Origin of the sequence: Stenotrophomonas sp. RIT-551 (assembly GCF_026241915.1) — a bacterium.
GTDB lineage: Bacteria > Pseudomonadota > Gammaproteobacteria > Xanthomonadales > Xanthomonadaceae > Stenotrophomonas > Stenotrophomonas bentonitica_A.
The window spans coordinates 1-56868 of record NZ_JAPJIU010000009.1 but is presented as its reverse complement, the minus strand read 5'-3'; the positions used below and the strand labels follow the sequence as shown (position 1 = coordinate 56868).

General features: G+C 67.4%; 48 protein-coding genes and 1 riboswitch (1 of these 49 only partly in view). Of the genes, 19 read left to right on the top strand and 29 right to left on the bottom strand.

The genetic code is table 11. From position 1 onward, the window contains the following. Positions 1-1273, top strand: partial view of an L-serine ammonia-lyase gene (locus ORK51_RS12160; protein ID WP_019185097.1) — the 3' portion only. Its footprint begins 110 nt before the window's first position; only the last 1273 of its 1383 coding nucleotides appear in the window; its start codon lies off the left edge, out of view; its stop codon occupies positions 1271-1273. Between the two features lie 16 nt (positions 1274-1289). Here the strand turns inward: ORK51_RS12160 and ORK51_RS12155 are convergent, their stop codons facing one another. Continuing rightward, positions 1290-1640 carry a helix-turn-helix domain-containing protein gene (locus tag ORK51_RS12155; protein WP_266085062.1) on the bottom strand — a complete coding sequence of 117 codons (351 nt, stop codon included), beginning with the start codon at positions 1638-1640 and terminating at the stop codon, positions 1290-1292. Between the two features lie 145 nt (positions 1641-1785). Between ORK51_RS12155 and ORK51_RS12150 the strand changes: the two genes are divergently transcribed. Further along, the gene (locus ORK51_RS12150; RefSeq protein WP_070425722.1) at positions 1786-2787 is read left to right on the top strand and encodes an alpha/beta fold hydrolase; all 1002 of its coding nucleotides are present in this window, start codon (positions 1786-1788) and stop codon (positions 2785-2787) included. Positions 2788-2903: 116 nt separating this feature from the next. Here the strand turns inward: ORK51_RS12150 and ORK51_RS12145 are convergent, their stop codons facing one another. From ORK51_RS12145 to metX, 3 genes are read right to left on the bottom strand one after another with little or no spacing between them, the layout of a single operon-like run. After that, positions 2904-3971, bottom strand: coding sequence for a homoserine dehydrogenase family protein (locus ORK51_RS12145; protein WP_070425723.1), 1068 nt, complete (start codon positions 3969-3971; stop codon positions 2904-2906). Beyond that, entirely contained in the window at positions 3968-5212 is a 1245-nt protein-coding gene (locus ORK51_RS12140; protein ID WP_070425724.1) for an O-succinylhomoserine (thiol)-lyase, read from the bottom strand. Before ORK51_RS12140 ends, ORK51_RS12145 begins: the two co-directional genes overlap by 4 nt. Continuing rightward, positions 5209-6240 carry a homoserine O-succinyltransferase MetX gene (metX, locus tag ORK51_RS12135; protein ID WP_070425725.1) on the bottom strand — a complete coding sequence of 344 codons (1032 nt, stop codon included), beginning with the start codon at positions 6238-6240 and terminating at the stop codon, positions 5209-5211. Before metX ends, ORK51_RS12140 begins: the two co-directional genes overlap by 4 nt. Before the next feature lie 78 nt (positions 6241-6318). After that, a riboswitch (SAM riboswitch) is annotated at positions 6319-6439 on the bottom strand. Between the two features lie 150 nt (positions 6440-6589). Between metX and ORK51_RS12130 the strand changes: the two genes are divergently transcribed. From ORK51_RS12130 to ORK51_RS12115, 4 genes are all read left to right on the top strand, one after another. Next, on the top strand, positions 6590-7459 hold the full coding sequence (locus tag ORK51_RS12130; RefSeq protein WP_266085061.1) for a M23 family metallopeptidase: 870 nt from the start codon (positions 6590-6592) through the stop codon (positions 7457-7459). Between the two features lie 75 nt (positions 7460-7534). Then, positions 7535-9139, top strand: a complete 1605-nt coding sequence (locus ORK51_RS12125; protein WP_070425727.1) for a peptide chain release factor 3 — start codon at positions 7535-7537, stop codon at positions 9137-9139. Between the two features lie 106 nt (positions 9140-9245). Further along, positions 9246-9878, top strand: a complete 633-nt coding sequence (gene trhA, locus ORK51_RS12120; RefSeq protein ID WP_051010536.1) for a PAQR family membrane homeostasis protein TrhA — start codon at positions 9246-9248, stop codon at positions 9876-9878. A gap of 288 nt (positions 9879-10166) precedes the next feature. Beyond that, on the top strand, positions 10167-12149 hold the full coding sequence (locus ORK51_RS12115; RefSeq protein WP_266085060.1) for an AsmA family protein: 1983 nt from the start codon (positions 10167-10169) through the stop codon (positions 12147-12149). 63 nt (positions 12150-12212) lie between these two features. Here the strand turns inward: ORK51_RS12115 and ORK51_RS12110 are convergent, their stop codons facing one another. The 3 genes from ORK51_RS12110 to mtgA are packed head-to-tail and all read right to left on the bottom strand — an operon-like array spanning position 12213 to position 14412. Next, complete coding sequence (locus ORK51_RS12110) at positions 12213-12644, bottom strand: CBS domain-containing protein (RefSeq protein ID WP_019185106.1); 432 nt, start codon at positions 12642-12644, stop codon at positions 12213-12215. Further along, entirely contained in the window at positions 12604-13623 is a 1020-nt protein-coding gene (locus ORK51_RS12105; RefSeq protein WP_070425729.1) for a glycosyltransferase family 2 protein, read from the bottom strand. The genes ORK51_RS12110 and ORK51_RS12105 overlap by 41 nt, the downstream gene beginning before the upstream one ends. Before the next feature lie 39 nt (positions 13624-13662). Next, positions 13663-14412: a monofunctional biosynthetic peptidoglycan transglycosylase gene (mtgA, locus tag ORK51_RS12100; protein WP_019185108.1), complete on the bottom strand. Its 750-nt coding sequence runs from the start codon at positions 14410-14412 to the stop codon at positions 13663-13665. A gap of 79 nt (positions 14413-14491) precedes the next feature. On the opposite strand from mtgA, the gene hslO reads away from it, so the two are divergent. The 3 genes from hslO to ORK51_RS12085 all read left to right on the top strand — a co-directional run bounded on the left by hslO (position 14492) and on the right by ORK51_RS12085 (position 19722). Continuing rightward, positions 14492-15388, top strand: a complete 897-nt coding sequence (hslO, locus tag ORK51_RS12095; protein WP_070425730.1) for an Hsp33 family molecular chaperone HslO — start codon at positions 14492-14494, stop codon at positions 15386-15388. 152 nt (positions 15389-15540) lie between these two features. Then, positions 15541-16365 carry an XOO1806 family protein gene (locus tag ORK51_RS12090; protein ID WP_172838071.1) on the top strand — a complete coding sequence of 275 codons (825 nt, stop codon included), beginning with the start codon at positions 15541-15543 and terminating at the stop codon, positions 16363-16365. A 351-nt stretch (positions 16366-16716) separates the two neighbouring features. Next, positions 16717-19722, top strand: a complete 3006-nt coding sequence (locus tag ORK51_RS12085) for a TonB-dependent receptor domain-containing protein (RefSeq protein ID WP_070425732.1) — start codon at positions 16717-16719, stop codon at positions 19720-19722. Positions 19723-19862: 140 nt separating this feature from the next. On the opposite strand, the gene ORK51_RS12080 is transcribed toward ORK51_RS12085, so the two are convergent. Next, a complete protein-coding gene (locus tag ORK51_RS12080; RefSeq protein ID WP_019185113.1) occupies positions 19863-20465 on the bottom strand; it encodes a TetR/AcrR family transcriptional regulator in 603 nt (200 codons plus the stop codon). A 139-nt stretch (positions 20466-20604) separates the two neighbouring features. Here ORK51_RS12080 and ORK51_RS12075 point away from each other — a divergent pair, with 139 nt between their 5' ends. The 3 genes from ORK51_RS12075 (at position 20605) to ORK51_RS12065 (ending at position 24536) form a co-directional block, all read left to right on the top strand. Continuing rightward, positions 20605-21528, top strand: coding sequence for an alpha/beta fold hydrolase (locus tag ORK51_RS12075; RefSeq protein ID WP_070425733.1), 924 nt, complete (start codon positions 20605-20607; stop codon positions 21526-21528). Then, a complete protein-coding gene (locus tag ORK51_RS12070) occupies positions 21525-24002 on the top strand; it encodes an acyl-CoA dehydrogenase (RefSeq protein WP_019185115.1) in 2478 nt (825 codons plus the stop codon). Before ORK51_RS12075 ends, ORK51_RS12070 begins: the two co-directional genes overlap by 4 nt. A 63-nt stretch (positions 24003-24065) precedes the next feature. Beyond that, positions 24066-24536 (top strand): hotdog fold domain-containing protein, encoded by a 471-nt coding sequence (locus ORK51_RS12065; protein WP_266085059.1) that lies wholly within the window; start codon positions 24066-24068, stop codon positions 24534-24536. A gap of 85 nt (positions 24537-24621) precedes the next feature. Here ORK51_RS12065 and ORK51_RS12060 read toward each other — a convergent pair whose 3' ends face one another. Both ORK51_RS12060 and ORK51_RS12055 read right to left on the bottom strand, forming a co-directional pair. After that, positions 24622-24978: a DUF1304 domain-containing protein gene (locus tag ORK51_RS12060; protein ID WP_266085058.1), complete on the bottom strand. Its 357-nt coding sequence runs from the start codon at positions 24976-24978 to the stop codon at positions 24622-24624. Between the two features lie 31 nt (positions 24979-25009). After that, on the bottom strand, positions 25010-26347 hold the full coding sequence (locus ORK51_RS12055; protein ID WP_266085057.1) for an NTP/NDP exchange transporter: 1338 nt from the start codon (positions 26345-26347) through the stop codon (positions 25010-25012). Positions 26348-26547: 200 nt separating this feature from the next. Here ORK51_RS12055 and ORK51_RS12050 point away from each other — a divergent pair, with 200 nt between their 5' ends. Further along, positions 26548-28137: a GMC family oxidoreductase gene (locus ORK51_RS12050; RefSeq protein WP_070425736.1), complete on the top strand. Its 1590-nt coding sequence runs from the start codon at positions 26548-26550 to the stop codon at positions 28135-28137. Between the two features lie 165 nt (positions 28138-28302). Next, positions 28303-29697, top strand: coding sequence for a serine hydrolase domain-containing protein (locus tag ORK51_RS12045; protein WP_019185120.1), 1395 nt, complete (start codon positions 28303-28305; stop codon positions 29695-29697). A gap of 138 nt (positions 29698-29835) precedes the next feature. Here the strand turns inward: ORK51_RS12045 and ORK51_RS17935 are convergent, their stop codons facing one another. Then, complete coding sequence (locus ORK51_RS17935; RefSeq protein WP_019185121.1) at positions 29836-30414, bottom strand: hypothetical protein; 579 nt, start codon at positions 30412-30414, stop codon at positions 29836-29838. A gap of 90 nt (positions 30415-30504) precedes the next feature. On the opposite strand from ORK51_RS17935, the gene ORK51_RS12035 reads away from it, so the two are divergent. Further along, entirely contained in the window at positions 30505-30696 is a 192-nt protein-coding gene (locus ORK51_RS12035) for a hypothetical protein (RefSeq protein WP_070425738.1), read from the top strand. 643 nt (positions 30697-31339) lie between these two features. Here ORK51_RS12035 and gcvH read toward each other — a convergent pair. The 8 genes from gcvH to nudE all read right to left on the bottom strand — a co-directional run bounded on the left by gcvH (position 31340) and on the right by nudE (position 37018). Continuing rightward, positions 31340-31735 (bottom strand): glycine cleavage system protein GcvH, encoded by a 396-nt coding sequence (gene gcvH / locus ORK51_RS12030; RefSeq protein WP_019185123.1) that lies wholly within the window; start codon positions 31733-31735, stop codon positions 31340-31342. A gap of 97 nt (positions 31736-31832) precedes the next feature. Next, a complete protein-coding gene (gene gcvT, locus ORK51_RS12025) occupies positions 31833-32945 on the bottom strand; it encodes a glycine cleavage system aminomethyltransferase GcvT (RefSeq protein ID WP_266085056.1) in 1113 nt (370 codons plus the stop codon). An 86-nt stretch (positions 32946-33031) separates the two neighbouring features. Then, positions 33032-33463 (bottom strand): NfeD family protein, encoded by a 432-nt coding sequence (locus ORK51_RS12020; RefSeq protein WP_070471316.1) that lies wholly within the window; start codon positions 33461-33463, stop codon positions 33032-33034. A 1-nt stretch (position 33464) separates the two neighbouring features. Next, positions 33465-34427 carry an SPFH domain-containing protein gene (locus ORK51_RS12015; protein ID WP_070425741.1) on the bottom strand — a complete coding sequence of 321 codons (963 nt, stop codon included), beginning with the start codon at positions 34425-34427 and terminating at the stop codon, positions 33465-33467. A gap of 93 nt (positions 34428-34520) precedes the next feature. Further along, positions 34521-34844, bottom strand: a complete 324-nt coding sequence (locus ORK51_RS12010) for a YnfA family protein (RefSeq protein ID WP_070425742.1) — start codon at positions 34842-34844, stop codon at positions 34521-34523. Continuing rightward, entirely contained in the window at positions 34841-35653 is an 813-nt protein-coding gene (mazG, locus tag ORK51_RS12005; protein ID WP_266085055.1) for a nucleoside triphosphate pyrophosphohydrolase, read from the bottom strand. The genes ORK51_RS12010 and mazG overlap by 4 nt, the downstream gene beginning before the upstream one ends. A gap of 16 nt (positions 35654-35669) precedes the next feature. Then, on the bottom strand, positions 35670-36473 hold the full coding sequence (gene cysQ / locus ORK51_RS12000) for a 3'(2'),5'-bisphosphate nucleotidase CysQ (RefSeq protein ID WP_070425744.1): 804 nt from the start codon (positions 36471-36473) through the stop codon (positions 35670-35672). After that, entirely contained in the window at positions 36470-37018 is a 549-nt protein-coding gene (nudE, locus tag ORK51_RS11995; protein WP_070425745.1) for an ADP compounds hydrolase NudE, read from the bottom strand. The genes cysQ and nudE overlap by 4 nt, the downstream gene beginning before the upstream one ends. A gap of 50 nt (positions 37019-37068) precedes the next feature. On the opposite strand from nudE, the gene bioA reads away from it, so the two are divergent. Both bioA and ORK51_RS11985 read left to right on the top strand, forming a co-directional pair. Continuing rightward, positions 37069-38460, top strand: coding sequence for an adenosylmethionine--8-amino-7-oxononanoate transaminase (bioA, locus tag ORK51_RS11990; RefSeq protein ID WP_046272683.1), 1392 nt, complete (start codon positions 37069-37071; stop codon positions 38458-38460). Beyond that, positions 38451-39185 (top strand): 16S rRNA (uracil(1498)-N(3))-methyltransferase, encoded by a 735-nt coding sequence (locus ORK51_RS11985; protein ID WP_070425747.1) that lies wholly within the window; start codon positions 38451-38453, stop codon positions 39183-39185. The genes bioA and ORK51_RS11985 overlap by 10 nt, the downstream gene beginning before the upstream one ends. A 94-nt stretch (positions 39186-39279) precedes the next feature. On the opposite strand, the gene ORK51_RS11980 is transcribed toward ORK51_RS11985, so the two are convergent. The 7 genes from ORK51_RS11980 to pilG form a co-directional block, all read right to left on the bottom strand. After that, the gene (locus ORK51_RS11980; RefSeq protein ID WP_070425748.1) at positions 39280-39753 is read right to left on the bottom strand and encodes a chemotaxis protein CheW; all 474 of its coding nucleotides are present in this window, start codon (positions 39751-39753) and stop codon (positions 39280-39282) included. Positions 39754-39783: 30 nt separating this feature from the next. After that, entirely contained in the window at positions 39784-41070 is a 1287-nt protein-coding gene (locus tag ORK51_RS11975; protein WP_429000665.1) for a chemotaxis protein CheB, read from the bottom strand. Beyond that, complete coding sequence (locus ORK51_RS11970; protein WP_266085053.1) at positions 41057-47818, bottom strand: Hpt domain-containing protein; 6762 nt, start codon at positions 47816-47818, stop codon at positions 41057-41059. Before ORK51_RS11970 ends, ORK51_RS11975 begins: the two co-directional genes overlap by 14 nt. Before the next feature lie 94 nt (positions 47819-47912). Next, on the bottom strand, positions 47913-49949 hold the full coding sequence (locus tag ORK51_RS11965; protein ID WP_266085052.1) for a methyl-accepting chemotaxis protein: 2037 nt from the start codon (positions 49947-49949) through the stop codon (positions 47913-47915). A gap of 43 nt (positions 49950-49992) precedes the next feature. Further along, on the bottom strand, positions 49993-50523 hold the full coding sequence (locus ORK51_RS11960; protein ID WP_019185137.1) for a chemotaxis protein CheW: 531 nt from the start codon (positions 50521-50523) through the stop codon (positions 49993-49995). Beyond that, on the bottom strand, positions 50523-50885 hold the full coding sequence (locus ORK51_RS11955; protein WP_019185138.1) for a response regulator: 363 nt from the start codon (positions 50883-50885) through the stop codon (positions 50523-50525). Before ORK51_RS11955 ends, ORK51_RS11960 begins: the two co-directional genes overlap by 1 nt. An 18-nt stretch (positions 50886-50903) precedes the next feature. Continuing rightward, entirely contained in the window at positions 50904-51305 is a 402-nt protein-coding gene (gene pilG, locus ORK51_RS11950; protein WP_019185139.1) for a twitching motility response regulator PilG, read from the bottom strand. Between the two features lie 259 nt (positions 51306-51564). On the opposite strand from pilG, the gene gshB reads away from it, so the two are divergent. Together gshB and ORK51_RS11940 are read left to right on the top strand one after the other, a co-directional pair. Continuing rightward, positions 51565-52515 (top strand): glutathione synthase, encoded by a 951-nt coding sequence (gene gshB / locus ORK51_RS11945; protein ID WP_019185140.1) that lies wholly within the window; start codon positions 51565-51567, stop codon positions 52513-52515. Then, positions 52512-53399 (top strand): energy transducer TonB family protein, encoded by an 888-nt coding sequence (locus ORK51_RS11940; protein ID WP_070425750.1) that lies wholly within the window; start codon positions 52512-52514, stop codon positions 53397-53399. The genes gshB and ORK51_RS11940 overlap by 4 nt, the downstream gene beginning before the upstream one ends. A 106-nt stretch (positions 53400-53505) precedes the next feature. Here ORK51_RS11940 and tsaB read toward each other — a convergent pair whose 3' ends face one another. From tsaB to ORK51_RS11925, 3 genes are all read right to left on the bottom strand, one after another. Then, entirely contained in the window at positions 53506-54216 is a 711-nt protein-coding gene (gene tsaB / locus ORK51_RS11935; RefSeq protein WP_266085051.1) for a tRNA (adenosine(37)-N6)-threonylcarbamoyltransferase complex dimerization subunit type 1 TsaB, read from the bottom strand. Between the two features lie 5 nt (positions 54217-54221). Continuing rightward, complete coding sequence (gene yoaA / locus ORK51_RS11930) at positions 54222-56279, bottom strand: DNA repair helicase YoaA (RefSeq protein ID WP_070425752.1); 2058 nt, start codon at positions 56277-56279, stop codon at positions 54222-54224. A 70-nt stretch (positions 56280-56349) separates the two neighbouring features. Beyond that, entirely contained in the window at positions 56350-56862 is a 513-nt protein-coding gene (locus tag ORK51_RS11925) for a hypothetical protein (RefSeq protein WP_429000668.1), read from the bottom strand. Between the last annotated feature and the right edge of the window lie 6 nt (positions 56863-56868).

The following is a 56868-nucleotide window of genomic DNA, read 5'->3' as shown; positions in this document are numbered from 1 at the left end:
TCCGGGCCATCTGCAGGACGTGGTGCGCATCCGCGCCGACGTCTACGGTTCGCTGGCCCTGACCGGCCGTGGCCATGGCACCGACAAGGCGGTGCTGCTCGGGCTGGAAGGCCAGCGCCCGAACCTGATCGATCCGGACATCATCCCCGAGACCCTGGAGCGCATCCGCAGCAGCAAGCGGATCCGCCTGATGGGCCAGCACGAGATAGCCTTCGACGAGAAGCGCGACCTGGGCCTGAACAAGCGCCAGAAACTGCCGTACCACACCAACGGCATGCGCTTCACCGCCTACGGCGCCGATGAGCAGGTGATCGCCACGCGCGACTACTACTCCGTCGGTGGTGGCTTCGTGGTCAACCAGGACGATGCGGCCGATGACCGGATCGTGCCCGATGAAACCCCGCTGCCCTATCCGTTCAAGAGCGGCGACGAGCTGCTTGCGCAGACCGCGCGCAGTGGCTTGAGCATCGCCCAGATGATGTTCGAGAACGAGAAGTGCTGGCGTACCGAGGACGAGATCCGCGAGAGCCTGCGTGAAATCTGGAGCGCCATGCAGGCCTGCGTGGCACGCGGCATCCGCCAGGAAGGCACCCTGCCCGGCGGCCTGCATGTCTCCCGCCGCGCACCGGCGCTGTACCGCGAGCTGTCCTCCAAGCCCGAAGCGGCGATGCGCGATCCGCTGACCACGCTGGACTGGGTCAACCTGTACGCGCTGGCGGTGAACGAAGAAAACGCCGCCGGTGGCCGCGTGGTCACCGCCCCGACCAACGGCGCCGCCGGCGTGCTGCCGGCCGTGCTGCATTACTTCGACCGCTTCTGCCCCGGTGCCAACGAACAGCGCGTGTTCGATTTCCTGCTGACCTCGGCGGCGATCGGCATCCTGTACAAGGAAAATGCCTCGATCTCCGGTGCCGAAGTGGGCTGCCAGGGTGAAGTGGGCGTGGCCTGCTCGATGGCCGCCGGCGGCCTGGTCGCCGCGCTCGGCGGCAACCCGAGCCAGATCGAGAATGCCGCCGAGATCGGCATGGAACACAACCTCGGCCTGACCTGCGATCCAATCGGTGGCCTGGTGCAGATCCCCTGCATCGAACGCAACGCGATGGGCGCGGTCAAGGCGATCAACGCCTCGCGCATGGCGATGCGCGGCGATGGCAAGCACAAGGTCTCGCTGGACAAGGTCATCAAGACCATGCGCGACACCGGCCGCGACATGCAGGACAAATACAAGGAAACCAGCCGCGGCGGGCTGGCGGTCAACGTCATCGAGTGCTGAATCCGAGCGCGGCCGCTCAGCGGCCGCTGGCTTGGCTCGAGCTGTCACGCGCGTTGTCGCGCATCGCCAGATCCTTGCCGACGGTGTAGCCGCCGGCCAGCATCAGCATGATCATGAGGATCAGGGTAAACGCGATGGTCAGCGGATCCGTACCGGTGGCAACCGGCGCAGGCTGCGCGTCGGCCAGCTGATCCATTTCCACGCTCAACGCTGCGGCGATCGCCATGCAGGTTTCTCCCGAGGCGCGGCCCGCCGCTTCCATCCGCTGCACCGTACGCGCGCTCAGCCCCGCTGCACCCGCCAGATGTTCCTGCGACCAGCCGCGCTGCTCGCGCAGCCGTTTCACCGTCTCTCCAGAGAACTCCATCGTGCTCGCTCCTGCGTGGTCATGCAGCGATTCTGCCCTGCAGATCCCCCCTTCGCCACGACGGCACCACGACGGCACCACGACACAGTCACGACACAAGCTGTATGCGTCCAGTAGAGTCGTACTTCCCCCGATGGAGACCGCCATGCGCATCCTGGCCGCCGCCCTGCTCGCCTGCCTGCCGCTGACCACCCTTGCCGCCGACACCTACGGCCCGCGGCTGGAAGGCTTCGACTACCCCTATCCGGTCAAGATCTTCCGGTTCGAGTCCCAGCGCCAGCCACTGGAGATGGCGTACATCGACGTGCCCGCCGGCGGCAAAGGGTTCGCCGGTACGGTCGTGCTGTTGCACGGGAAGAATTTCTGCGCGGCTACCTGGAAGGACACCATCGCAGCACTGAGCGCGGCCGGCTACCGGGTGATCGCCCCGGACCAGATCGGCTTCTGCAAATCGAGCAAGCCCGAACGCTACCAGTACTCGTTCGGCCAGCTGGCCGCCAATACCGAAGCGCTGCTGGAGCACCTGGGCTACGGCGAGGGCAAGCTGCACATCGTCGGCCATTCGATGGGCGGCATGTTGGCGGCACGCTTCGCGTTGATGTATCCCCAGCGCTTGCTCAGCCTGTCACTGGTCAACCCGATCGGACTGGAAGACTGGAAGGCCAAGGGCGTGCCGTGGCGCAGTATCGATGCCTGGTATGCGGGCGAGTTGAAGACCAGCTTCGACAGCATCAGGAAGTACCAGCTGGACGTTTATTACAACGGGCAGTGGAAGCCCGAGTACGAGCAGTGGGTGCGCATGCAGTCGCGCATGTACGACGGCCCCGGCAAACAGGCAGTGGCGTGGAGCCAGGCGCTGACCTCGGACATGGTGTTCAACCAGCCCGTCGTCTATGAACTGCCGAAACTCACGGTCCCGACCACCTTGTTCATCGGCCAGACCGACCGCACCGCGATCGGCCGTGACCTCGCGCCGCCCGCGCTGAAAGCGACGCTGGGCAACTACCCTGCGCTGGGCAGGGCGGCGGCCGCGGCGATTCCCGGCGCCACCCTGGTGAGCTTCGAGGACCTGGGCCACTCGCCGCAGGTGCAGGATCCGGCCCGGTTCAATGCGGCACTGCTGAAGGCAATCTCACCACACGACTGACCTGCCCCCCCCGGTAGTGCCACGCGATGCGTGGCAGCAGCCGTCCTCACCCTCATCCGCCGACGCAGCCAGCCCACCCTGGCGCTACCGCGTGCCTTGGTGGGATCGCGCGGCAATCAGCCCCGCACGATCGCCAGCACGTCGTCCAGCAATGCGGCGGCGGTGACTTCCGCGCCGGCGCCCGGCCCCTGGATCAACAGCGGCTGGGCGTGATACCGATCGCTATGAATCGCCACCCGGTTGTCAGTCTGTGCACCGCCGGCCAGCGGATGGTCACGCGGGAGCACACGCAGCCCCACCGACGCACCCTCGTGATCGAAGCCGCCGACGAAACGCAGGCAACCGCCCTGCTCGCTGGCCTGCCGCCAATACTGCTGCAGCGGGGCATCCAGCAGTGACAGCTGGGCCAACGCATCGGCCGGCGGCAACACCGCCAGCGCGTCGGGCACCAGTGAGGCGACCTGCACCTGCTCGGCACGCAATGCGATGCCGCTGGCGCGCGCCAGGATCAGCAGTTTGCGACGGACATCTTCACCGGACAGATCCACACGCGGGTCCGGCTCGGTGTACCCGGCGCCCGCTGCCTCACGCACCCACGCAGAAAACGGACGCTGGCCATCGTAGTGATGGAACAGCCATGCCAGCGAACCGGACAGCACGCCCTCCACGCGATGGATGCGGTCGCCACCGGCAACCAGCGCGCGCAGGCTGCTCAGCAGCGGCAGGCCAGCCCCCACCGTCGCACTGTCGCCGTAGCGCGCGTCGCCCTGCTGGCCGCTGTCGGCGATGGCTTGGGCACGTGCGAGCTGCGCACCCTGGCCGAGCTTGTTGGCGGTCACCACGTGCACGCCACGCGCCAGCCACTGCTCGTGCCAGTTGGCGACCTCGTCACTGGCCGTCGCATCGACCACCACGTCACCGCGCTGCAGGCCCTCGGCTTCCGCCCAGGGCTGCAGTGTCACCGCACCGCGTGCGGCCAGGTTGGCCTGGGCAAGTTCGTGCGCGGGGGCCTGTTCGCAGGTGCGCGCCGTGCGTGAATTGGCCAGCCAGGAAAACGACGGCAGCGTGACGCCACGGTGCTGCAACGAGGCATACCGTTCCACGAAAGCGGTGCCGACCGTGCCGGTGCCGAGCAGCGCCAGTTTCCGATTGGCAACCAGCGGCAGATTCAGCACCGCGCTCATGCATCCACCTGTTTACGGCGCTGCACGTCGCGGTGCTGATCGATCACGACCTGGGCGCGTTCCAGCCCGGCCTGCAGATCGGCCACCAGATCCTCCGGCGATTCAATGCCGACCGACAGGCGCAGCAGCCCTTCGCTGATGCCGGCATGCGCGCGCGCTTCCGGAGTCATCGCTGCATGGGTCATGGTGGCCGGGTGCGCGACCAGGCTCTCGACGCCGCCCAGCGATTCGGCCAGGGTGAAACAGCGCAGGCCATCGACGAAGGCGCGCACCGCCGCGTGCGGATCATCGCCCGGGCACGAGGCCAGTTCGAAGGACAGCATCGCACCGAAGCCGCTCTGCTGGCGCGCCGCGATGGCATGGCCGGGATGATCGGCCAGGCCGGGGTAGTACACGCTGGCCACCGCATCGCTGGCGGTGAGCAGATCGACCACGGCCACCGTGTTTTCCTGGTGCGCGCGCAGCCGTGCACCGAGCGTGCGCAGGCCACGCAGGGTCAGGAACGCATCGAACGGCGAGCCGGTCAGGCCCAGTGCGTTGGCCCACCACACCAGCTGCTCGTGCACCGCCGGATCGCGCGCGACCACCGCGCCGCCGACCACATCGCTGTGCCCGTTGATGTACTTGGTGGTGGAGTGCAGCACCAGGTCGGCACCGAAGCTGATCGGCTGCTGCAGCGCCGGCGACAGGAAGGTATTGTCGACGACGACCTTGGCACCGGCCTTGTGCGCGGCGTCGATCACGAAGCGCAGATCGGTGATGCGCAGCAGCGGGTTGGACGGGGTTTCGATCAGCACCAGCGTCGGCGACTGCGCCAGTGCATCGGCCAGCGAGCGCGGATCGGTCAGGTCGGCGGTGATCAGGCCGAAGTGCCCCTTCTTCGCCAGCGCATTGAACAGGCGCCAGCTGCCGCCGTACGCATCATGCGGCACCACCAGGGTATCGCCGGGCTGCAGCAGCGCATTGAGCACCAGGTTGATCGCGCCCATGCCGGTGGACGTGATCACGCCACCGGCGCCCCCCTCCAGTTCGGCCAGCGCTTCACCCAGCAGATCACGGGTGGGGTTGCCGCTGCGCGTGTAGTCGTACTGGCGCTTGTTGCCGAAGCCATCGAAGCTGAAGTTCGAGGACAGCACGATCGGCGGGGTCACCGCGCCATGGGCGGTGTCACGGTCGATGCCGGCACGCACGGCGGCGGTGACGCGGCTACAGGACGGCTCGGTACCAGCGGAACGGCTCATGCGGTTTCTCCGGGGGATCGAAAAGCGGTGGCGAGGATCGCGTCGATGCGATCGGTTTCTTTCAGGAAGGCGTCGTGGCCATACGGGGAGCGCAGCACGCGCAGGCTGCCGCGCGGGCCCAGCCCTTCCACCAGACCGACGCAGTCGGCCAGCGGGACCAGGCGATCGCCTTCCACGGCGACCACGACGGTCGGGACCTGGATGGCGGTCGGGTCGATGCGGTGCAGGTCGATCGATTCGGACAGGCGCAGGTAGGCATCGACCGGCGTGCGGGCCACGTACTGCGCACCGGCGGCATCCAGGTAGTCCTCGGCGGCAACGCGCACGCGGCCATTGACCACTTCCGGTGCGGCATCGAAGCGTTCACCGAATTCTTCCGGCGTGCGGTAGCTGAGCATGGCGAACTGGCGCGCCAGCGACAGCCCGTGGCTTTCGGCGCACTGCAACTGGCCAAGCGCGACCGCGCGACGCTGCAGCGCGCGCCAGGCGGCGGCATACGGATGCGGGCGGTGCGCGCCGCTCACCGCGATCAGCTTCTGCAGGCGCTGGCGGTGGCGGAGCGCGAACTGCTGGCCAACCAGCGCACCGTAGGAGTAACCGACGAAGCACTGCAGGCGGGCGATGCCAAGATGATCGAGCAGCAGGGCCAGCGCGTCGGCCTGGTCGGCAGTATCGATCGGCAGGTCCAGCGCCCCGTCGGCGCCAATGAAATCGAACGCCAGGATGCGCAGCGAGGCCGGATCCAGCGCGCGGCCCGGGGCCACCAGGCCTTCGGCCCAGCCCTTTTCCGGAAATTCGGCATTGGCCGCCACGTGGCGGTGGGCGGAGATGCCACCGGCCAGCACCACCACCGGCGCGTCGGCGCGGCCCACGATTTCGTAGCGCAGCCGCACCGGCCGCGGTCCACCATGACGCATCGACAGCACCGCCGCGATATCGCCGCGCACGGCGTTCAGCCCGGCGTCGACGGGGACGCTGAGCGGGGCGAAAGTTTCGGTGGCGGCAGGGGCGGCGGTGGCGAAGCTCATGGCGGTATCCAAAGGAGGAAAACGGCCATCGAGCTTTCGCGGAGCTCGCGTTCGAAGCGCACGCACGGTGCACGGTTCGAACCATCTTTCGGAAGACACCAACGGTCTCCGCAGGATTTGGCACCTACGCAGGTCGCTTTCGCGTCTGCGGGCTGCCCCGGCTTCAAAGGGCCTGTCCCTCTGCCGGTCTCGATGGTGCAGCCACGATGCCAGCGCTTTTGGCTGATGTCAATCCCTTCATCGGCATGAAGAGATATATATTCCAGATCATCATCAGTCACGCATACTCCATCTTCCCTGCTTACCGGCGAATGCCTTGCGCTGCCTGCGTCTGCCCGCACTGACCGTGTTGATCCTGCCGGCGCTGAACGCCTGGGCCGGGCCGGGCGCAAACTGGCGGGACGGCTGGCGGATCGACCGGCCGACGCCCGCCACCGCCGTCCAACCGGCCGGCCAGGCAGGTGCGCCGGCCTTGGCGGTGCTGACCCTGGAGGGGGAAGGCAACCGCTGGCAGGCACGCGTCGACAACCGCCTGGCGGGGCCGGTCCAGGTCGCACTGGCATCCTCACCCGGTGCCCCCGCCCTGCCCGGGCTCCCCGTGCAGACCATGGTGGCCGCTTCGGCCAGCGTCGTGGTGGTCCACGTCCAGCCGCCGGCCGGCACGACGACGATCCGGCTGGCGCTGACCGCCGTTCCCGGCGATCCCACCGCCCGCCCGCAGGACGTGGCCTACCAACTGCCGTTTGACGCCGCCCGCATCAAAGTCAGCCAAGCGCCGCAGGGCCGTTTCAGCCACGGCGACGCGGAAAACCGCGACGCCATCGACTTCGCGCTGCCCGAGGGCACGGCCGTGCTCGCGGCGCGGGCGGGAACCGTCATGCAGGTCCAGACTGATTTCCAGGGCAATGGCCAGGACCGCGACCACGATCTGGGCCGGGCCAACCTGGTGCGGGTGCTGCACGAGGACGGCAGCATGGCCGTGTACGCCCACCTGCAGCACAACGGCGCGCTGGTCCGCCAGGGCGATCAGGTCCAGGCCGGCCAGCGCATCGGCCTGTCGGGCAATACCGGCTACAGCGCCGCGCCGCATCTGCATTTCGCAGTCCAGGTCAATGCAGGGATGCGGCTGCGCTCGATTCCGGCCCGGATTGTCAGCCCGCAGGGCGAGCTGCGCTTCGCCCGCACCGCCGATGAGACCGGGGCGTCCGCCCTGCCCTGACCCCGGCCACGCCCGCCCCCGCTATACTGGGCGGCTCATCTCCATGAAAAGCGCCCCGGGCGGGCGCGTCACGCCATGTCCGAAGTCGCTACCGAAGCTGCGCGCCGCCGCACCTTCGCCATCATTTCCCACCCTGACGCCGGCAAGACCACGCTGACCGAAAAGCTGCTGCTGTTCGGCGGTGCGATCCAGATGGCCGGTTCGGTCAAGGGACGCAAGGCCGCGCGCCATGCGACCTCCGACTGGATGGCGCTGGAAAAAGAGCGCGGCATCTCGGTGACCTCCTCGGTGATGCAGTTCCCGTACGAAGGCAAGATCGTCAACCTGCTTGATACCCCCGGCCACGCCGACTTCGGCGAGGACACCTACCGCGTGCTCACCGCGGTGGACTCGGCGCTGATGGTGATCGACGTGGCCAAGGGCGTGGAAGAGCGCACCATCAAGCTGATGGAAGTCTGCCGGCTGCGCGACACGCCGATCATGACCTTCATCAACAAGCTCGACCGCGAGGGCAAGGAGCCGATCGATCTGCTGGATGAAGTGGAAAGCGTGCTGGGCATCCAGTGCGCACCCGTGACCTGGCCGATCGGCATGGGCCAGCGCCTGAAGGGCGTGGTCCACCTGATCAGCGGCGAAGTGCACCTGTATGAGCAGGGCCGCAACTTCACCCGCCAGGATTCGACCATCTTCCCCTCGATCGATTCGCCTGGGCTGGCCGAGAAGATCGGTGAGCGCATGCTGGCCGATCTGCGCGACGAGCTGGAGCTGGTGCAGGGCGCCAGCCATCCCTTCGACGTGGAGGCCTACCTGGCCGGCAAGCAGACGCCGGTGTTCTTCGGTTCGGGCGTGAACAACTTCGGCGTGCAGCCGCTGCTGGACTTCTTCGTCGAGCACGCGCCCTCGCCGCAGCCGCGCGCCACCACCGGCCGGGTGATCGCGCCGGAGGAAAACAAGCTGACCGGTTTCGTGTTCAAGATCCAGGCGAACATGGACCCGCAGCACCGCGACCGCGTCGCGTTCATGCGGGTGTGCTCGGGCCGTTTCGTGGCCGGCATGAAGACCTTCCATGTGCGCACCGGCAAGGAAATGAAGCTGGCCAATGCGCTGACCTTCATGGCCAGCGACCGCGAGATCGCCGCCGAGGCGTGGCCGGGCGATGTGATCGGCATCCACAACCACGGCACGATCTCCATCGGTGACACCTTCACCGAAGGCGAAGCGGTCAGCTTCACGGGCATCCCGAACTTCGCGCCGGAACTGTTCCGCCGCGCACGCCTGCGCGATCCGCTCAAGCTCAAGCAGCTGCAGAAGGGCCTGGCGCAGCTGTCCGAAGAGGGTGCCACCCAGTTCTTCCGCCCGCTGATGAGCAACGACCTGATCCTGGGCGCGGTGGGTGTGCTGCAGTTCGATGTGGCGGCATACCGCCTGAAGGATGAGTACGGCGTGGAAGCGACCTTCGAGCCGGTCAGCGTGACCACGGCGCGCTGGGTCACCTGCAACAACGAAAAGAAGCTGGAAGAGTTCCGCGAGAAGAACGCGGGCAACCTCAGCATCGACGCCGCCGGGCAGCTGGTGTACCTGGCACCGACCCGGGTCAATCTGCAGCTGGCCCAGGAACGTGCGCCGGACGTGCGCTTCGCGGCGACGCGCGAAGCGGCGCACAGCGTCTCGGTCGGCTGATCGCGCGACCGCGCTGCCGGCTGAACAGGCGCGCGTGCATGCGCGCGCCATCGCGGCGATGATAGGGGGGAGCGGGCTCCCCCTCCCCGCATCTCCCATCATCGCCATGACCTCTGTCGTTTCCGTTCGAGAAGAAATCGCCAGCGCCCTGACCCACGGGCTTGGCGCCGTCGCTGCACTGGCCGGTAGTGCGGTGCTGATCACCCTGGCCGCCATCTATGGCGACGGCTGGCAGTTGGCCAGCGCGATCGTGTTCGGGGTGGCACTGCTGCTGTTGTACACGGCCTCGACGCTCTACCACGCGATCCAGCATCCGATCGCGAAGGGCCGGCTGAAGGTGTTCGATCACTGTGCGATCTACCTGCTGATCGCCGGCACGTATACGCCGTTCACGCTGATCGGCCTGCGCGGCCCCTGGGGCTGGGGGATGTTCACTGCGATCTGGGCGCTGGCGCTGTTCGGGGTGGTCTTCAAGTTGTTCTATACGGGCCGGTTCAAGCTGCTCTCGACGATCATCTATATCGCGATGGGCTGGATGGTGATGGTGGCGATCAAGCCGATGTGGAACTCGTTGGATGCGTGGACGCTGGGGTGGCTGTTGGCCGGCGGCGTGTTCTATACGCTGGGGACGGTGTTCTATCACCGGGAGTCGGTGCCGTATTCGCATGCGATCTGGCATCTGTTCGTGATCGGCGGGAGTGTGTGCCACTTCGTTGCGGTGACGGCGCAGATTCTTTGAGTGTTGTTTTCCTGCAGTAAGAGCATCGGCAACGACACCAGCAACAGCAACAGCGGCAGAAGCAGCAACAGCGAAAGCGAAAGCGAAAGCAGCCAAGGCTTCAGGCATGCGCCAGGCTGGGGCGGCACGGGTGGGTTGGCGCGCACGGAAAGGTCAACGGCATGGCTGTCTGATCCAGTCGTGTCCGCGCCATGCGCCGGGTGGTTGAAGGCAATCCTCCAGCCACCCTGACACTACGCTTACCAATGCTTCGCGCTGCCTGCACGATGCAAGGGCAACCATGGGGATGTGAATACTGTCCCCTCCCCTGCTCCGTCCGATGCCGCTTCCCGTTCCCGCTGGCACTGGCGCCGTCCTGGCAAGCGGGGGCAGCGGTGGTTGGCGATTCTCGTGTTTCTGTTCGCGGCACTGTTGATCCTAATCGCGTTATGGGACTGGAACTGGTTCAAGGGGCCGGTGGAACGTGCGGTGCAGGCCAAGACCGGGCGGGAGTTCCATATCAATGGGAATCTGGATGTCGATCTGGGCCGGGTGACGACCGTGCGAGGCGATGGGCTGACGTTCGCGAATGCGACCTGGGCCAAGCAGCCGCAGATGGCGACGGCGGATCGGGCAGAGATCGATCTGCGGGTGTGGCCCTTGCTGCGCGGGCAGGTGCGGATTCCGGAGATCCGCTTGACGCGGCCGGATCTGCTGCTGGAAACCGCGCCGGGGAAGAATCAGCCGGGCAACTGGGATTTCCTGGGCCCGAGCGACGGTGACCCGCCGGTGCTGCAACGGTTGCTGATCGAAGATGGGCGCCTGCAGTTCAAGGACACGGCCGGCAGGACGGATGTGCTGGTTTCGCTCAACAGCGGCAAGCCGCTGGACAAGGACAGTGGCCCACCATTGCTGGTGAAGGGCAAGGGACGCTGGCAGGGCAATCCATTCTCGCTCAATGGCAATACCGAGTCGCCGCTGGAGCTGACCAATACGGGGCATCCGTTCCGCATCCATCTGGATGGGCGCGCGGGGAACACGCATGCGATCGCCAGCGGCACGCTCACCAATCCCTTCCAGCTGCGGGTATTCGATCTGGAGCTGATGCTGAGCGGTCAGGACATGGAGGATCTGTTCCCGCTGATCGGCGTGGCAATGCCGTCCACGCCGCCGTACAAGCTCAAGGGCCGCTTGAAGCGCAACAACGCCGTCTGGCGCTATGAGTCGTTCACCGGCACCGCCGGCGACAGCGACCTGGGCGGGACCGCGCAGATCGATGTCAGTGGCGAGCGCCCATTCCTGACCGCGGATCTGGTCTCCAAGCGGCTGGACTTCGACGATCTGGCCGGCTTCATCGGGGCACCGCCGAAGACGGGTGCCGGCGAGTCGGCCAATGCCGAGCAGAAGGCCAAGGCGGCCGCGCTGGCGGCCAGTGCCAAGGTGCTGCCGGACACGCCGTACAACCTGTCCAAGCTGCGTGCGATGGACGCCGACGTGCGCTGGAAGGCGCAGCGCATCAATTCGCCGACGCTGCCGCTGGATGACATGGATGCCCACCTCAAGCTCAATGACGGGCTGCTGCGCCTGGAGCCGTTGAACTTCGGCGTGGCCGGCGGCGACATCCGCAGTACGATCCGCATGGATGCGCGCAAGCAGGCGATCTCCACGCAGCTGCAGGCCACCATCCGCAAGGTGCAGCTGGGCAAGCTGTTCCCTGATGCGAAGCTGGCCGAACAGGCCTCCGGCGGCATCAGTGGCGACGTCAAACTGACCGGCCAGGGCAACTCCGTCGCGGCGATGCTGGGCAGCTCCGATGGCACCGTGGCGGTCGGTATCGGCCGCGGCCATGTCGGCAATCTGATCATGGAACTGGCCGGCCTGGATGTCGCCGAATCACTGAAGTTCCTGTTCACCGGCGACAAGCAGATTCCGCTGCGCTGCGCGTGGGGCGACTTCGGTGTCGACAACGGCGTGATGCAGTCGCGCTCGCTGGCCTTCGATACCACCGATACGTTGATCGTCGGCGAAGGCAAGGTCGATCTGAAACAGGAGCAGCTGGACCTGCTGCTGCGCCCGCGCCCGAAGGACATGAGCATCCTGGCGCTGCGCTCGCCGCTGCGCATCGGCGGCACCTTCAAGGACCCTTCGTTCCGCCCGGACTTCAAGGCGCTGGGCATCCGTGGGGCGATCGCGCTGGCGCTGGGCAGCATCGCTCCGCCTGCCGCGCTGCTGGCCACTATCGAGACCGGCCCGGGCGAGGACAGCAACTGCGGCGGCCGTTACGCCAAGTAAGCGCGGGGCCATCCGGGCGGGGACCGACGCTGCGTCGGCCTGGCCCGCCGCGCGCGGCCTCGCTCAACCGGCAACGATGTACTGCTGCAGTTGATCCAGTTTCTGCGCCTGCTCGTCGATGACCGCCTTGACCAGATCACCGATCGAGATCACCCCGAGCACACCCGTGCCATCGACCACCGGAAGGTGGCGGATGCGGTAATCGGTCACCAGCTGCAGGCAGTGCTCGACCTGCTCGCCAGGGGCGACGGTCACCACCTTGGGGGTCATGATCTCGCGGACTTCGGTCGTCCGGGACGAGCGTTCGTGCAGCACGATCTTCCGTGCGTAGTCGCGCTCTGAAAGGATGCCGACCAGTTGCCGGCCCTCCATCACCAGCACCGCGCCGATGCCCTTCTGGGCCATCAACCGGATGGCGTCGATCACCGCCGAGCTCGGGGTGACGGCGAATACCTCAGGGGACTTGCCTTCCAACAGCTGCCGTACCGTGGTCATCTCGCTGCTCTCCACCGATGGGATGCACGGCCGAGTCTGCCACGAACGGGGCCTGCCAGGTGTCAATCAGGTACAGCGGGCGCTGCTTGGATTCCTCGTACAGCCGGCCCAGGTACTCACCAATCAGGCCCAGGGCGATCAGCTGTATGCCGCCCAGGAACAGGATCACCGCCATCATGGTCGGCCAGCCCGCAACGCGGTCGCCGTACAGCGCTGCCTTGGACACCACCACCAGCGCGAACACGAACGCGAACGTCGCTGCGGCCAGGCCCAGATAGGTGGTCACCCGCAGCGGCGCGGTGGAGAATCCGGTGATCCCTTCCAGGGCGAAATTCCATAGCCGCCAGAAGCCGAATTTGCTCTCACCCACCAGCCGCGCATGCCGATGGTAGGGCAAGGCCTTGCGGCGGAAACCCACCCAGCCGAACAGCCCTTTCATGAACCGGTGGCGCTCACGCAGCTGGCCCAGTGCCTGCACCGCGCGCGGCGACAGCAGCCGGAAATCACCGGTGTCGGCCGGGATCGGCGTTTTGGACAGCCGCCCGATCACCCGATAGAACGCCTTGGCGGTGGAGCGCTTGAGCCAGCTCTCGCCATCGCGCGCCAGGCGCGTGCCATAGACGTTGTCATAGCCCTGCTGCCACAGCGCGACGAACTCGGGAATCAGTTCCGGCGGATCCTGGCCATCGGCGTCGAGGATCATCACCGCGCCGTCGTCGACGAAATCCAGCCCCGCCGTGAGCGCGGCCTCTTTGCCGAAGTTGCGCGACAACCGCAGTACGCCGACGCACGAATCCTCGGCGGCCAATGCCTGCATGACGGCCCAGGTGGTGTCCGTGCTGCCGTCATCCACATACAGCACGCGGCCGTCGATGCCCTCCAGCCCAGCCAGCACTGCGCGCAGGCGCGGGTGCAGCATCGGCAAGGCGAGCGCTTCGTTGTGGGCGGCGACGACGACGGTCAGGCGAGGGCTGGTCATGCGGCGATTGTAGCGTCAGCCAATCACATGCATGAATGCTCACTCCTCGCCGAGGTACGCCCCTCCCCCGAGCTGACGGGCCTGCCGCTGGATCCAGGCAGCGCGGCGCTGCACGTACGGGCCGGGCTTGGCCGCGCTGTAACGGCGGGGCGACGGCAGCACCGCCGCGAGCCGCGCACTTTCGGCCGGGCTCAGCCGGGACGCGTCCTTGTTCCAATACTGCTGCGACGCGGCCTGCGCGCCATAGATGCCATCGCCGAACTCGGCGATGTTGGCGTACATCTCCAGGATCCGCGACTTCGGCCACAGCGCTTCGATCAGCACCGTGTACCAGACCTCCAGCCCCTTGCGGATCCAGCTGCGGCCCTGCCACAGGAACAGATTCTTGGCGACCTGCTGGCTGATCGTGCTGGCCCCGCGCAGCCGCCCGCCGCGCGCGTTGTGGTCACGCGCCTTTTCGATGGCCTGCAGGTCGAAACCATTGTGCTCCGGGAAACGCTGATCCTCGGCAGCCACCAGCGAAATCGGCAGGCTTGGCGCCATCTGGTCCAGATCGCGCCAGTGGTAATGCAACCGATAGCTCCAGTCACCCTCCCCCAGCGCCTCGCCGTAGCGCCACAGCATCACGCTGGAAACAGGCGGGTCGATGAAACGCAGGACCAGCACCTGCAGCACACTGAACCCGACGAACAGCACTGGCAGCCACAGCAGGCGGCGCCAGCGCCAGCGGCGCCGCGGCGACGGTTCCAGATCCGGTTCGACCTTGAGGTTGCTGCGCTCTGCCCCCATTACTGGTGCATCCTTTACTTGCACGGTTGTCGGCGCATTATCCGGCAACCGGCACTCCTTTCGCGCAGCCACCGAACCGATGACCGCCCAATCCGACTCCCTTGTCCGTTTCCTGCTCCCCGATGCCGGCGTCCGCGGCGTGCATGTGCACCTCGATGACACCTGGCGGGAGATCCTCTCGCATGCGGTCTACCCGCCGGGCGCCGCCGAGCTGCTCGGCGAGGCCAGCGTGGCCTCGGCGCTGTTCACCGGCCACACCAAGGTCGATGGCCGCCTGTCGATCCAGCTGCGCAGCAACACCGCGATGCGCACCCTCTTCGCCGAGTGCACCGCGGCCGGCACCCTGCGCGGCATCGTCCAGCTGGCCGAGGGCGGTGGCGATGCCCCGCGTGATCTGACCGCGCTGGGCGAGGATGCGCTGCTGGCGATCACCATCGAAAACCCCGGCCTGGATCCGCGCGAACCGCAGCGCTACCAGAGCCTGGTCGGCTTGACCGCGGCCGGCCTGGACGAAGCCTTCGAAGACTATTTCCGCCAGTCCGAGCAGTTGCCGACCCGTCTGCTGCTGGCCGCCGATGGCACCCGCGCCGCCGGCCTGCTGCTGCAGAAGCTGCCCGGCGATGAAGGCGACCAGGACGGCTGGTCGCGGGCCAGCGCACTGTTCGAGACCCTGGGCAAGCAGGAACTGCTCGAGGTGCCCGGCCACGATCTGCTGCACCGCCTCTTCCATGAAGAGACGCCGGAACTGCTGGGCGACAAGGCCCTGCGCTTTGCGTGCTCCTGCTCGCGTGAGCGGGTGGCAGGCATGCTGCAGTCCATTGGCGAAGAGGAGGCCCGCGCCGCCGCCGAGCCCACTGGCGCGGTGGAAGTGCGTTGCGAATTCTGCGGGCAGGAGTATCACTTCCCGTTGACGGAATTCGACATACTGTTCCGTGAGATGGATGTATCCTCGCCGGCACCTGAACGGCTTCAGTAAACTTGGCAAGCGTTTTGTTCTGGGGAGAACCAAGACTTGTTAAGAAATCATAAACGCCCTAGGATCAATGTCCCGCTTCGGCGGGAACTTGTGTTCACTGCGCTTGTCTGAGAGTTCCCATGCATCCCCTTCTGCGTCTACCGCTGGCCCTGATGATCGCCCTAGGCGCGATCCCGGGCGCGCATGCGCAGGCCAAGGGCAAGCAGGACGGCACGGTGCTGCCGGTCTGGAACAAAGGCAGTGGCAAGGTCGAAGCGCTGCTCTACCTGGAACCGACCGGCGAACAGGCCGCAGGGGCCCGCTGGCATTTCGGCCGCAGTTCGCTGGACGCGGCCTTCGGCCTGTCCTCGGGTGACTCGCTGGGCCTGCTGTGCAACAGCAGCCGCGGCACCAGCATCAGCGGATTGGCCAGCCATTGCATGCTGGCCACCTTGGGCGATGAAGAAGACAACACGCTCAGCCGTCGGGTCAGCGGCACCGCCGCGTTCAACCGCCCCGGCGGCCGCGTGGGCATCACCGCCGGCAGCGGCCGTGACACCCTGCCGGCCTGGCTGGCCGGCCCCAACAAATCGCCCTCGCTGCGCGCCGAACAGAACGATCTGACCGTCTTCGGGCAGAAGAACATCGGCCGCGAAGGCTTCGTCTCCATCGGTGGCACCTATGCCAAGGCGCGTCTGGTGCCCATCGCGGACGCTTCGCCGGCGATCGTCGACCGCTGGGACAGCAAAAGCCTCACCATCGGTGCCGGCTATGGCAACTTCAGCGGCAACATCATTGGCCGCGTGGTCGATGTTCCCGGCCAGCCGGGCAAGTGGGAAGGCCTGGGGGTCGGCCTGACCTGGCGCACGCCGTGGAGCGGTCAGCTCACCGTGGGCGCCGAGAACGTGGTCACCCGCGGCAAGAACCCGTTCGCCCCCCGCAACGAGAGCACTGACGAGGGCACCGTGCCCTATGTGCGGTACGAGCAGGATCTCTGACCTGTCTTTGCGACGACCCGTCAATACACGTCACCCGAAGGGCGCCTCCATGAGGCGCCCTTTTTCGTTTGGGCTGGGTGTCAAGGGCGCGCACGGCCCATTCAGGGTGAATTTTTTTTAACAAAAATCTTAACAAATGAGACGTTTTAGGCTGTAGATATCGCTTAGAGCCTTACGCTGCAAAGGCTTTGCCGAATTTCACCTAAATCACATGGAACATTAACGGCTCTTTAATTTTTAGTTGCACGTGGTTACTATCGAGTCAGCTTCACGGATTGGGAACGCCTTTCGTCCCCGCGCTGAAGCCCATCCCAACACGTTGCACCCAAGTCAACTTGGAGAGAGAGCCCAATGAACCGCAACAGCAACAAACTGCGCGACGCCGTCGTCCTCGCGCTGATCGCCAGCGCTGCCGGCACCGGCAGCGCCGTCGCTCAGGAAGCCACTGGCACCACCAATCTGGACCGCATCTCGGTCACCGGTTCGCGCATCCGCCAGGTTGACGTGGAAACCGCCCAGCCGGTGCTGACCATCTCGCGTGCGGATATCCAGAACCAGGGCTTCAGCTCGGTCGGCGACATCCTGCAGAACATCTCCGCCGCCGGTAGCCCGAACTTCAGCCGCTCCTCGCCGCTGACCTCCAACCAGGAAGCCGGTGGTCAGTACATCGACCTGCGCAACCTCGGCGCACAGCGCACGCTGGTGCTGGTCAATGGCAAGCGCCTGGGCATCAGCCCGGATGGTTACCAGGACATCTCGATCATCCCGACCTCGATGGTCGAGCGCATCGACGTGCTGAAGGACGGCGCCTCGTCGATCTACGGCTCGGACGCAATGGCCGGCGTGATCAACATCATCACCCGCAAGAACTTCGATGGTCTGGAAGCCAACGTCTACAAGGGCCAGTACAGCCAGGGCGACGGCGAGAAGGAAACCTACGACTTCGTCATGGGCTTCTCCGGTGACCGCGGCTCGCTGACCGTCGGCGCCGAGTACCACAAGGAAGAAGGCGTGTGGGCCAAGGATCGTCCGTTCACGGCCGACACCTACCCGGATTGGGATCCGGCTTCCTCGCTGACCCCGGTCGGCCAGTACGGTAACTACAACCGCTTTGCCAACCAGTTCAACCGCAACGCCGCGGGCGCACTGGTGCTCAACGCCCAGGGCAACCCGGTCCGTCGCAGCGCCGCCTGGTCGGTCGCCAACCAGGGCAGCGATGCCATCGGTGCCAACGACTTCCACCCGCAGACCGCTGCGGACCAGAGCCGTTCGTCCGATCAGATGCACCTGCTGACCCCGCTGGAGCGTCGTTCGCTGTTCGTCAGCGGCAACTACGACATCACCGACAACGTCCGCTTCACCACGGACCTGTCCTACACCAAGCGTCAGTCGCAGCGTCAGATCGCCGGTTATCCGCTGCAGTCGTCCGCCTTCGGCGTGCCGATGGCCGGCGCGGTCTACCAGACCAACCCGGATGGCAGCCGCACCCTGGTCAGCAACGGCAGCTACTTCAACCCGAACGGCAATCGTGACTTCTACCAGGCCGACGTTGCGAGCTACGTCGATGCCAATGGCGACCCGCTGTTCCTGCAGACCAACGACGTCGACTTCCGTCGCCGTGGCTGGGAAGTTCCGCGTACCACCGATTCGACCCTGACCACCTGGCGTTTCGCCGCGGCACTGGAAGGCTCCTTCGAAATCGGTGACCGCTTCTTCAACTGGGATGTCGGTGCGCTGTACAACGAAAACGACAGCCTGCTGATCAACAACGGCAACTTCTACATCCCGGCCGTCGCCGCGGCTGTGGGCCCGTCGTTCCTGAACGCCGCCGGCCAGGTCGTCTGCGGTACCCCGGGCAACGAGATCGCCGGCTGCGTGCCGTGGAACCCGTATGCCGGTTACGGCGCAGGCAGCGAACAGTACTCGCTGGGCGATCCGAACGTGCAGAACTACCTGTTCCGCGAAGAGCACGCCACGGGCAAGACCAGCACCCACAACTACTTCGCCAACCTGTCCGGCACCATCGTGCCGCTGCCGGCCGGCGATCTGGGCTTCGCGATCGGTTACGAATACCGCAAGGAAAGCGGCGCCTTCAACCCGGATGCGATCGCCCAGTCGGGTGACTCGACCAACCTGGCGTCCGGTCCGACCAAGGGTTCCTATGCCCTGGATGAGTTCTACCTGGAATTGAACATCCCGATCCTGGCGGATCTGGCGTTCGCCAAGGAACTGACCCTGGACGTGGCCACCCGTTACTCGGACTTCACCAGCTTCGGTGACACCACCAACAACAAGTTCGGCCTGAAGTGGCGTCCGATCGACGACCTGCTGGTCCGTGCCACCTATGCCGAGGGCTTCCGCGCCCCGACCATCGGTGACCTGTACGGCGGCACCTCGCAGACCTTCCCGACCAACTTCGTCGATCCGTGCGACAGCGTCTACGGCGACGTCCGCGGCAGCGCACGCTGCGTCCAGGATGTCGGCCAGGGCTACCGCCAGCTGTCGCAGGGCTTTGTCCCGACGACCGGCCGTGCCGCACAGAGCCCGGTGCCGTTCAACTCCGGCTCGAACCCGAACCTGACCCCGGAAACCTCCGAGTCCAAGACGGTCGGCTTCGTGTACAGCCCGAGCTACGTCACCGGCCTGAGCGTGGGTGTGGATTGGTGGAGCATCCGCATCGACAACACGATCGTCAGCGACAGCCCGAACCTGATCATGGAAGACTGCTATGTCCGCCTGATCGAATCGCGCTGCTCGATGTTCAGCCGTGACCCGAACAACGGCAACATCGTGGGCACCCTGAACTACGGCAACCGCAACGCCGGTTACACCGAAACCGAAGGCTTCGACTTCGACATCAGCTACAGCCGTGATACCGATTTCGGCCGCTTCTCGGCCAAGTCGGCCACCACGTACGTGGGCAAGTACGAAGAGAAGTCCACGGACGATGCCGACGCCGTGCCGGCACAGAACAATGGCTTCGGTGCATTCTTCCGCGTGCGCTCGAACCTGGGCCTGGGCTGGAGCATGAACGACCTGTCGGTCAACTGGAACCTGCGTTACTACTCCGGTACCAAGGAAAACTGCCGCTTCGCCACCCGTTGCACGCTGCCCAACTACAGCGCACCGGACACCTTGGGCGTGATCTCGCCGAAGACCGAGCTGGGTGCAGTGACCTTCCACGACGTGCAGGTGTCCTATGCCACCCCGTGGAACGCCACCGTCGCCGTGGGTGCCAACAACGTGTTCAACAAGGTCGGCCCGATGATGACCTCGCAGCCGAGCTCGAACTTCTCGTACTACGGCGGCTACGACATCGGTCGCTTCCTGTACATGAAGTACTCGCAGAAGTTCTGATCGATCCACTGATCAACAACGTCTGATCCAACGGCCCCGAAAGGGGCCGTTGTTTTTTGGGGCGGTGCCCGCGTCCGGCAAACGGCGCGCACAGAAAAGGCCGCGTTTCCGCGGCCTTCTGCATGCCTGTCACGGACCGGTCAACCGAGCGGAATCAACGTCTCGATCACGTGCTCCACATAGGCTTCGAAATCCTCGCGGGCCTGCTTGGGCTGCTGCAGCTGCAGCGACAGCTGCAGGAAACCCACATAGGCCGCGTAGGCCAACCGCGCACGGTGCTGCGCATCGGTACGGCTCAGGCCCGCCTGGCGGAACGAGGCGACCAGATACTCCAGGCGCCGGTGCGAAACACGGTCGATGACCGGGCGCACCATCGGGTGATCGAGCGCCTTGAGCAGTTCGCTGTAGATGATGTGCGGCTGCACTTCATGCGCGACCACCTGGAACAGCTGGCGCAGGCGTACGCGCGGATCGGTGACATCGGCCAGGCTACCGAAGACCTGCTCCTGCTCGAACAGTTCCCAACGCTCCAGCGCCGCCTGCAGCAACGCGTCGCGCGAGGGGAAGTGCCAGTAGAAGCTGCCCTTGGTGACACCCAGACGCCGCGCCAGCGGCTCCACCGCGACCGCGCCCACGCCTTGTTCGGCAATCAGATCCAGTGCGGCCTGAGCCCAGTCTTCGGCACTGAGGCGGCTGTTGCGGCCGGCACGTGGCTCGCCGGCGGAAGCTTCGGGTTCATTCATAGGTGGATTTAACCATACGCCGGGGTTGGTTGCAGTATGTGAATCGGTGAAACGCCGCTTCACGCCTGCTGGCACAAGGGATACACACACCATACTCCTAAGTATTGACATCGCACAGGGCAGGTCCATACTAGCGAGTATGGTCACTCCTTCTTCTTCTACCCTGCCGCGTTTTGACGATGAGCGACTGACCGGCGCACATGACACCGTGCTCGCCGCGACCCGCTCACCCCCGGGACGTCGCGGCACCGTGATGTTCGCCCACGGCTTCGGCCAGACCCGGCACGCCTGGAATGCCACCGCGAGCGCCCTGGTCGAGGCCGGTTACCAGACCCTGGCCTACGACGCACGCGGCCACGGCGATTCGGACTGGAACCCGGCCGACCTTGCCTACCACGGCGAACAGTTCGCCGATGATCTGATCGTGCTGGCCGGCGAACAGCCGCAGCCGCCGATCCTGATCGCCGCGTCGATGGGCGGCCTGTTCGGCCTGCTCGCCGAGTCACGCTGGCCCGGCCTGTTCTCGGCGATGGTCCTGGTTGATATCACCCCGCGCTGGGATACCGCCGGGGTCGAAAAGATCCTGATGTTCATGACCGCGCACCCGGACGGCTTCGCCTCGCTGTCGCAGGCGGCCGATGTGATTTCCGCCTACGTGCCACACCGTCCGCGCAAGTCCGAAGATTCGCTGCGCGCATTGCTGCGCGAGGACGGCCACGGCCGTTGGCGCTGGCACTGGGATCCGCGCCTGGTCGCCGAGCTGGCGCGTGACAGCGAACAACACCAGGACGCGCTTGCCGATGCGGCGCGCCAGGTGAAATGCCCCCTGCTGCTGGTCAGCGGTGGCCGCAGCACCCTGGTCACCCCGCAGACGGTGGCCGAGTTCCTGGCGTTGGTGCCACATGCACGCCACGTGCAGCTGCCGGAGGCCACGCATATGGTCGCCGGTGATGACAACAACGCCTTTACCGCTACTGTGTTGGACTATCTGGACGTGTTGCCCTCGGCCTCCGCCGTCGCATCGTCCGCCATTACCGAGCACGTCACCGGAGCACGCTCATGAGCATTGTCGTTCCCTTCCTCGTCGTCCTGTTGGCAGGTGCGTTCGTCGCCTACCACCGGATGCGCCTGATCACCTGGACGATCATCAGTGTGGTGCTGCTGGCCGCCTGCTGGTTCATCCCGTACGTCAACCAGACCGCCACGATCGTGGCTGCGGCCATCGTCGCCGTGATCGCCGTGCCGCTGCTGCTGCCCTTCATCCGCAAGCCGCTGCTGACCGCACCGATGATGAAGGTGTTCCGCAAGGTGCTGCCGCCGCTGTCGCAGACCGAGCGCATCGCGCTGGAAACCGGCTCGGTCGGTTTCGAAGGCGAGCTGTTCACCGGTGACCCGGACTGGAACATCCTGCTGAACTACCCCAAGCCGCAGCTCACCGCCGAGGAACAGGCCTTCCTGGATGGCCCGGTCGAAGAGCTGTGCAGGATGGTCAACGACTGGGAAATCACCCACGTTTACGCCGACCTGCCGCCGGAACTGTGGAGCTTCATCAAGAAGAACAAGTTCTTCGGCATGATCATTCCGAAGGAATACGGCGGCCTGGGCTTCAGCGCGCTGGCCCACCACAAGGTGATCCAGAAGCTGGCCTCGGTGTCGAGCGTGGTCAGCTCCACCGTCGGCGTGCCGAACTCGCTGGGCCCGGGCGAACTGCTCAACCATTACGGTACCCAGGAGCAGAAGGACCAGTACCTGCCGCGCCTGGCCGATGGCCGTGAAGTGCCGTGCTTCGGCCTGACCGGTCCGTTCGCCGGTTCGGATGCGACCTCGATTCCCGATTACGGCATCGTCTGCAAGGGCGAGTGGAACGGCGAGCAGGTGCTCGGCGTCAAGCTCACCTTCGACAAGCGCTACATCACCCTGGCCCCGGTGGCCACGCTGATCGGCCTGGCCTTCCGCATGTACGACCCGGACGGCCTGATCGGCAGCACCCGCGACATCGGCATCACCCTGGCGCTGCTGCCGCGTGACACCGCCGGTGTGGAAATCGGCCGTCGCCATTTCCCGCTCAACTCGACCTTCCAGAACGGCCCGATCCGCGGCAAGGATGTCTTCATCCCGCTGACCCAGCTGATCGGTGGCGCCGAGAAGGCCGGCAAGGGCTGGAACATGCTCAACGAGTGCCTGGCCGTGGGCCGCTCGATCACCCTGCCCTCCACCGCCAGCGGTGGTGCCAAGGCCGGTGCGGTGGTGACCGGTGCCTATGCCCGCATCCGCAAGCAGTTCGGCCTGTCGGTCGGCCGCTTCGAGGGCGTGGAAGAGGCGCTGGCCCGCATTGGCGGCAAGGCCTATGCGATCAGCGCGCTGTGCCAGGCCACGGCCGCTGCGGTGGACCGCGGCGACGTGCCGTCGGTGCCGTCGGCGATCGCCAAGTACCACTGCACGACCATGAGCCGTGAAGTGATCTCCGATGTGATGGACGTGATCGGCGGCAAGGGCATCATCCTGGGGCCGCGCAACTTCGCCGGCCGCAGCTGGCAGGCCGCGCCGATCGCGATCACGGTCGAAGGCGCCAACATCATGACTCGCAGCCTGCTGATCTTCGGCCAGGGTGCGATCCTGTGCCACCCCTGGGTGCTGAAGGAAATGAAGGCCGCGCAGGATCCGGACACCCGTGCCGGCCTGCAGGAATTCGACCGCAGCCTGTTCGGCCACATCCGCTACGGCATCTCCAACGCCGTGCGTTCGTTCTGGTTCGGGCTCACCGGCGCCCGCTTCGGTGCCGCCCCGGGCGATGCCTACACCCGCCGTTACTTCCGCAAGCTGGACCGCTACTCGGCCAACCTGGCGCTGATGGCCGACATTTCGATGATGACCCTCGGCGGCAAGCTGAAGTTCAAGGAATCGCTGTCCGGCCGCCTGGGCGATGTGCTGAGCCACATCTACATGACCAGCGCCATGCTCAAGCGTTACCACGACGAGGGCGCGCCGGCGGCCGACCAGCCGCTGCTGGCCTGGGCCTTCCATGACAGCGTGCACAAGATCGAAGAATCGCTGTCGGCGGCGCTGCGCAACTTCCCGATCCGTCCGATCGGTTGGCTGATGTGGGCGCTGATCTTCCCGTTCGGCCGCCGTGCCGAGGCGCCGGGCGACCGCCTGGGCCACCGCGTGGCCGCGCTGCTGATGGCGCCCAACGAAGCCCGTGACCGCCTGGCCAGTGGCGTGTTCCTGACGCCGTGCGAGAACAACCCGGGTGGCCGCATCAACAGCTACCTGTCCAAGGCGATCATGGCCGAGCCGGTCGAGCGCAAGTTCATCAAGGCGCTCAAGACCAAGGGCATCGAAGCGCTGGACTTCGCCACCCAGCTGGACGAGGCCGTGGCCGAAGGCGTGATCACCCAGGATGAGCGCACCCTGCTCGAAGAGCTGCGCACGCTCACCCTGGAAACCATCACGGTGGACGACTTCGATCCGGAAGAACTGCGCTCGGCGGGCTACTACAAGCGCCAGCAGACGGACGCGCAATCCCAGGCCGCGTGATCCCGGCCACCAGGTAAACGACAACGGCGGACTTCGGTCCGCCGTTTTTTTAGGAGACTCCCGATGTCCGCTCCCCTGCTCACGCTTTACCGCCGCATGCAGCGCTGGCCCGCCGGCGGCTGGCTGTTCTCGTGCGCGGTGTGCTTCAAGGCGCCCTACTTCGCCAGCATCGCCCCGCGCATCACCGCGCTCGAGCCGGGCCGCTGCGAAGGGCGCATCGCGCACCGGCGCAAGGTCACCAACCACCTCGGCACGGTGCATGCGATCGCGCTGTGCAACCTGGCCGAACTCACTGCGGGCCTGATGGTGGACGCTTCGCTGCCCAAGGGCATGCGCTGGATCCCGAAGGGCATGGAGGTGCAGTACCTGGCCAAGGCGACCGGCACGCAACATGCCATCGCCACCCCGGAGCAGCCGATCGTGGCGGCCGACGCGGGTTACGCGCTGCCGGTGAAGGTGCAGGTGCGCGATGACGCCGGCACGGTGGTGTTCCAGGCGCGGATCGCGATGTGGGTGTCGCCGGTCAGGCGATGAGCATTGGCGCAGCCACCCACGGGGTGGCGCTACGTTCGATCCGTCTGTCGCAGGGTAGCGCCACGCCGTGCGTGGCTGGCGCCTGTCAGGCCGGCACCTTCCACCATGCCGCCACGGCCAGGATCGCCGGCACGGCCTGGATGAAGAAGATCCGCTTGTTGACGCTGTAGGCGCCGTAGCAGCCGGCCACGATCACGCAGCCGAGCATGAAGTTCACCAGCATCGGCAGGTGGTCGAACAGCCCCCACAACAGGCCGGCAGCGAGGAAGCCGTTGTACAGGCCCTGGTTGGCCGCCAGCACGCGCGTGGTCTCGGCCTTCTCCGGCGTGTTGCGGAAGGTCTTCAGGCCCAGCGGCCGGGTCCACAGGAACATTTCCAGGACCAAGAAGTACACGTGCAGCAGGGCGACCAGCAAGGTCAATGACAGCGCGATCCAATACATGGGCCAAGGTTCCTGGAAGACTCCGGAGAGCTTACTCCGGTCGCTCGCCGGGCAGCTTCTTTTCTTCGCGCAGCAGGCCCAGCGCGGCAATCGTCATCGCCCCGGCCACCACCAGCCCACCGACGAAGACAATGTGCGAACCGAACAGGGACAGCCCCTTGTGCACCCAGGCGAACGTCAGGTCGCCGCCGCGGTAGACCACGGTGTCGATCGCCGCGCCGGCCTTGTAGCGCCACTGGCGGTCCACACGGGTGTAGATGGTCTCGCGCGCGGGCTTGGCCAGCGAGAATTCGCTGGCGCGGGTCATCACCTGCACCATCGCCACCATCAGCGGCAGCGGCGAGGCGGCCAGTATCGAAAACCCGATGATGATGGCGACACCCGGGATCAGCAGCGCCGGGGCGATGCCGTACCGCGACAGCAACCAGCGGGTGAAGCCGAGCTGCACGATCAGGGTCAGCGTGTTCACCGCCAGGTCCACCCGCGAGAAGAAGGCCGTGCTGGCCGCGGCGTCGGGATACAGGCGGCGCACGATCGAGGCCTGCTCGTTGTAGAGCATCGTGCCCACGCCCACGCCGAACAGCACCATCAGGGCCAGCCAGCGCAGCATGGGTTCACGCACGATCAGCTTCAGGCCATCGAATACGCTGCCGCCCATCGGCGTCTCGCCGGAGACCAACTGCCGCTCCTGTTCGCGTGCCACCGCCCACAGCCGCAAGCGCCAGATGCAGCCCAGGCAGATCAACAGGAAGCCGGCCGAGACCAGCATCAGGTTGGCGATGCCGACCCGCTGCACCAGCGCCGAAGTGATGATCGGCCCGAGGAACGCGCCGATGGTGCCGGCGGCACCGAGGTATCCGTAATAGGCGCGCGCTTCCACGTTGGAAAACACATCGGCCATGAAGCTCCAGAACACCGCCACCGCGAACAGGTTGAACACGGTGATCCAGAAGAAGAACGCCATGCCCCGCCCGGGCACCCCGGTTTCGAACATCACGTAGAAACCGAGCAGGGTGAGGATGAAAAAGCCATACACCGCCGGCAGGAACACCCGACGCGGGAAACGGCTCACCAGCGCGCCGTACAGCGGCTGCAGCACCAGCATGATGAAGAACACGCAGGTGAACAGGAACTGCAGCACGAAGTCCTGCAGGGCGATCCCGTGCCCGGCGAACCACTGGATCAACGGCAGCGGGAACACGGTCTGCAGGTCCGACGAAGCCGCCATCGCTTCGCGCACGGGGCGCAGCACGTAATAGCCGCTGAGCAGGCAGAAAAAGTAGATCGAGGCCCAGATCAGCGGCGGCGAATGCCGCCAGGCGCTCAGCATGCCACTGGCAGCCGCGCCGGTTCCGGCCGCCGCGGTCATTGCCCGCTCTCTGCGGACAAGGGGCGTTGCAACGGCAGCATGGGGGAAACTCCGGGCGTCGAAGCGCGCAAGGTAAACGATGCACCGCAACATCGCCAGCGTTGGGCGCGGCCACCTGCGCAACGCTGCGTGGCCGATGCTGCAGCCCCTGCGCGGGGCAACCTGCCTTATGCTCGGCGGGCACCCCGTCCAGGAGCGGCATGTACGACTACATCGTCATTGGTGCCGGCTCGGCCGGCTGCGTGCTGGCCAACCGGCTCAGCGTAGACCCTGCCTGCCGGGTGCTGCTGCTGGAAGCCGGCCCGCGCGACACCAACCCGTTCATCCACATGCCGGCCGGGTTGGCGCGGCTGGTCAACAACCGCCGCATCAACTGGAACCTGGACACCGAGCCCGAGCCCGCGCTCGGCGGCCGTCGCCTGTGGTGGCCACGCGGCAAGGTGCTGGGCGGCTCCAGCTCGATCAATGCGATGTGCTACGTGCGTGGCGTACCAGCCGACTACGATGGCTGGGAGGCCGCCGGTGCCACCGGCTGGGGCTGGGAGCAGGTGCTGCCCTGGTTCGTGCAGGGCGAGCGCAACAGCCGCGGTGCCAGCGCGCTGCACGGCGATGCCGGTCCGCTGTCGGTGTCCGACCTGCGCCACCACAACCCTCTCTCGGCTGCCTTCATCGCGGCCGCGCAGCAGGCCGGCCACGCCCATAACCCCGACTTCAATGGCCACCAGCAGCTCGGTGTGGGGCTGTACCAGGTCACCCAGCGCGAAGGCGCGCGCTGCTCGAGCGCGGACGCCTACCTGCGCCCGGCGCGCCATCGGCGCAACCTGACGGTGCTGACCGGTGCCCACGCCGTCGCGCTGAGCTTCGACGGCACCACCGCCACCGGCGTGCACTATCGGCGTGGCGGGCAGCACCTGCATGCACGCGCAGGGACCGAGGTGATCCTCAGCGCCGGCGCCATCCATTCCCCGCACCTGCTGATGCTGTCCGGCATCGGCGAGGCGGACACGTTGCGCTGCCACGGCATCACGCCGCGGGTGGACCTGCCCGGGGTCGGCCGCAACCTGCAGGACCACCTGGACATCTGCACCGTCGTGCACACCGGACCAGGCGTCAGCTACGACCGCAGCAGCGAACTGCGCATCGCCATCGACTACTTCCTGCGTGGCCATCGCGGCGCCGGCACCAGCAACCTGGCCGAGGCCGGTGGTTTCGTGCGCTCATCGCTGGCCACCGATGCCCGCGCCGACGTGCAGTTCCATTTCGTCCCGGCAATGCTCGACAACCACGGCCGCCACCGCCTTCCCGGCGACGGCTACACCCTGCATGCATGCCCGCTGCACCCCCGCAGCCGCGGCCGCTTGCGGCTGCGCGACGCCGACGCACGCTCAGCGCCTCGCATCCATGCCAACTACCTGGGCGATACGGGTGGCCATGACCTGAAGATGATGCTCGAATGCGCGCGCCTGGCGCGCACGATCCTGGCCCAGCCCGCCTTCGACCGTTGGCGCGGCACGCCCGTGTTTCCGTCGCACAGCAATCTCGATGACACCGCGCTCGAGGCGTTCATCCGGGCCAAGGCCGAGACCGTCTATCACCCGGTCGGCACCTGCGCGATGGGGCAGCATGCCCAGGCCGTGGTCGACCCGACCCTGCGCGTGCACGGCACCCGGCGACTGCGGGTAGTGGACGCTTCGGTGATGCCCACCCTGATCAGCGGCAATACCAACGCGCCGACGATGATGATCGCCGAGCGGGCCGCCCACTGGATACGGACCGCCGCGGCAGGCTGAACAGGGGTGCGCTGGCCGCCCTCCCGTGCCCGCGACCGATCGGCACCGGGATCGGCAAAACCCGCACGTTTTCAATGCGATACGCATTCATCTTCGATTCGTTTGTGCAATCACGAAAAGCGGCGCTAGAATCGGTCACAGCAGTCGCGCACGGGCACCCATACGATGAACCAGAACAACAGGCGCCGACCGATCCGTTCGGCGGCAACCGGGTTGTTGGGCATGTTGATGCCCATCGCCATGTCTTCCACCGCGCAGACCCCTGTCGCCTCGCCCGCCGCGTTGCCGGTCAACATCGAGGAGTCGGCGCCGACCGCAGCACCGCACACCCAGCCTGCAGCGTACCGCACGACCCCGGCCGGCCTGAAGGTGCAGCCGCCCGCACCGGGCTTCAACGTCGCTTCGATCGAATCGATGGCGCAGCAGCTCACCTACGGCGAGCGCGTGCCCGGGATGGCCGTGGCCATCGTCCAGGGCGGCCGCGTGCTGAGCGCGCGCGGCTACGGCGTCACCGACGTCAACAACCCGCAGCAGGTCGATGCCCACACCGTGTTCCGCCTGGCCTCGCTGTCCAAGGCCTTCGCCGGCACGATGGCCGGGCTGCTGGTCAACGACGGCACGCTGCGCTGGGACAGCAAGGTCACCGACTACGTGCCCGGCTTCCAACTCAGCACGCCCGAGGCGACCGAGCGCCTGACCGTGGCCGATCTGCTCAGCCATCGCGTTGGCCTGCCGTACAACGCCTACGACCGCGACGTTGAAGCCAACGCCGAGTACTACACCCTCACCCACAAGCTGGCCGCCACCTCGCTCAAGTGCCTGCCCGGCGACTGCTATGCGTACCAGAACGTGGCCTTCAGCCTGATCGGCGATGTCGTCTACGCCGCCTCCGGCAGCTTCTACGAACAGTCCGTCGAGCGCCGCCTGTTCAAGCCGCTCGGCATGGACGATGCCAGCCTCGGCCTGGCCGGCATCCAGGCCAGCTCGCGCTGGGCCCGCCCGCACGTGCGCAGCCGCAACGGCTGGGTCGCGCTCACGCCCAAGCCGACGTATTACCGCCTTGCTCCGGCCGCCGGCGTCAACGCCAGTGCCAGCGACATGGCGCAGTGGTTGCTGGCCCACACCGGCCACCGCCCTGACGTGCTGCCGGCCCCCTTGCTGGCCACGCTGCACGCCAGCCTGATCAGCACCCCCGGCGAAATGCGCTCGGGCTGGCGCCGCGAGCGCCTCAACTCGGCCGGCTACGCCCTCGGCTGGCGCACCTTCGATTACGCCGGCCACGAAGTGATCTTCCATGCCGGTGCCGTCCAGGGCTATCGCGGCCTGGTCGCCCTCGTGCCCGAACGTGACCTCGGCATCGCCATCATGTGGAACGGCGAGAGCAGCCTGCCCAGCGGCCTGCTGCCGACCGTGCTCGACCAGGCGATGGGCCTGCCGACCCAGCGCTGGCTGGACGTGGACACCGATTTCGGCAGCGACAACCTCATGGCCGAAGACGCCGCCCCGCAGGGCAAGCGCAAGGGCGTCTCGTCGAACCGCGCCGTCGCCTCCCCGCGCTGATCCGCGCGCACGGTGGCATCGAGAAAGGCGGCCGGATGGCCGCCTTTTTCATGGTTTCCGTTTGCCTTGCCCATAAAAAAACTCCTTCCCCGCTGGGCTGCCAGGGAAGGAGTCTCAGGTACGGCTATCGGGAAAAACTCAGATCAGCGGTGCCGGGGTTGCCGGCAGAGCGACCGGTGCGGCCTTCTTCTTGCGAACGGCCGGCTTGCGCTTTGCAACCTTCTTCACCGCCTTCTTCGCCGATGCTTTCTTGGCCGGAGCCTTGCGGGCAGTCGCCTTCTTGGCGGTGGCCTTCTTGGCTACCTTGCGGGTGGCCTTCTTGGCGGTCTTCTTGGCAGCCTTCTTCGGAGCGGCTTTCTTGGCTACCTTGCGGGTCGCCTTCTTGGCCGTCTTCTTTACCGCCTTTTTCGCGGTCTTCTTGGTGGCTGCCTTCTTTGCAGTCTTCTTGGCGGCCTTCTTCGCCGTCTTCTTCACTGCCTTCTTCGCGGTCTTCTTGGTCGCAGCCTTCTTTGCCGTCTTCTTCACGGCCTTCTTCGCCGTCTTCTTCACGGCTGCCTTGCGGGCGGTCGCCTTCTTGGCCGCCTTCTTCACCGTCTTCTTGGCAGCAGCTTTCTTGGCTACCTTCTTGACGGCCTTCTTGGCAGTGGCCTTCTTAGCGACCTTCTTGGCTGCCTTTTTGGCGGCCGGCTTTTTCTTCGCAGCTTTCTTGGTTGCCATGGGATGGCTCCTCGTCAGTGATCTATGGAGTGGAAACGCCCAGGTAAAGCAAACCCGCCGTTGCTGCGTTGCGGGGACCGCCGTCGCGTCATGCGCGTCGTGACGGATACGGTGACACCCGCCGCATCTGGCCAGGCAGGTATCGAAGAGGAAAGGAACTTGCGGTTCGCCGGAGGAAGCGAAGCCATCTCCACCGTCATGGGACGCGAGGTGGATGTCCAGGTTGTGCTTCGCGACTTGATGTCGATTCTGCTCACTCTGTTCGCAGGCAAGGTCTGCTGAGGCGAAACCTAATCACGCTTTTTTTGACTGTCAACAACCCCGGCGAAAAAATTTCACACCGGCGCCTTGCCTCGCCCCCCTCGCTGCGCCCGCCTGCGACCTGCCAAACGCACGATGCCGCCGCCGGCGCGAACGCCCTGCGCCCGCACACGCTGACAACACTGAAAAGAAAAACACTTAAAAGAAGCACTTTCGTGTCGCGACATCGCAACATCGCGGTGCATGCCATTGCGTGCCCGCGCGTGCAGCCTGCTCGACCACGCACCTCGCCAGCCTCCCCGTGCGCCCCTTAAACGGACCGGAAAACTTTTCACATCTGCGCGCACTTTTTTCGACCCGATTCGCGCAACTGCGCAAACTTTTGACCGCCCTGGCACCGGCGCGTCCGTCCGCGATGATCGACTTCGAGCGTCCGTGCGCGTCCATATCGGTGCCGCATCGGTGCGCGATCGGGTGCGCGGCGCGGACCCGATCACCGGCTGCATCGGCACCGAACCGATCGTCATGAGCCCGTGGTCGCGATCGCGTGCCGCCGCGCGCGCACTGCAATCCTCACGTACTGCTAACGCTGTTCGCGCGCGTCCGGCGAACGGGCAAAAAAAAACGGCCGCACCAGGCGGCCGTTCTTCAGCGGAGGCGACGATCAGTGATCGTCGTTTTCCAGCAGCTCGGCGTAGTCGTCCGGACCCAGCAGGTCGTTGACTTCTTCCAGGCCGGCTACTTCGACGACATAGATCCAGCCGTCGCCGTAGGCGTCTTCGTTGATGGTTTCCGGCTTGTCGCTCAGGGCCGAATTGACCTCGACCACCGTGCCGGTGATCGGGCTGTACACGTCCGAGGCGGCCTTGACCGACTCGACCACGGCAGCCTGCTCGCCGGCCTTGACCTCCTGGCCAACCTCCGGCAGTTCAACGTAGACCAGGTCGCCGAGCAGGCCCTGGGCGTGGTCGGAAATACCGACGGTGACGCGGCCATTGCCTTCAACGCGCGCCCACTCGTGGGACTTGAGGAATTTGAGGTCGCCGGGGATCTCGCTCATGGGACTGCTCCGAGGAATATCAGGGGGGTCAAGAAACGGGGGTAGTGTAACCAACCGGCGCGGATGCGGAGGCATCCGCACCGGGTAAAGCACGGCATCAGCCGTCGATCAGCACACCGGGCTGGGGCTGGCCTTCGCGCACGAACGGGAACTTCACCACGCGCACCGGAACCTGCTTGCCGCGGATATCCACGCGGACCTCGCCCAGTTCGCCGCCCGGCACGCGGGCGAACGCGATGCCCTTGCCCAGGGTCGGCGAGAAGGTGCCGGACAGGATCTCGCCCTCGCCGCCGGCGGTGAGTACCACCTGGCCGTGGCGCAGTACGCCCTTCTCGTCCATCACCAGGCCGATCAGTTGGCGGGCGTTGCCGGCCGCCTTCTGCGCTTCGAGCACGTCGCGACCGATAAAGTCGCGACCTTCGTCCAGCGCCACGGTCCAGGCCAGGCCGGCTTCGTACGGGGTGATCTCTTCGTCCATGTCCTGGCCGTAGAGGTTCATGCCGGCTTCCAGGCGCAGCGTGTCGCGCGCACCCAGGCCAGCCGGACGCACGCCGGCGGCGCTCAGGGCATTCCAGAAGGCGACCACGGCGCTCTGCGGCAACAGGATCTCGAAACCGTCCTCACCGGTGTACCCGGTGCGGGCCACGAACAGCGCGGTGCCATCGGCGGTGGTGGTTTCCAGCGCGGCGAAACGGCCCAGCTTCTCCAGCGCGGCGCGGTCGCCCTCGCCGAGCAGGCTGATCACGCGCTCGCGCGCGGTCGGCCCCTGCACCGCGATGATGGCCAGGTCTTCGCGCTCGAGCACTTCCACGTTGAAGGCCGCAGCCTGCTGGCGGATCCAGGCCAGGTCCTTTTCGCGGGTGGAGGCGTTGACCACCATGCGGAAGAAATCGTCGGCCATGTAGTAGACGATCAGGTCGTCGATCACGCCGCCGCGGGCATTGAGCATGCACGAGTACAGTGCCTTGCCGGTGGCCTTGAGCTTGTCCACCGAGTTGGCCAGCAGCGTGCGCAGCAGCGGCTTGACCTGGTCACCGCGCAGGTCGACCACGGTCATGTGGCTGACGTCGAACATGCCGGCGTCGCTGCGCACCAGATGGTGCTCGTCCAGCTGCGAACCGTAATGAATGGGCATGTCCCAGCCACCGAAATCGACCATCTTGGCGCCGAGTGCGCGGTGGGTATCGTTGAGAAGCGTCTTCTGGGTCATGACCGGTTCCGGGGGAATGAAGGCAAGACATCCATTATCCCAGAACCGTCTTCACAACGCCTGCGGCGGTGCGGGAAAACCGCGGATCAGGCCTGCTGCACCTTCAGCGTCATCCCTTCCACCGCCACCACCCGCACCGGGCTGCCGGCGGGCAGGTCGGGACCTGCGACAACCCAGAAGGCATCGTCCACCTTGGCCCGGCCCTTGCCGGCGATGATGGCCTGGTCGAGCACGACCACCCGCCCGATCAGCTGTTCGGCACGGCGGTTCAACAGCGGCTGGTCGCTCCGGCGATCGTGCGACCGGCCCCAGCGGCGGTAGCACTGGATCGAGACCACGCTGAGCACCACGAACGCGACCACCTGCCACAGCAGCGGGATCTCGGCGAACACCGCCACCAGTACGAACACCGCAGCCGCACCGATCCCGATCCACAACATGAAGGCACCGGGCGCGAGCGCCTCGGCGGCGAACAGCACCAGTGCCAGCGCGCCCCAGGCCACCACTTCCCAGCGCATGTCAGCCTCCGATCCGCGGCGGGACGCCGCGCGTGGTTTTCTTCTCTTCCTGCTTGGCGAACGCTTCGCGTGCCAGCTCGGCGACGCCGGCGATCGAGCCGATCACCCCGCTGGCCTCCATCGGCATCAGCACCAGCTTCTGGTTCGGCGAGGTCGCCAGTTCCTTGAAGGCTTCCACGTACTTCTGCGCGATGAAGTAGTTGATCGCCTGCACGTCGCCCTGGGCGATCGCCTCGGACACCATCGTGGTGGCCTTGGCTTCGGCCTCGGCCAAGCGTTCGCGCGCTTCAGCATCGCGGAAGGCGGCCTCCTTGCGTCCCTCGGCCTCGAGCACCGTGGCCTGCTTTTCGCCCTCGGCGCGCAGGATCTCGGACTGGCGCGAGCCCTCGGCTTCCAGGATCTGCGCGCGCTTCTCGCGTTCGGCCTTCATCTGCCGCGCCATCGCATCAAGCAGGTCGCGCGGCGGCTGGATGTCGCGGATTTCGATGCGGTTGACCTTCACGCCCCACGGGTTGGTGGCATGGTCGACCACGCTCAGCAGCTGGGCGTTGATCACTTCGCGCTGGCTGAGCGATTCATCCAGGTCCATCGAGCCGATCACGGTACGGATGTTGGTCTGCACCAGGGCGATCATCGCCACTTCCAGGTTGGCGACCTCGTAGGCGGCCTTGGCGGCATCGAGCACCTGGAAAAACACCACGCCATCCACGCGCACGGCAGCGTTGTCCTTGGTGATCACTTCCTGGCTGGGCACATCCAGCACCTGCTCCATCATGTTCACCTTGCGCCCCACGCCGTAGACGATCGGGATCAGGAAATGCAGGCCCGGCGACATGGTGTGGGTGTAGCGGCCGAAGCGCTCCACGGTCCATTCGTAGCCCTGCGGCACCATGCGCACGGCCTTGAACAGGATGACAACGGCCACGAAGGCCAGCACAAGCGAGAACAGCATGGTCGGAAACATCAGGTCACTCCCTTTCCCCGGATTCGTAGCACCGAGTATAGCCACGCTGCCTTCACGCCCGCATCGGGGTGCCTGACGCGCTGCAGGTCGGGATCAGGCGCTGCGCGGGGCGAACATGATCACCATCATCCCGGCCAGGCACAGGCCGACGCCCAGCAGGTCCCAGCGGCTGGGGCGGATGCCGTCCACCAGCCACAACCACATCAGCGCGGTGCCGATGTAGACCCCGCCATAGGCCGCATAGACACGGCCGCTGGCGGCCGGGTGCAGGGTCAGCAGCCAGGCGAACACTGCCAGGCTGGCAGCGGCCGGCAACAGCAGCCACGCGCTGCCCTCCCTGCGCAGCCACAGCCAGGGCAGGTAACACCCGACAATCTCGGCCACGGCGGTCAGCACGAACAGCAGCAGCGTTTTCACGGCTTGGGCTCGTCCGCCTTGGCCTGCTGCCAGAGGGCTTCCTGCGCGTCCAGATCGAGCGCGGCCATGGTCTGCCCGGCTGCGTGGGCCTGGGCTTCCATCGCGCGGAAGCGGCGCTCGAACTTCTGGTTGGCCTGGCGCAGTGCGGCGCCGACATCGACCTTGGCGTGGCGGGCCAGATTGGCACAGACGAACAGCAGGTCGCCGAGTTCTTCCTGCAGGCGCGCGTGGTTTTCCTCGACCGGGCCGCGCGCGAATTCAGCGGCGACCTCGTCCAGTTCCTCGCGTACTTTATCCATCACCGGCGCCGGGCCCGGCCAGTCGAAACCCACCCGCGCCGCGCGCGCCTGCAGCTTCACCGCCCGCTGCCATTCCGGCAGGCCGCGCGAGATCCCGGCCAGCGCCGAGGTATCGGTCTGGCCCTTGGCGGCGCGCTCGGCGCGTTTGATCGCCTCCCAGTTGCTGTTGACGTCCTCCGCACCGTTCACCTGGACCTGGGCGAACACATGCGGGTGGCGACGCTCCATCTTGTCGCTGATCGCGCGGGCGACGTCGGCAAACCCGAACGCGCCCTGCTCCTGCGCCATCTGCGCATGGAAGACCACCTGGAGCAGCAGGTCGCCGAGTTCATCCTTCAGGTCATCCAGGTCACCCCGGTCGATCGCATCGGCGACCTCGTAGGCTTCCTCGATGGTGTACGGGGCGATGCTGGCGAAATCCTGCTGCAGGTCCCAGGGGCAGCCCTGCTGCGGGTCGCGCAGGCGCGCCATGATGCCCAGCAGGCGGTCCAGTTCGAGGGTGGCAGGCATCGTTGCTCCAGTCAGGTCAGGCGGGCAGCCACTCGCGCCACGGCAGGCGGGTATCGCCCAGCGCGATGAAGTCACCGTTCAAGAGGGTCTCGCGGCGGTTGTAGCGGAACGGCTTGCCGGTCTCGGCCGAGAGCACCGCGCCACCGGCGGCATGCAGTACGCACTGACCGGCGGCGGTGTCCCATTCGGACGTCGGGCCCAGACGCGGGTAGACGTCCAGCGTGCCCTCGGCCAGCCGGCAGAATTTGAGCGAGGAGCCCTGTGCGAGCACCTCGATATCGCCCATGCGGTCCAGCAGCGCCTGGGTCTGCTCGCTGCGATGCGAGCGGCTGGCGGCGACCCGCAGCGGCGCCGAGGCCGGCGTGCGGGTGCGCAGTACCGAATCGCGCATGCCGTCGCGGCGATAGGCCAGCTCGCCGCGCATGGCGTGCCAGACCTGGCCGGTGGCCGGGGCCAGCACCACGCCGAAGGCCGGTGCGCCCTGGTAGATCAGCGCGATGTTGACGCTGAACTCGTCGTTGCGCTTGACGAATTCGCGGGTGCCGTCGAGCGGATCGACCAGCCAGTACGCCCCCCAGTGCTGGCGGACCTCCCACGGTACCTGCGCCGATTCTTCAGACAGGATCGGCAGGTCCGGCGTCAGCTGCGCCAGCCCGCGCTCGATCACCTGGTTGGCGCCGAGGTCGGCGGCGGTGACCGGACTGTGGTCGGACTTGATCTCCACATCGAACGGGGTGGCGTAGACGGCCATGATGGCGGCGGCCGCGTCCTGGGCGATGGCGATGACGGTTTCGCGCAGATCCGTCGTGAGTTTGATCATTCCTTCCGTCCCAGCCACTCGCGCGCGATGAACAGCGCCGCCAGCGATCGGCCCTCGGAGAAGTCCTCGCGCAGCATCAGCTGGTCCAGGTCGGCCAGCTTCCACGGCACGACGTCCAGTTCCTCCGGCTCGTCGCCGGCCAGGCGCTCGGGGTATAGATCGCGCGCCACCACCAGCCACGACTGGTGGCTCATGTAGGTCGGCGCCAGGGTCATTGCGCGCAGCACATCGACCCGACGGGCACCGTAACCGGCCTCTTCCTTCAATTCGCGGTCGGCCGCCTGTTCGGGCGTCTCGCCGGCATCGATGCGCCCTTTCACCAGGCCCAGCTCGTAGCGATGCATGCCGGCGGCGTATTCACGCACCAGCAGCACGGTCTCGTCGTCGAGCATCGGCACCACCACCACGGCGCCATGGCCGCGGGTCACCAGCCGTTCGAAGCGGCGGCGTTCGCCATTGGAGAATTCCAGATCCAGATGCTGGCGCTGGAAGGGCCCGCTTTCCTCGTCCGTGATCTGGTGGATGATGGGCAGGCGACGGCTCATGCGAGCATCTCTAGAATGGGTACTGGTGAAAACGTGTTCATGAGCCCGAAATGCTAGCAGACCCAGCCCCCCTCACGCTGGCCGATCAGTGGCGGCAACGCGATCTGGCCGTGCTGTGGCACCCGTGCACGCAGATGCGCGAGCACCCCGACACCCTGCCCCTGCTGCCGATCGCCCGTGGCGAAGGCCCGTGGTTGATCGACCACGACGGCCATCGCTATCTGGACGCGGTGAGCAGTTGGTGGACCAATCTGTTCGGCCATGCGCAGCCGCGCATCGGCGCGGCCATCGCCCAGCAGGCCACGCAGCTGGAACAGGTGATGCTGGCCGGCTTCAGCCATGCGCCGGCGGTGCGGCTGGCCGAGCGCCTGCTGGCGATCGCGCCACGCCAGGCCGGGCGTGATCCGCTGGCCAAGGTGTTCTATGCCGACAACGGTTCGGCCGGGGTGGAAGTGGCGCTGAAGATGGCCTTCCACTATTTCCGCAACCGCGGGGAGAACCACCGCACCCGCTTCGTGGCATTGGAGAACGGCTACCACGGCGAAACCCTGGGTGCGCTGTCGGTCGGCGACATCCCGCTGTACCGGCGGGTATACGCGCCGCTGCTGACCGAGGCACTGTTCGCGCCCTCGCCCGACGCCTACCTGGCCGAACCCGGCCAGAGCGCGGCACAGCGTGCGCACCAGGCGGCCGATGCGCTGGCCACGCTGTTCGACCAGCACCCGGGCGAGATCTGCGCGGTGATCCTGGAGCCGCGCCTGCAGTGCGCCGGCGGCATGCGCATGCATGACCCGGTCTATCTGCAGCGTGCGCGTGCGTTGTGCGATGCCAACGGTGCGTTCCTGATCGCCGATGAAATCGCCACCGGTTTCGGCCGCACCGGCACGATGTTCGCCTGCGAACAGGCCGGGGTGATGCCCGACCTGCTGTGCCTGTCCAAGGGCCTGACCGGCGGCTTCCTGCCGCTCTCGGCGGTGCTGGCCACGCAGGCGCTGTACGACGCCTTCCTCGACGATTCGCGCGAGCGCGCGTTCCTGCATTCGCACAGTTACACCGGCAATCCGCTGGCCTGCGCCGCTGCGCTGGCGACGCTGGACATCTTCGCCGGCGAGGACGTGATCGCCCGCAACCGCAGCACCGCTGAAGTGATGCGCACCCTGGCCGCACCGTTCGCCGACCACGCGCATGTCGCCGATGTGCGCCAGGCTGGGATGGTGGTGGCGTTCGAACTGACCCGCAACGGCGACAAGCGTACGCCGTTCCCGGCCGAGGCCAGAATCGGGCTGCACGCCTACAAGGCCGCGCTCAAGCGCGGCGTGGTGCTGCGCCCACTGGGCAATGTGCTGTATTGGATGCCGCCGTACTGCGTGGAGGACGACCATCTGGATCTGCTTGCACTGACCACCCTGGCTGCCATCGACGAGGCCGTCGCATGCGCGTGACCCGAAGCTACATCGATCATCCGCTGACTGTCGGCCAGACCCTGTCGCTGCCCGAGGATGCGGCCAACCATCTGGTCCGCGTGATGCGCCTGCGCGAAGGCGATGGCTGCGTGCTGTTCAACGGCGATGGCCAGGACTACAGCGCGACCCTGGTGGTGGTGGGCAAGCGCGATGCGCAGGTGCGCATCGAGGCCGCCACCGCGCTGGACAACGAATCGCCGTTGCACATCACCCTGCTGCAGGGCATCGCCCGTGGCGAGAAGATGGACCTGATCCTGCAGAAGGCCACCGAACTGGGCGTGCAGGCCTTCGTGCCGGTCAATGCCGAGCGCACGGAAGTGAAGCTTGACGCGGCCCGCGCCGAGAAGCGCCTGGCGCACTGGCACAGCGTGGTGGTCTCGGCCTGTGGCCAATCCGGCCGCGCGCGCGTGCCAAGCGTGGTCGCGCCGCGATCGCTGCAGGACGCCGCCAACGCGATGCCGGCCGAGGCGTTGAAGCTGACCCTGGATCCACAGGGCGAGCATCGTTTGTCGACGCTCTCGGCCGCACCGGGCGGCGTGGTGATCGCGATCGGCCCGGAAGGCGGCTGGTCGCCGCGCGACCGCCAGGCGCTGGCCGCGGCGGGCTTCCAGGGATTGCAGTTGGGCCCGCGCGTACTGCGTACCGAGACCGCAGGGCTGGCGGCGATTGCGGCGGTGCAGGCACGCCTGGGCGATCTGGGCTGACGATCGCGCTTGCCTGACGGCTCAGCCCCCTTGATTCATCGGGAGCGATTGCCCCCTTGAGTCCAGGGGGCGCGCCGACAAGCGCGGGGACACTTCACCCCGCGACCGGGAAAGCGTCGTCCAGCGCCGCTTCCAGGGCGTCCAGGTCCGGCAGCAGCGCACTCTGCTCACCCAGCAGCACGCGCATGTGAACGCCCTGAGGCAGGGTTTCTTCGGACGCGTCGGCGAGCAGGCCGTCGCGCGGCACCGCGATCAGCTGCGGGAACGTCTGGGTCAGCAGGGCGAAGTACGGGCGGCGCGGATTGCCGCCCAGTGCCTTGAGCACGACCACCTTGTTGTTGGTCACCACCGGCTCGTCGCCCTGCCCGGACAACCGGGCAAAGGACAGCAGCGGCACGTCCCAGCCGTGCCAGGCGATCTGCCCGACCAGCCAGGCCGGCGCGTCGGGCACGGTTTCGACCGGCACCTTGGACATCATTTCGGCGACGGTGGCATTGGGCAGCAGCACGCGTTCGTGCCCGGCCTGGATCAGGACACCGCGGATTTCGTCGTTGCTGGCGTAGCTCATGGAGATTCCTTCAAGGGTGCGTCGGCGCGCTTACGCGTCCACGCCCCAGCGTTCGGCGATGGTGGCGGCCAGCTGCGGCGGTTCACCGGCCTGCTGGCCGGCAGCGACCACGGTACTGGCCGCCGTCGGGTCATAGCAGCCCTCGCCGATCTGACCGCCCACCCAGGCCCCGGCGGCCGCCAGGGCGAGCACGGCGTCCACCTGGGCGGCATCGGCGCCGCTGAGCAGGACCACGCCGCTGTGCAAGGCCGGCAGTGTCGCGATCTGGATGCCGGTGGGCTCGGCGATGAAATGCAGCGTGCCCTGGCGCACGACGATGCCGATGTCATCGGGCAGGATGTAGGCCTGCCCGGCTTCCACCGGCTGGGCGTCCTCGGCCAGCAGCACCGGCAGGGCGGACACCCGTGCCATCTGCTTGACCAGATTGCCGTAGCGTCCCCCGTCCAGGCGCATATGCACCAGCACCGCGGTGCTCAGCGATTCGGGCAGCGCGGCCAGCAGGCGGCGCAATGCATCCGGCCCGCCGATCCCGGCCAGGACCAGCACCGCGCCCGTGCAGCCACCGGCGGCTCCCGGCTCGGGCTCGAGCTCGACCAGCGACAGACGTTCGATGTCGAAGCGCTCCGGCGCCGGGCCCGTGTCGCTGCTCGATGGTGAGCCAGTGACCACAGCGTCATCTTCGACCAGCGACCAGCGGCTGTGGTCCCCGATCGCGGTGATCGGGTCCACCGGCGCACTGCTCGCCGCATCGTCCACCTCCAGCGCGGCCAATGCCTCTTCCAGCGACACCGGCTCGCTCAGCGCCGCGGGCACCTGGTACAGGCCATCGGCAGGCACGTCGGACGCCGCATCCTCCGCTTCGCGCAGGTGGAACTCCAGCGGCGCATCGGCATGCAACTGCGCCGGGGTGACCGGCAGGCCCGGTTCGGGCTGCAGTTGCTGGTCCTGTTCCGAGCCCGGCGGCAGCACGTCCTGGTGACCGTGCAGCTTGGCCACCAGATGCCGCGCCCAGCGCTGCGCTTCCCAGCCCTCGCGGCGCGCGGCCAGCTCGGCCTCGTCGAAGATCAGGGTCAGTGACGGCGAGCCCAGCACCGGCTCCAGCCTTTCCAGTGCGTCTTCGATCGCCGGCTCCAGCGCGATCAGCACCGCGCCGGGGTCGGCATCACGCAGGGCCTGCAGCTCGAGCGTGTTGGGATCGTCCTCCAGCACCACGCGGGCGCCGGCATGGTCGAGCGCCTCGCGCAGCCGCTCACGCGCCGGCCCGGACCGGGCCAGCAACGCCACCGACAACAGGGCGTGGACATCACTCGCGTGCACGGGCGATCCCCAGCAGGTCATACACGTTGCGCATCAGATCCAGCTCCTGGTAGGGCTTGCCCAGGTAGCGCTGGACACCGAGTTCGAAGGCGCGCTGACGGTGCTTGTCGCCGCTGCGCGAGGTGATCATCACGATCGGCACGCCCTGGTAGCGTGGGTCGGCGCGCATGACACTGGCCAGCTCGTAGCCGTCCATGCGCGGCATTTCGATATCCAGCAGCATCAGGTCGGGCACGCGCTCGTCCAGCCGCTCCAGTGCTTCGATGCCGTCACGGGCAACCGTGACCTCGAAGTTGTGGCGCTCCAGGATGCGGCCGGTGACCTTGCGCATGGTCAGTGAATCGTCGACCACCATCACCAGCGGCACATCGCGGTCGCTGACCTTGGCGGTGGCGGTGATCGGCTTGTGCGGATTGGCCAGGTAACGACGCACCAGTGGCGCGACGTCCAGGATGACGACCACGCGGCCATCGCCGGTGATCGTCGCACCGTAGATGCCCGGTACCGAGGCGATCTGCAGGCCGACCGGCTTGACCACGATTTCGCGGTTGCCCAGCACCTGGTCGATCGCCACGGCCACGCGCAGGTCACCGGCGCGGACCAGCAGCAGCGGCACCTGGGCCTGGCCTTCGGCACGGGCCTGGGCCTGGCCGATCAGGGTGCCCAGATCGTGCAGCGCGAATTCCTCGCCACCGTAGTGGTAGCCGCCGTTGGCGGTTTCGAAACGCTCGCGCGAGATCCGGCCGATACCGCTGACCGAGGCCACCGGCACCGCGAAGGTGGTCTCGCCGATCTGCACGAACACCGCCTGGGTGACCGCCAGCGTCTGCGGCAGGCGCAGGGTGAACGTCACGCCCTGGCCGCTGACCGAGTGGATGTCCACCGAGCCGCCGAGCTGGCGCACTTCGTTGTGGACCACGTCCATGCCCACGCCACGGCCGGCCAGCTGGCTGACCTGGTCGGCGGTGCTGAAGCCGGGCGAGAAGATCATCGCGTCCAGCTCGGCATCGCCCAGTACCGCATCGGCGGCGATCAGGCCACGCTGTTCGGCACGGCGACGGATCGCCCCGCGATCCAGGCCGGCGCCGTCGTCGGCCACTTCCAGCACGATTTCCGAGCCTTCACGGCGCAGGCGGATGGCGATCTCGCCCTCTTCCGGCTTGCCGACGGCACGGCGCTGTTCCGGGGTTTCCAGACCGTGCGCCACCGAGTTGCGCAGCATGTGCTCCAGCGGCGCGACCATGCGGTCGAGCACGTTGCGGTCCAGTTCGCCGTGGGTCCCTTCCAGGGTGACGTGGACCTGCTTGCCGGTGTCCTGTCCGGCCTGGCGAACCACCCGGCGCAGACGCGGCACCAGCCCATCGAAGGGCACCATGCGCGCGCGCATCAGGCCGTCCTGCAGTTCCGAGCTGACCCGGGACTGCTGTTGGAGCAGCACGTCGTACTGGCGCGACAGATCGTCCAGCACGCCCTGCAGGCCGCCCAAGTCGGCCGCGGACTCGTTCAGCGCGCGGCTGAGCTGCTGCAGCGTGGAGAAGCGGTCCAGTTCCAGCGGATCGAACGTGTGGTGGGCCTGGTCCTGTTCGCGCTGGTAACGGGCCACGATCTGCGCTTCGGTCTCCAGGTCCAGCCGGCGCAGCTGATCGCGCAGACGGGCATTGGTGCGGTCCAGTTCGCCCATGGCGCCGCGGAAGGCCCCGAGCTGCTGTTCCAGCCGCGAACGGTAGATCGCCACTTCACCGGCGTGGTTGACCAGACGGTCGAGCAGATCGGCGCGTACGCGCACCTGTTCCTGCTGCGGCCGCGGCAGGCCATCCTCTTCGCTGACGGTTTCCAGCGGGACCGGTGCCGACAGCGGCGCTGCGACAAGCGCGGCGATCGCTGCCTCGACCCTGGCATCGCGGGAGGGCAGCGCATCGTTGGCGGTGTCGGCCGGCGCCGGCGCGATGCGGCCCTGGGTGCGCTGCTCAAAGGCGGCGATCAGGTCGTCGGGCATGGCCACGGTGCGGTGCTGCCCGGTACGGGTCAGCAGCTGGTGCAGGCGATCGAACCCGCGCTCCAGCAGGTGCACGTCGCTGCGATCGATATCGGTGCGGTTGGCCGCCACGGCTTCCAGCAGCGACTCGATGCCGTGGCCCAGGTCGCCGATGGGATTGATCCCGGCCATGCGCGCGCCACCCTTCAGGGTGTGCAGATCGCGCTGCAGGCCAGCGATCACGTCGCGGTCCTGGGGCGCAGCGCGCAGCTCGCTGATCAGACCATCGCAGTGGTCAAGCAGGTCCTTGCCCTCCTCCACGAAGATATCGACCAGCTCCTGGTCGAGCTGGGTGAAGTCGAGTGCATCGCCCGGCCCGAGGTCGTCGCTGTCGGCCGATGCCGCCGCGAGGACGTCGGCCGGTTCCGGATCGTGGGTGAGGCTGGCCGCAGGCGCGTCTTCCAGTTCGAAGAAGCGGGCCGGGGTGGCCGCGTCGGCCGAGGTATCCGGCGCCGTGGTCTCGATCACGTCGGCGAACGCGTCGGCTTCACCCGTGTTCTCGTCGGTGGCGTCCAGACCCAGCACCCGGGTGTCCAGCGCATCCGGCGCATCGACAACGGTCAGGCCGTCGTCCATCGCCTGCTGCGCGTCCACCACCTCGCCAAAGGCCGGCGGCGGTGGCAGGACGTCGGCCAGTGCCTGCGCGTCCTCGTCGCTGTCCTCGTCGCTGCTCTCGTCGCTGCTCTGCTCGCCGTGCTGCTCGCCGTGCTGCTCGCCATCGCTCCAGTTGTCGTTGGCCGCGTCATCCACGGAGGCCGCGTAGACGCTGCCCGGCACAGGAGCATCGGCAGAGGTGTCGGCAGCCGGACCGTCGGGGCCGACCGGGCGCGCCGCTGCCGGATCGGCCTGAGTGTCGGCCTGGGTGTCGGCCTGGGTGTCGGCCTGGGTGTCGGCTTGGGTGTCGGCCTGAGTGTCGGCCTGGGCGTCGGCCGGAGCGTCGGCGTCGGCCCTGGTTTCAGTGTCGGCGTCGTCCTGGCTTGCCGGGGGGGTCGGCTCGGCGAGCTGATCGAAGTAGCGCGAGAGATCCTCCGCCGCGGTCAATTCGGCCGATTCCAGGCCCGCCTGCATAGCGGCCGGATCGGTGTCCTCGGCCACCGCATCGGATGCTGCCTGCGCATCGGCGGCATGCGTGCTGTCGGGCAGTTCCGCGTCGAAGTAGGCGGACAGGTCGTCCGTGCCGGTCAGCTCCATGGCGATGAGCGCATCATCGTCGTTGGCCGGCGCGACCGCGTGACTGGACCCGATCACGCTCAGGCCATCGGCGTCGATCTCGGCCTCCAGCTCGCCGATGCCGGTGGTGTCGTCGGCGCGCGCCAACACCGGTGCGGCATCGTCCTCAACCTCATCGCCAATCACTTCGACCGCATCCGTCTGCGCATCGGCGACCGGGGCGAACTGCCCAGGCTCGGCGGCATACGCTTCAGCTGTTTCTCCGGCGTCGATCGCTTCGTCCAATGCGTCCGTGCCGGCGGCGTCAGTCGCCTGGACGGGCAGTTCGTCGTGCACAAGGTCCAGATCGTCCTCGGCCAGGGCCGGCCAGCGCGCTTCGGGCAACGTATCGGCCAGCGCGACCAGACGGGCCGCCAAGGCGGTCTGCACGGGCACCCGCGGGGACTCGTCCTGCAGGGCCGCCATGGTGGTGGTGATGGCGGCGCAGGTCTCGGCGAGCGCGTCCATGCCTGCCGCAGCCGGCAGCGCATCGGCCGCAAGCGAACGCTTGAGGTAACTTTCCGCCGCGCCGGTGACGGCCGTGATCTCCGGCACATCGGTCATGGCGAAAGCGCCGTTCATCGTGTGCACGGCGCGCAGCAGGCCGTCGGTCACCGGCTGCGGGGCATCGGCAGCCGCATCCAGCCACGCCTGCAGCGTCGCCTGGTGCACCTCGACCTCGGCTTCCAGGATCTCGCGCAGCACGCTGTCGATGTTGGCCGGCGTACTCTCGATCACCGGTGCAGCCTCGGCCGCAACGATCTCCATGACCGTCGGCACCGCGGTGCTCACCGCCCGCTGCAGCGGCACGTGGAAGGTCTCTTCGCCCGCGGCCACGCGATCGGCGATGGCCTGCATGGCCTGCAGATCGGCGGTGACACGGCTGCCATCGCGCAGTGCCGCATTGAGCTGCGGCAGCGCGTCGTAGGCCTGGCCGACCAGCGCAACCACGGCCGGCGAGGCCGGGCGGCTGCCATCGAGCACGCGGTTGAGCATGCCCTCGATCTTCCAGCTGAACTCGCCCAGGGTGCGCGCACCCACCAGCCGGCCACTGCCCTTGAGGGTATGGAACACGCGACGGATCGGGCGCAGGCGGTCCAGGTTGTCCGGCGCGGCGCGCCAGGCCGGGAGCAGGTTGCCCAGGTTCACCAGCTCTTCGTCGAACTCTTCGATGAACACCTCGCGGATGTCCTGGTCGATGTTCTCGCCATCGTCTTCGAAGCCCGCCTCGATGCTGATGTCATCGGCGGACGCGACCACCGTCGGGCTCCCCGCTGCGGCGGCCGTCGGCACGGTCTCGGCGTCGGCGCCTTCCGGGCGGAACTGCGCCGCGGCGGCATCCAGCTCGGCCAGGAAGCGGGTAGCGGCATCGTCCAGCTCGATACGGCCGATCACCGCATCGCGCACCGTGGCATTCGGCTGCGCTGCATCGGCTGCGGCCTCGGCCGTGTCGACATCGTCGGCGAACGGGTCGAGCGGCGGCGCGGCGCTGTCCTGCGCCGATGCGACGGGAATCTCCTGCAGGAACGTCGGCAGCGCTTGCACATCCACCTCGCCCGGCGTGACGCTGGACGAAGCCGCGGCCCCTGCATCAATGTTGTCGCTGTCGCTGTCGCTGTCGATATCAGTATCGGTATCGGTATCGATGTCAGTGCCAGTGCCAGTGCCAGTATCGATGTCAGCGTCATCGACCTGCAGCGAGAGCACGTCATCGGCGTTGCGCAGGCCGTCATCGAAGGTGAATTCGATCGGCTCGTCGCTCAGCGCCAGCAGCTCGTGCTCGGCGGCCACCGGATCGAACCCGGCGCCGGTGGCCACGAAGGCCGGCATCTCCAGCGGGGCATCGGCGACGTCGTCGCCCATGCGATCGGCCTGCAGCGCGGGCGGCAGCGAGGCCACCCCCCACGCAGCGCCGGGCGGCAGGTCGGCAATGACCGGGTCGAGATGGGCAAACGTCAGCCCTTCATCGGCGTCGTCCTGCTGGCCCAGCGTCCACTGCGGCGCATCGGCGCTGACCGGCGCGGTGGAGGCATCGAACACCAGCGGCACCGGCGGCGGTGTCACGGGCGCGGCGGCCGCCGGCGGCGGATCGAAGGTGAAGTCCGGCAGCGGCGGCGGCAGGTTGGCCGGGCGCGGTACCTCGGCGGTCACCGCGAGCTCGATCGGCTCGGGGGCCGGCGCGTCCCACGGCGTCAGTTCGATGGGTTCGGGCGCAACCGGCAGCGATTCCGGGCCGGTGTCGGCGGTTGGCTGGTTCGCATCCGGCAGCGGCCAGTAACGCAGCGTTTCCAGGCTGCTGCGAGTGATGTCCAGGATGTCGTCGCGGCCCGGCCGGCGTTCGCGCAGGGCTTCCAGGTAGTACTCCAGGCTGGCCATGGCATCGGCCAGGGTGTCCAGCTGGCGCCCACTGGGCACGCGCTGCTTGCCGAGCAGTTCCACCGCGATGTACTGGCGCACGCCCTGCAGGTAGTCGGCCGGGGCCGACAGATCGAGCATGCGCAGCGCGCCGGCCACCTCGCCGAGCAGGCGTGGCACTTCCTGCAGCTGCTGGTGATTCCAGTTGGTTTCGATGAAGGCGACGAAATGCTCACGCGCGGCAGCAAAATTGGCAATGGCTTCATGGGCCAGCACTTCCACCGTGCGGCGGTTCTCCACCGCGCTGGGATCGTCCTCGCCACTGCCACCGGCGCCCAGATGGGCGACCTGGTCGTCCAGCGAGGCATCCACGTACAGCAGCGCGCCGGCGATATCCAGCAACAGCGTTTCATCGATCTGCTGCACGCCCTCGACCACCTCGCGCAGCGCATCGCGCTGCTGCACGACCACGCCACGGGCCACGCCCAGGCCCATCATGCCCAGCGTATCGGCGACCGCGCCCAGCTCGTTGACCTGGGTCTGCAATTGCACCGGCTCGCCGCCGGTACGCAGGTGCAGGTCCAGCGCGTCCTTGATCCGCAGCAGCTCTTCCTTGACCGCGTTGCCGACCGTATCGAGCAGCTCGCGGTTGCGGCCGCTCAGGCTGCCACGCGCGTGGTCCAGCTCGGCCTCGGTGGCACTCGCGCTGTCCGGCGCGAAGGCGAACAGCACGCTCTCATTGATGCCCGGTGCCGCGCGTGCGGAGCGGATGTCGTTGAGCAGCGGCAGCAGCACGATCGGGATGTCGCGGTGGCCGTTCTGCAGGCGCTCCAGGTAATCGGGCAGCAGCACGCTGCCACGCATCAGCGTGGCGCAGGCTTCATCGCGGTCGGGTACGTCGCCGGCGCCGATCGCGTGGGCCAGCTGTTCCAGCTCCTCGGCCACCATCGCCGGGGCGTACAGCTCGACCATGCGCAGGGTGCCCTGCACCTGGTGCAGGTAGCCGGCGCAGAAGCGCATCCGGCTGCCGTCGGCAGGGTCTTCCACGTAGTACTCGACCTCGTTGCGCACCTGGCGCAGGGTCTCGTCCAGCTCCGGCTTGACCCAGCCCAGCGCAGCGTGGCTCATGGCATCGCGCAGCGTGCTCATGCCAAGTCTCCCGGCAGCTCGGCGCACATGGCGTGCGGTGATTTCTCGCGATGCATCATCTGCTTGTTCCTTCCCTCTCCGCCCTGCCCGTGGCTCACGCCGGCAGCTTGAAGTCGGCAACCGAGCGGCGCAGGTCGGCCGCCAGCTGTGCCAGGTGGCCGATCGACTCGGCGGTCTGTCCCGCGCCCTGCGAGGTCTGGCCAGTAATCTGACGGATCACGCCCATGGTGCGGGTGATGTCCGATGCCGCGGCCGACTGCTGCTGGGCAGCGATCGAGATGTTCTTGATGAGGTTGTTCAGTGCGTTGGAGACGCGCTCGATTTCGGTCAGCGCGGTACCGGCGTCTTCGGCCAGGCGCGCGCCGGAGACCACTTCGGCGGTGGTCTGCTCCATCGAACTGACCGCTTCGTTGGTATCGGCCTGAATGGCCTGGACCAGATTCTCGATCCGTCGGGTCGCACCGGAGGTACGCTCTGCCAGGCGCTGCACTTCGTCGGCCACCACGGCGAAACCGCGACCGGCCTCGCCGGCCGAAGCGGCCTGCACGGCCGCGTTCAACGCCAGGATGTTGGTCTGCTCGGAAATGTCGTTGATCAGCTCCACGATCGAGCCGATTTCCTGCGAGGACTCACCCAGTCGCTTGATGCGTTTGGAGGTTTCCTGGATCTGGTCGCGGATCTGGTCCATGCCCTGGATCGTCTCGCGCACCACGCCGGCACCTTCGGCGGCGATGATCACCGAGCGCTGCGCCACGTCGGCAGACTCGGCCGAGTTGCGCGACACCTGCTCGATGCTCGATGCGATTTCGCCGATCCGGTCCGAGGCGGAGGTGATCTGGTTGGCCTGGTGGCCGGCTGCTTCGGCCAGCTGCATCGCAGTGGCCTGGGTTTCCTGGGTCGACACGGCGACCTTGGCCGAAGTGTCGTTGATCGTGGTCACCAGGTGGCGCAGCTCATCCACGGCGTAGTTGATGGCGTCGGCGATGGCGCCGGTCATGTCCTCGGTCACCGAGGCCTTCACCGTCAGGTCGCCTTCACCCAGCGAGCTGATTTCATCCAGCAGCCGCATGATGGCCTGCTGGTTGCGGCTGTTGTATTCCACCTGGGTCTGGTAACGCAGTTCCTGCTCGCGCGAGCGGCTGCGCACGGTGCTGCCGACGAACCCGACGATGGCGATCAGTGAGAACGCGCCGGAGGCCACGCCCAGCCAGAAGTTCGGGAACAGGCGGGTATCGCGCAGCGAGCCGAACGAAGAGAACGCTTCGAACAGCTTCTTGCTGTCGCGCAGCATGTCCGCCGAACCGCCGGTCAGGGCAGCGGCCGACGACTGCGCGGCGAACAGCTGGCGGGAGCTGGCCAGGATCGCGTCGGCGTCCTGCTTCATGATGTCCCACTGCTTCTGCGACTGCTCCAGCGCGGCCAGTGCCGGGCCGTTGCGGACCGCGGCGATGCCTAGTTCCTCGTTGCCATTGCGCAGTGCGTCGAGCACCTGGGTGAACACGACCGAGTCGCGGGCGAGCGCATCGCCGGCGGCGGCGGCATTGGCGCCGCCGGCGCGCATTTCCGTCACCCGGCGGGCCATCGAGCCGACCACCACCACCTGCTGCAGCGCGTTGTAGACCTGCGAGGACGGGGCGCCGCTGGCCGACATCGCGCGGACCACTTCGTTCAGCTGCGCCTGCAGTGCGGGCACGCCGTTGACGAAGTTGTTGGCATTGCCAGCCAGGGCCAGCACGGCCGGTTCGCTGGCGACCAGCTGGCCGGCGCTCTTGCCGAGCGGCTCCCAGGTCTGGATCAGCGTGTTCAGCGGCCCGGCGACATTGGTTTCGGTCCCGTAGCGGCCCTTCAGGCCACTGACGGTGCTTTCGATGTCGCTCTTGGTCAGCTTGAACGCGGTGAACGCCTGGGCGTTGCCCGACACCGCTTCACGGCCCTGGTTGGCCAGCTGCTGCGAGAGCACCTGCAGGTTCGCGGCATCGGTACTGGCACTGGCCAGGCGACTGCCCTGCCAGGTCGCCACGCCGGTGTTGACGCCGAACACGATCATCGACACGGCCAGCAGGCCGAGCCAGAAATTGGTGCCCACCGAACCGAACTTGCCGGCCTTGGCGGATTCCGAAGCAGTACTCATCGTTCAACCTCGATCTTCAATACGGAGAGACAGGCGCCTGCGGTCAGGCCGCGGCCTGCCTGAATTCGGGGGTACGCGACAGCAGCGACAGCGAGAACACGCCCCAGTCATGGCCATCGCCATGGAAGGCGCGATCGATGAAATGTGCGTAGCGGCCGGTGGCCAGATCGCCGGCGACGATGTCCTGGTCCAGCTCGAAGCTGCGCTGGCCGAACAGTTCATCGATGGTCAGCGCCACGTCACCGCCGGCCTGGCGCATGATCAGCACGCGCTGGCCTTCCTGCTGCACGGTGCGCTCGCCTTCCAGGAAGAACTTCAGGTCGACCACCGGGAACAGGTTGCCGCGCAGGTTGCCCACGCCCAGCAGCCACGGCTGCGCGCCGGGTACCGGGGTGACCGGCGGCATCGGCACGATTTCCACCACTTCGCGGAAATCCGACACCAGCCGGCGCTTGCCGACCCGGTAACCGACGCCACGCCACAGGTCCTGCGAGAACTGCCGCTCGGGCAGCTGCACCGCATGGGCCAGGCTGCGCCGCTCATAGCCCTGGAGGATGTCGAAAGGAGAACGCATCAGACCACCAACTGGTTGATCCGCGCGATCAGTTCCTCCTCGCGCGGCGGCTTGACGATGTAGTCGGCCGCCCCCTGGCGCAGCCCCCACGCCTTGTCGGTTTCCATCGCCTTGGTGCTGACGATGACCACCGGGATATGTTTGGTGGCCGCGTCGCGCGCCATCGCACGGGTGGCCTGGAAGCCACTCATGCCCGGCAGGACCACGTCCATCAGCACCAGCTGCGGGGACTGCTCGCGCACGAGCTTGAGCCCGTCCTCGGCGTTGTCCGCTTCCAGGACTTCATGACCGGCCTTGGTCAACCATTGCGTGAACACCGCACGGTCAGTCGGTGAATCCTCGATCAGTACGATTCGAGCCATTGTGCCTTTCCCCCCTGGTCAGGCGTTGACGTATGTGCGGATGGCACCCAGCAGTTCTTCACGCGTGAATGGCTTGGTCAGGTACTGCTCCGAGCCGACGATGCGGCCGCGCGCCTTGTCGAACAGGCCGTCCTTGGAGGACAGCATGATCACCGGCGTGGCTTTGAACAGCTGGTTGCCCTTGATCAGCGCACAGGTCTGATACCCGTCCAGCCGCGGCATCATGATGTCCACGAAGATGATCTGCGGCTGTTGGTCGGCGATCTTGGCCAACGCCTCGAAACCATCGGTCGCGGTCACCACCTCGCAGCCTTCCCGCTTCAACAGGGTTTCCGCGGTCCTGCGGATGGTCTTCGAATCATCGATGACCATCACGCGCAGCCCTGCGAGTTCCCCACCCGCAGCCATGTATTCAGTCATTACCTTTCCCCAAGCTCGCGACGCTTGCGCTGATCCCCGGCGCCGCTGCGAAAGCGTATCTATATCCCAATACCGGCGCGCGCTTCAAGCACACCCACCGCGGCCCCGCCGCGAGCGGCCCAGCCGGTGCGCGGCACGCCCCTTTTGCGCAAACCCGGCCCGTTCCCCGGCCGGGCCGGACACTGCGTTCCGGCCCCCGGGGCAGGCATTGCCGGGCCATTGTCGCTACCATCATCGGCCTGCCCGCCAGGTTGCGACCATGCCGTTGAATGTCATCGTGGTGATGGACCCCATCGCCCATATCAAGATTGCCAAGGACACCACCTTCGCGATGCTGCTGGAAGCCCAGCGCCGCGGCCATGCCCTGCACTACGTCAGCCCCGGTGGGCTGGCCCTGCGCGACGGCCAGGCCATCGCCCGCACCGCCCCGCTGCAGGTGCGCGAGGACAAGAACGACTGGTTCACCCTGGGCGACTTCAGCCAGACCGTGTTCGGCCCCGGCCAGGTCGTGCTGATGCGCAAGGACCCGCCGGTCGATGCCGAATTCATCTACGACACCCACGTGCTCAGCGTCGCCCAGCAGGCCGGTGCGATGGTGGTCAACGACCCGCAGGGACTGCGCGACTACAACGAGAAACTGGCCGCCCTGCTGTTCCCGCAGTGCTGCCCGCCGACCCTGGTCAGCCGCCGCAACGCCGACCTGAAGGCCTTCGTGCTCGAACACGGCCAGGCCGTGCTCAAGCCGCTGGACGGGATGGGCGGCCGCTCGATCTTCCGCAGCGGCACCGGCGACCCCAACCTCAACGTGATCCTGGAAACCCTGACCGACGGCGAGCGCACGCTGGCCCTGGCGCAGAAGTTCATCCCGGACATCACCGCCGGCGACAAGCGCATCCTGCTGGTGGATGGCGAGCCGGTGGATTACTGCCTGGCGCGGATTCCGCAGGGCGACGAATTCCGCGGCAACCTGGCCGCCGGCGGCCGCGGCGAAGGCCGCCCGCTGAGCGAGCGCGACCGCTGGATCGCCGCCCAGGTCGGGCCGGAAATGAAGCGCCGCGGCATGCGCTTCGTCGGCCTGGACGTGATCGGCGACTACCTGACCGAAGTCAACGTCACCAGCCCGACCTGCGTGCGCGAGCTCGACGCCCAGTTCGGGCTGAACATCGCCGGCACCCTGTTCGACGCGATCGAGGCCGGCCTGCCGCGATGAGCGCCAGCGTCGCCCCGGTGCCGACGTGGCAGGCGCGCGAATCCCAGCGGCTGGGCGCGACCCTGACGCTGTCGGTGCTCGTGCACGCCCTGCTGATCCTCGGGGTCGGCTTCGCGGTGAGTGACAGCGCCCCGCTGGTACCGACCCTGGATGTGATCTTCAGCCAGACCCAGACCCCGCTGACGCCCAGGCAGGCCGACTTCCTGGCCCAGGCCAACCAGCAGGGCGGTGGCGACCACGACAAGGTGCAACGCCCGCGCGACAACCAGGCCGGGATCGTGCCGCAGGCGCAGGCCGGGCTGTCGCCGGTTCCGCAGCAGCGCCAGGAGGCGGCCAGCGTGCCGCCGCCGCAGACCCGCGTGGTCAACAGCCGCAATGGCACCGACACGGTTGCGGCAGCCCAGCCACAGCCGCTGCCCGAGCAGCCCCGCCCGGATGCGCCGATGACCGCGCGCGAGCAGCGTGACGTGGAGATGGCACGGCTGGCCGCCGAAGTGCACCTGCGCTCGGCGCAGTACGCCAAGCGCCCGAACCGCAAGTTCGTTTCGGCCAGTACCCGCGAATACGCCTATGCCAACTATCTGCGTGCCTGGGTCGACCGCGCCGAGCGTGTCGGCAATCTGAATTACCCCGACGAGGCGCGCGCGCGCCGGCTCGGCGGGCAGGTAGTGATCACCGTCGGGGTGCGCCGCGACGGCACGGTGGAAAGTGCCCGCATCCTGCAGTCCAGCGGCACCCCGCTGCTCGATGAAACCGCGCTGCGCGTGATCACGCTCGCCCAGCCGTTCCCGCCACTGCCCAAGACCGAGGATGCGATCGACATCCTGCAGGTCACCCGCACCTGGGTGTTCCTGCCCGGCGGGGAGCTGCGCGACGACCGCTGATCGCGCGCAAGGTCCAGCCACGCATGGCGTGGCTCTACAAGAACGCCGCGCAGGTCGTGCCACGCCATGCGTGGCTGGGGCTTACGATGCGATGCGCAGCTGGACGCTACGAGGCCGCCTGCTTCGCCGCCCGCGCGGCCTGCTGTTCCACCAGGGTCAGGGCCACGTTGTCGCGCAGATACGCAGGCTCCACCAGCTCCGGGGCCACGCCTTCGCCGCGCTGGAACGCCGGCACCGCCAGCGCAAGCACATCCGACGCACGCGGCAATGCCTGCGCGTCCACGCCGGTCAGCTGATCGGCCAGCCGCGTGGCCAGCACGCCTTCGGCCGCACCAAAGCCAGTCCCCACGCCGAACCAGCGCGAGCCCCCGGGCAACACCACCTGCTCGGGCGCGCAGACGATTTCCTCGCCCTGCAACTGCCACTGCCCGTCGATCCGGACATGGCGCGCGGCATAGACCTCGCCCATGCGCGCATCAATGCTGGCCAGCACTTGATCGGCGTCCGCCGGCGCACGCAGCGCCAGCGCCTGCAGGGTGGAGACCGCGATCAGCGGGCGGTCCAGCGCCAGGGCGATGCCTTGGGCGATGGCGATCGCCAGCCGCACCCCCGTGAACGCGCCCGGGCCGCGGCCCAGTGCGATCGCATCCAGCTGCGAACGGGCCACCCCCGCCTCGGCCAGCAGCGCCTCGGCCCAGGGCAGGCTGAGTTCGGCGTGGCGGCGCGGCGCGATCTCGAAGCGCTCAGTGACCTGCCCATCCACATACAGGGCGACGGAGCAGGCTTCGGTGGCGGTTTCAAAGGCGAGCAGTTTCATGGCGGTCAGAACAGGGAAGTAGGAAAGTCATCGGTCGGCGGTACAGCCCGCGCGGACGGCGCAGCGACGGGCGCCGGTGCAGGCGGAGCGCCGAGGACGGGCCATTGTGGCGCAAAGAAGGCCTGCACATCGGCCAGCGAGCGGGTGCGACGGAATGGCGGCAGGGAATCCAGGAAGATCCGGCCGTAGCCGCGGCTGAGCAGGCGCGGGTCGCACAGCACCAGCACCCCGCGATCGGTCTCGCTGCGGATCAGGCGACCCACGCCCTGCTTGAGCGCGATCACCGCCTGCGGCAACTGCTCGTCGCGGAAGGGATTGCCGCCATCGCGGCGGATCGCGTCCAGTCGCGCCTCGAACACGGGATCATCCGGCGCGGCGAACGGCAGTTTGTCGATCACCACCACGCTCAGCGCATCGCCCACCACGTCCACGCCCTCGCGGAAACTGGCCGAGCCCAGCAGCACCCCATTGCCCGACTCGCGGAACCGCTGCAGCAAGGTCGCGCGCGGCGCCTCGCCCTGCACGAACAGTGGCCACGGTGCATCGCGCAGCGCCTCGGCGGCTTCGCGCAGCGCGCGGTGCGAGGCGAACAGCAGGAACGCGCGCCCGTGCGAGGCCTCCAGCACCGGGGTCAATGCGCGAATCAACGCGGTGCCGAAGCCACGCGCGGCTGGATCGGGCAGATCGGTCGGCAGGTAGCACAGCGCCTGATGGGCCCAATCAAACGGGCTGGGCTGCAGCAGGCTGACCGGATCATCCAGGCCCAGCCGTTGGGAAATATGCGCGAAACCGCCGTCCACGGTCAGCGTGGCCGAGGTGAACACCCAGGCTGCCATCGAGCGTTGCCGATGCTCGCGCAGCGGGCCGGACACATCCATCGGCGTGCGCTGGCAGCGGAAGCCACGCGGGGTCAGCTCGTACCAGAGCACCTCGGCCGGTGGCGGCGCCTGCTCAGGGTCGGTGTCGAAATCCAGCATCGGCGCATCCTCACCGAGCCAGCGCGACAAGCGGGAGACGGCGTCCATCGCCCGCGCATGGCAGGCATCCAGGCCGGGCGATGCTTCACGCACGCCCGCCAGCGCATCGCGCAGCTGCACCAGTGTGCTCATCGCCGTGTCGAAGCCATCGCGCACCTGCGGCACGGTCAGCGCACGCCACTGGGTGCCGCGCGGCGGCAGCCCATCCATCGCTACGCGCAGGTCGCGCAGGGTCTGCTCGAGTGCGGCAGCCGGCACCTGCAACGCCGCCTGGGCACCGGCCACGCTGCGGCTCTCGGCCAGGCAGTCGCGCGCCAGTTCCTGCCACGGGCGCATGCCGAAGCCTTCACCGAAGAAGTTGGCGGCCAGTTCCGGCAGCTGGTGCGCCTCGTCGATCACGAACGCCTGCGCGCCGGGCAGGATTTCGCCGAAGCCTTCCTGCTTGAGCGCCAGATCGGCCAGCAGCAGATGGTGGTTGACCACCACGACGTCGGCGGCCTGCGCCCGCTGCCGTGCCTGCACGACGAAGCAGTCGTCCCAGAACGGGCATTCGGTGCCCAGGCAGTTGTCGACGGTGGAGGTCACCATCGGGTACAGCGGCGAGTCTTCCGGCAGCGCGTCCAGCTCGGCCATGTCGCCGAATTTCGTGCGTCCGGACCATGCGAGGATCCGCTGGAACTGTGCGACCTGCTCGGGGGAGCTGAAGCGGGGTTCGCCGCGGGCCTGCTGCAACCGATAGCGGCACAGGTAGTTGGCACGCCCTTTCAACAGCGCGCTGCTGTGCCCTACGCCGAGCGCGGCACGCACCCGCGGCAGATCGCGGTGGTACAGCTGGTCCTGCAGCGCGCGGGTGCCGGTGGAGATGATGGTCTTCAGCCCCGACAGCAGCGCGGGCACCAGATACGCGTAGGTCTTGCCGGTGCCGGTACCGGCTTCGGCCAGCAGCACGTCGCGCTGGTCGAACGCTTCGGCGATCGCCGCGGTCAGGCGCAGCTGGGCCGGGCGCGGTACGAAGGCATCGAGCTGGCTGGCGAGCGCCCCGCCCTCACTGAGGGCATCGCGGCTGGCGTGGGCAAGTTGGGACATGACGCCAATGATAAAGGGTGCCGGTCGATGCCCGGCGCTACGCCGTCACGCATCCGCCTGTATCCCTGCTTCAGTAGCGCATGATCCCCGGCACCGTGCAGCCTTCCAGCTGGGCATGCGCCGAGGCGGCATTCTCTTTTTCACCCCGGGCCAGGCGCGACTGTTCGATCGTCGCCCAATGGCGACGGCACAGCGGGCCGGTCTTGGAGCCCAGCTCGACCGACTTGCGGGCGAAGGTTTCGGCAGCCGCCCACTCACCCTGCAGCAGCGCGATTTCGGCGCGGTCCTGCAGCACAGATGGATCCGAGGCCATGATCGCCAGCGCCTGGTCGAGCGCGGCCGCGGCGCCGGCCAGATCATTGGCCTGGCGGCGGGCCAGCGCGGCCTGGCGCAGATCTTCCACTTCACTGTCGCGCAGTGGCTGCACGGCCAGTTCCTTGTCATCGTTGCCGGCGGCGGCATCCACGGCCGCCAGGCGCTGGGCCGGCGTAGTGGTATCGACGGGCGCCTTCACCACCGGCGGCGGGGTGACGCAGGCGGCCAGGGCCAGGCAGAGCGTGGCCAGCGAAGCGGAACGGATCAGGAGTCG

What these genes read in the sequence shown, in the direction of transcription:
- ORK51_RS12155 (WP_266085062.1), bottom strand. Translation starts at nt 1,640, where the DNA reads ATGGAGTTCTCTGGAGAGACGGTGAAACGGCTGCGCGAGCAGCGCGGC.
- ORK51_RS12150 (WP_070425722.1), top strand. Translation starts at nt 1,786, where the DNA reads ATGCGCATCCTGGCCGCCGCCCTGCTCGCCTGCCTGCCGCTGACCACC.
- ORK51_RS12145 (WP_070425723.1), bottom strand. Translation starts at nt 3,971, where the DNA reads ATGAGCGCGGTGCTGAATCTGCCGCTGGTTGCCAATCGGAAACTGGCG.
- ORK51_RS12140 (WP_070425724.1), bottom strand. Translation starts at nt 5,212, where the DNA reads ATGAGCCGTTCCGCTGGTACCGAGCCGTCCTGTAGCCGCGTCACCGCC.
- metX (WP_070425725.1), bottom strand. Translation starts at nt 6,240, where the DNA reads ATGAGCTTCGCCACCGCCGCCCCTGCCGCCACCGAAACTTTCGCCCCG.
- ORK51_RS12125 (WP_070425727.1), top strand. Translation starts at nt 7,535, where the DNA reads ATGTCCGAAGTCGCTACCGAAGCTGCGCGCCGCCGCACCTTCGCCATC.
- trhA (WP_051010536.1), top strand. Translation starts at nt 9,246, where the DNA reads ATGACCTCTGTCGTTTCCGTTCGAGAAGAAATCGCCAGCGCCCTGACC.
- ORK51_RS12110 (WP_019185106.1), bottom strand. Translation starts at nt 12,644, where the DNA reads ATGACCACGGTACGGCAGCTGTTGGAAGGCAAGTCCCCTGAGGTATTC.
- ORK51_RS12105 (WP_070425729.1), bottom strand. Translation starts at nt 13,623, where the DNA reads ATGACCAGCCCTCGCCTGACCGTCGTCGTCGCCGCCCACAACGAAGCG.
- mtgA (WP_019185108.1), bottom strand. Translation starts at nt 14,412, where the DNA reads ATGGGGGCAGAGCGCAGCAACCTCAAGGTCGAACCGGATCTGGAACCG.
- hslO (WP_070425730.1), top strand. Translation starts at nt 14,492, where the DNA reads ATGACCGCCCAATCCGACTCCCTTGTCCGTTTCCTGCTCCCCGATGCC.
- ORK51_RS12090 (WP_172838071.1), top strand. Translation starts at nt 15,541, where the DNA reads ATGATCGCCCTAGGCGCGATCCCGGGCGCGCATGCGCAGGCCAAGGGC.
- ORK51_RS12085 (WP_070425732.1), top strand. Translation starts at nt 16,717, where the DNA reads ATGAACCGCAACAGCAACAAACTGCGCGACGCCGTCGTCCTCGCGCTG.
- ORK51_RS12080 (WP_019185113.1), bottom strand. Translation starts at nt 20,465, where the DNA reads ATGAATGAACCCGAAGCTTCCGCCGGCGAGCCACGTGCCGGCCGCAAC.
- ORK51_RS12075 (WP_070425733.1), top strand. Translation starts at nt 20,605, where the DNA reads ATGGTCACTCCTTCTTCTTCTACCCTGCCGCGTTTTGACGATGAGCGA.
- ORK51_RS12070 (WP_019185115.1), top strand. Translation starts at nt 21,525, where the DNA reads ATGAGCATTGTCGTTCCCTTCCTCGTCGTCCTGTTGGCAGGTGCGTTC.
- ORK51_RS12065 (WP_266085059.1), top strand. Translation starts at nt 24,066, where the DNA reads ATGTCCGCTCCCCTGCTCACGCTTTACCGCCGCATGCAGCGCTGGCCC.
- ORK51_RS12060 (WP_266085058.1), bottom strand. Translation starts at nt 24,978, where the DNA reads ATGTATTGGATCGCGCTGTCATTGACCTTGCTGGTCGCCCTGCTGCAC.
- ORK51_RS12055 (WP_266085057.1), bottom strand. Translation starts at nt 26,347, where the DNA reads ATGACCGCGGCGGCCGGAACCGGCGCGGCTGCCAGTGGCATGCTGAGC.
- ORK51_RS12050 (WP_070425736.1), top strand. Translation starts at nt 26,548, where the DNA reads ATGTACGACTACATCGTCATTGGTGCCGGCTCGGCCGGCTGCGTGCTG.
- ORK51_RS12045 (WP_019185120.1), top strand. Translation starts at nt 28,303, where the DNA reads ATGAACCAGAACAACAGGCGCCGACCGATCCGTTCGGCGGCAACCGGG.
- ORK51_RS17935 (WP_019185121.1), bottom strand. Translation starts at nt 30,414, where the DNA reads ATGGCAACCAAGAAAGCTGCGAAGAAAAAGCCGGCCGCCAAAAAGGCA.
- ORK51_RS12035 (WP_070425738.1), top strand. Translation starts at nt 30,505, where the DNA reads ATGCGCGTCGTGACGGATACGGTGACACCCGCCGCATCTGGCCAGGCA.
- gcvH (WP_019185123.1), bottom strand. Translation starts at nt 31,735, where the DNA reads ATGAGCGAGATCCCCGGCGACCTCAAATTCCTCAAGTCCCACGAGTGG.
- gcvT (WP_266085056.1), bottom strand. Translation starts at nt 32,945, where the DNA reads ATGACCCAGAAGACGCTTCTCAACGATACCCACCGCGCACTCGGCGCC.
- ORK51_RS12020 (WP_070471316.1), bottom strand. Translation starts at nt 33,463, where the DNA reads ATGCGCTGGGAAGTGGTGGCCTGGGGCGCGCTGGCACTGGTGCTGTTC.
- ORK51_RS12015 (WP_070425741.1), bottom strand. Translation starts at nt 34,427, where the DNA reads ATGTTTCCGACCATGCTGTTCTCGCTTGTGCTGGCCTTCGTGGCCGTT.
- mazG (WP_266085055.1), bottom strand. Translation starts at nt 35,653, where the DNA reads ATGCCTGCCACCCTCGAACTGGACCGCCTGCTGGGCATCATGGCGCGC.
- cysQ (WP_070425744.1), bottom strand. Translation starts at nt 36,473, where the DNA reads ATGATCAAACTCACGACGGATCTGCGCGAAACCGTCATCGCCATCGCC.
- nudE (WP_070425745.1), bottom strand. Translation starts at nt 37,018, where the DNA reads ATGAGCCGTCGCCTGCCCATCATCCACCAGATCACGGACGAGGAAAGC.
- bioA (WP_046272683.1), top strand. Translation starts at nt 37,069, where the DNA reads ATGCTAGCAGACCCAGCCCCCCTCACGCTGGCCGATCAGTGGCGGCAA.
- ORK51_RS11985 (WP_070425747.1), top strand. Translation starts at nt 38,451, where the DNA reads ATGCGCGTGACCCGAAGCTACATCGATCATCCGCTGACTGTCGGCCAG.
- ORK51_RS11980 (WP_070425748.1), bottom strand. Translation starts at nt 39,753, where the DNA reads ATGAGCTACGCCAGCAACGACGAAATCCGCGGTGTCCTGATCCAGGCC.
- ORK51_RS11970 (WP_266085053.1), bottom strand. Translation starts at nt 47,818, where the DNA reads ATGAGCACGCTGCGCGATGCCATGAGCCACGCTGCGCTGGGCTGGGTC.
- ORK51_RS11965 (WP_266085052.1), bottom strand. Translation starts at nt 49,949, where the DNA reads ATGAGTACTGCTTCGGAATCCGCCAAGGCCGGCAAGTTCGGTTCGGTG.
- ORK51_RS11960 (WP_019185137.1), bottom strand. Translation starts at nt 50,523, where the DNA reads ATGCGTTCTCCTTTCGACATCCTCCAGGGCTATGAGCGGCGCAGCCTG.
- ORK51_RS11955 (WP_019185138.1), bottom strand. Translation starts at nt 50,885, where the DNA reads ATGGCTCGAATCGTACTGATCGAGGATTCACCGACTGACCGTGCGGTG.
- pilG (WP_019185139.1), bottom strand. Translation starts at nt 51,305, where the DNA reads ATGACTGAATACATGGCTGCGGGTGGGGAACTCGCAGGGCTGCGCGTG.
- gshB (WP_019185140.1), top strand. Translation starts at nt 51,565, where the DNA reads ATGCCGTTGAATGTCATCGTGGTGATGGACCCCATCGCCCATATCAAG.
- ORK51_RS11940 (WP_070425750.1), top strand. Translation starts at nt 52,512, where the DNA reads ATGAGCGCCAGCGTCGCCCCGGTGCCGACGTGGCAGGCGCGCGAATCC.
- tsaB (WP_266085051.1), bottom strand. Translation starts at nt 54,216, where the DNA reads ATGAAACTGCTCGCCTTTGAAACCGCCACCGAAGCCTGCTCCGTCGCC.
- yoaA (WP_070425752.1), bottom strand. Translation starts at nt 56,279, where the DNA reads ATGTCCCAACTTGCCCACGCCAGCCGCGATGCCCTCAGTGAGGGCGGG.